54 protein-coding genes are annotated in these 55748 nt (G+C 69.0%); 23 read left to right on the top strand and 31 right to left on the bottom strand.

Annotated elements, in window-relative coordinates; all coding sequences use genetic code 11:
- Window positions 1-77 precede the first annotated feature (77 nt).
- Both AB0I51_RS34480 and AB0I51_RS34475 read right to left on the bottom strand, forming a co-directional pair.
- Complete coding sequence (locus AB0I51_RS34480) at window positions 78-479, bottom strand: pyridoxamine 5'-phosphate oxidase family protein (RefSeq protein ID WP_362982062.1); 402 nt, start codon at window positions 477-479, stop codon at window positions 78-80.
- 49 nt (window positions 480-528) lie between these two features.
- On the bottom strand, window positions 529-1191 hold the full coding sequence (locus tag AB0I51_RS34475) for a response regulator transcription factor (protein WP_362982060.1): 663 nt from the start codon (window positions 1189-1191) through the stop codon (window positions 529-531).
- Between the two features lie 322 nt (window positions 1192-1513).
- Here AB0I51_RS34475 and pdhA point away from each other — a divergent pair, with 322 nt between their 5' ends.
- The 3 genes from pdhA to AB0I51_RS34460 are packed head-to-tail and all read left to right on the top strand — an operon-like array spanning window position 1514 to window position 5061.
- Complete coding sequence (pdhA, locus tag AB0I51_RS34470) at window positions 1514-2671, top strand: pyruvate dehydrogenase (acetyl-transferring) E1 component subunit alpha (RefSeq protein ID WP_362982058.1); 1158 nt, start codon at window positions 1514-1516, stop codon at window positions 2669-2671.
- Between the two features lies 1 nt (window position 2672).
- The gene (locus AB0I51_RS34465; protein ID WP_362982056.1) at window positions 2673-3665 is read left to right on the top strand and encodes an alpha-ketoacid dehydrogenase subunit beta; all 993 of its coding nucleotides are present in this window, start codon (window positions 2673-2675) and stop codon (window positions 3663-3665) included.
- Between the two features lie 10 nt (window positions 3666-3675).
- On the top strand, window positions 3676-5061 hold the full coding sequence (locus tag AB0I51_RS34460) for a dihydrolipoamide acetyltransferase family protein (RefSeq protein ID WP_362982054.1): 1386 nt from the start codon (window positions 3676-3678) through the stop codon (window positions 5059-5061).
- A gap of 39 nt (window positions 5062-5100) precedes the next feature.
- On the opposite strand, the gene AB0I51_RS34455 is transcribed toward AB0I51_RS34460, so the two are convergent.
- The 7 genes from AB0I51_RS34455 to AB0I51_RS34425 form a co-directional block, all read right to left on the bottom strand.
- The gene (locus AB0I51_RS34455; protein ID WP_362982052.1) at window positions 5101-5790 is read right to left on the bottom strand and encodes a contact-dependent growth inhibition system immunity protein; all 690 of its coding nucleotides are present in this window, start codon (window positions 5788-5790) and stop codon (window positions 5101-5103) included.
- A 24-nt stretch (window positions 5791-5814) separates the two neighbouring features.
- Window positions 5815-6114 (bottom strand): RNase A-like domain-containing protein, encoded by a 300-nt coding sequence (locus AB0I51_RS34450; protein WP_362982050.1) that lies wholly within the window; start codon window positions 6112-6114, stop codon window positions 5815-5817.
- Window positions 6115-6127: 13 nt separating this feature from the next.
- Window positions 6128-6700, bottom strand: a complete 573-nt coding sequence (locus AB0I51_RS34445; RefSeq protein ID WP_362982049.1) for a hypothetical protein — start codon at window positions 6698-6700, stop codon at window positions 6128-6130.
- 13 nt (window positions 6701-6713) lie between these two features.
- Window positions 6714-8393, bottom strand: a complete 1680-nt coding sequence (locus AB0I51_RS34440) for an RNase A-like domain-containing protein (protein WP_362982047.1) — start codon at window positions 8391-8393, stop codon at window positions 6714-6716.
- Window positions 8393-8707 (bottom strand): WXG100 family type VII secretion target, encoded by a 315-nt coding sequence (locus AB0I51_RS34435; protein ID WP_362982045.1) that lies wholly within the window; start codon window positions 8705-8707, stop codon window positions 8393-8395. Before AB0I51_RS34435 ends, AB0I51_RS34440 begins: the two co-directional genes overlap by 1 nt.
- A 78-nt stretch (window positions 8708-8785) precedes the next feature.
- A complete protein-coding gene (locus AB0I51_RS34430; RefSeq protein ID WP_362982043.1) occupies window positions 8786-9214 on the bottom strand; it encodes a WXG100 family type VII secretion target in 429 nt (142 codons plus the stop codon).
- 90 nt (window positions 9215-9304) lie between these two features.
- The gene (locus tag AB0I51_RS34425; RefSeq protein ID WP_362982041.1) at window positions 9305-9742 is read right to left on the bottom strand and encodes an ATP-binding protein; all 438 of its coding nucleotides are present in this window, start codon (window positions 9740-9742) and stop codon (window positions 9305-9307) included.
- A gap of 246 nt (window positions 9743-9988) precedes the next feature.
- On the opposite strand from AB0I51_RS34425, the gene AB0I51_RS34420 reads away from it, so the two are divergent.
- Together AB0I51_RS34420 and AB0I51_RS34415 are read left to right on the top strand one after the other, a co-directional pair.
- Entirely contained in the window at window positions 9989-10867 is an 879-nt protein-coding gene (locus AB0I51_RS34420; protein ID WP_362982039.1) for a helix-turn-helix transcriptional regulator, read from the top strand.
- 5 nt (window positions 10868-10872) lie between these two features.
- Window positions 10873-11061 carry a DUF397 domain-containing protein gene (locus AB0I51_RS34415; RefSeq protein WP_362982037.1) on the top strand — a complete coding sequence of 63 codons (189 nt, stop codon included), beginning with the start codon at window positions 10873-10875 and terminating at the stop codon, window positions 11059-11061.
- A 62-nt stretch (window positions 11062-11123) separates the two neighbouring features.
- Here the strand turns inward: AB0I51_RS34415 and AB0I51_RS34410 are convergent, their stop codons facing one another.
- Complete coding sequence (locus AB0I51_RS34410; protein ID WP_362982036.1) at window positions 11124-12035, bottom strand: serine hydrolase; 912 nt, start codon at window positions 12033-12035, stop codon at window positions 11124-11126.
- Window positions 12036-12335: 300 nt separating this feature from the next.
- Between AB0I51_RS34410 and AB0I51_RS34405 the strand changes: the two genes are divergently transcribed.
- Window positions 12336-13019, top strand: coding sequence for a GntR family transcriptional regulator (locus AB0I51_RS34405; RefSeq protein ID WP_362982034.1), 684 nt, complete (start codon window positions 12336-12338; stop codon window positions 13017-13019).
- Window positions 13016-14338: an MFS transporter gene (locus AB0I51_RS34400; protein ID WP_362982032.1), complete on the top strand. Its 1323-nt coding sequence runs from the start codon at window positions 13016-13018 to the stop codon at window positions 14336-14338. Before AB0I51_RS34405 ends, AB0I51_RS34400 begins: the two co-directional genes overlap by 4 nt.
- Before the next feature lie 96 nt (window positions 14339-14434).
- Here the strand turns inward: AB0I51_RS34400 and AB0I51_RS34395 are convergent, their stop codons facing one another.
- Window positions 14435-15259, bottom strand: coding sequence for a maleylpyruvate isomerase family mycothiol-dependent enzyme (locus AB0I51_RS34395; RefSeq protein WP_362982030.1), 825 nt, complete (start codon window positions 15257-15259; stop codon window positions 14435-14437).
- Between the two features lie 179 nt (window positions 15260-15438).
- Here AB0I51_RS34395 and AB0I51_RS34390 point away from each other — a divergent pair, with 179 nt between their 5' ends.
- Window positions 15439-16239, top strand: a complete 801-nt coding sequence (locus AB0I51_RS34390; RefSeq protein ID WP_362982028.1) for a carbon-nitrogen family hydrolase — start codon at window positions 15439-15441, stop codon at window positions 16237-16239.
- A 528-nt stretch (window positions 16240-16767) separates the two neighbouring features.
- On the opposite strand, the gene AB0I51_RS34385 is transcribed toward AB0I51_RS34390, so the two are convergent.
- Entirely contained in the window at window positions 16768-17259 is a 492-nt protein-coding gene (locus AB0I51_RS34385; protein WP_019073497.1) for an LURP-one-related family protein, read from the bottom strand.
- Window positions 17256-18266: a helix-turn-helix domain-containing protein gene (locus tag AB0I51_RS34380; RefSeq protein ID WP_362982025.1), complete on the bottom strand. Its 1011-nt coding sequence runs from the start codon at window positions 18264-18266 to the stop codon at window positions 17256-17258. Before AB0I51_RS34380 ends, AB0I51_RS34385 begins: the two co-directional genes overlap by 4 nt.
- Before the next feature lie 51 nt (window positions 18267-18317).
- On the opposite strand from AB0I51_RS34380, the gene AB0I51_RS34375 reads away from it, so the two are divergent.
- Entirely contained in the window at window positions 18318-18704 is a 387-nt protein-coding gene (locus AB0I51_RS34375; protein ID WP_362982023.1) for a cupin domain-containing protein, read from the top strand.
- 29 nt (window positions 18705-18733) lie between these two features.
- On the top strand, window positions 18734-20590 hold the full coding sequence (locus tag AB0I51_RS34370) for an NHL domain-containing thioredoxin family protein (protein ID WP_362982021.1): 1857 nt from the start codon (window positions 18734-18736) through the stop codon (window positions 20588-20590).
- Between the two features lie 23 nt (window positions 20591-20613).
- On the opposite strand, the gene AB0I51_RS34365 is transcribed toward AB0I51_RS34370, so the two are convergent.
- The 5 genes from AB0I51_RS34365 to AB0I51_RS34345 form a co-directional block, all read right to left on the bottom strand.
- Window positions 20614-20778, bottom strand: coding sequence for a hypothetical protein (locus AB0I51_RS34365; RefSeq protein WP_362982019.1), 165 nt, complete (start codon window positions 20776-20778; stop codon window positions 20614-20616).
- A gap of 42 nt (window positions 20779-20820) precedes the next feature.
- Window positions 20821-21879, bottom strand: a complete 1059-nt coding sequence (locus AB0I51_RS34360; protein ID WP_362982017.1) for a glycosyltransferase family 2 protein — start codon at window positions 21877-21879, stop codon at window positions 20821-20823.
- A 219-nt stretch (window positions 21880-22098) separates the two neighbouring features.
- Window positions 22099-22326 carry a DUF6458 family protein gene (locus AB0I51_RS34355; protein ID WP_362982015.1) on the bottom strand — a complete coding sequence of 76 codons (228 nt, stop codon included), beginning with the start codon at window positions 22324-22326 and terminating at the stop codon, window positions 22099-22101.
- An 87-nt stretch (window positions 22327-22413) separates the two neighbouring features.
- Window positions 22414-23709 carry a M18 family aminopeptidase gene (locus AB0I51_RS34350; protein WP_362982013.1) on the bottom strand — a complete coding sequence of 432 codons (1296 nt, stop codon included), beginning with the start codon at window positions 23707-23709 and terminating at the stop codon, window positions 22414-22416.
- A gap of 119 nt (window positions 23710-23828) precedes the next feature.
- Window positions 23829-25655 (bottom strand): acyl-CoA dehydrogenase, encoded by a 1827-nt coding sequence (locus AB0I51_RS34345; protein ID WP_362982011.1) that lies wholly within the window; start codon window positions 25653-25655, stop codon window positions 23829-23831.
- 137 nt (window positions 25656-25792) lie between these two features.
- On the opposite strand from AB0I51_RS34345, the gene AB0I51_RS34340 reads away from it, so the two are divergent.
- From AB0I51_RS34340 to AB0I51_RS34325, 4 genes are all read left to right on the top strand, one after another.
- Window positions 25793-26266, top strand: coding sequence for an SseB family protein (locus AB0I51_RS34340; protein WP_019073480.1), 474 nt, complete (start codon window positions 25793-25795; stop codon window positions 26264-26266).
- A 116-nt stretch (window positions 26267-26382) separates the two neighbouring features.
- A complete protein-coding gene (locus tag AB0I51_RS34335) occupies window positions 26383-27354 on the top strand; it encodes a pirin family protein (RefSeq protein WP_362982009.1) in 972 nt (323 codons plus the stop codon).
- A 193-nt stretch (window positions 27355-27547) separates the two neighbouring features.
- The gene (locus tag AB0I51_RS34330) at window positions 27548-27946 is read left to right on the top strand and encodes a peptidase inhibitor family I36 protein (protein WP_362982007.1); all 399 of its coding nucleotides are present in this window, start codon (window positions 27548-27550) and stop codon (window positions 27944-27946) included.
- Between the two features lie 63 nt (window positions 27947-28009).
- Window positions 28010-29074: an AI-2E family transporter gene (locus tag AB0I51_RS34325; RefSeq protein WP_362982005.1), complete on the top strand. Its 1065-nt coding sequence runs from the start codon at window positions 28010-28012 to the stop codon at window positions 29072-29074.
- Here the strand turns inward: AB0I51_RS34325 and AB0I51_RS34320 are convergent.
- On the bottom strand, window positions 29026-31170 hold the full coding sequence (locus AB0I51_RS34320; protein ID WP_362982003.1) for a SpoIIE family protein phosphatase: 2145 nt from the start codon (window positions 31168-31170) through the stop codon (window positions 29026-29028). The genes AB0I51_RS34325 and AB0I51_RS34320 overlap by 49 nt on opposite strands.
- 165 nt (window positions 31171-31335) lie before the next feature.
- Here AB0I51_RS34320 and aspS point away from each other — a divergent pair, with 165 nt between their 5' ends.
- The 3 genes from aspS (at window position 31336) to AB0I51_RS34305 (ending at window position 34707) form a co-directional block, all read left to right on the top strand.
- Window positions 31336-33099, top strand: a complete 1764-nt coding sequence (gene aspS, locus AB0I51_RS34315) for an aspartate--tRNA ligase (RefSeq protein WP_362982001.1) — start codon at window positions 31336-31338, stop codon at window positions 33097-33099.
- Window positions 33100-33245: 146 nt separating this feature from the next.
- Window positions 33246-34172: an intradiol ring-cleavage dioxygenase gene (locus AB0I51_RS34310; RefSeq protein WP_362981999.1), complete on the top strand. Its 927-nt coding sequence runs from the start codon at window positions 33246-33248 to the stop codon at window positions 34170-34172.
- Between the two features lie 76 nt (window positions 34173-34248).
- Window positions 34249-34707: a hypothetical protein gene (locus AB0I51_RS34305; protein WP_362981997.1), complete on the top strand. Its 459-nt coding sequence runs from the start codon at window positions 34249-34251 to the stop codon at window positions 34705-34707.
- A gap of 52 nt (window positions 34708-34759) precedes the next feature.
- Here the strand turns inward: AB0I51_RS34305 and AB0I51_RS34300 are convergent, their stop codons facing one another.
- Together AB0I51_RS34300 and AB0I51_RS34295 are read right to left on the bottom strand one after the other, a co-directional pair.
- Window positions 34760-35563 (bottom strand): hypothetical protein, encoded by an 804-nt coding sequence (locus AB0I51_RS34300; protein ID WP_362981995.1) that lies wholly within the window; start codon window positions 35561-35563, stop codon window positions 34760-34762.
- Between the two features lie 353 nt (window positions 35564-35916).
- Window positions 35917-36339, bottom strand: a complete 423-nt coding sequence (locus AB0I51_RS34295) for an ATP-binding protein (RefSeq protein WP_362981993.1) — start codon at window positions 36337-36339, stop codon at window positions 35917-35919.
- Window positions 36340-36583: 244 nt separating this feature from the next.
- On the opposite strand from AB0I51_RS34295, the gene AB0I51_RS34290 reads away from it, so the two are divergent.
- Window positions 36584-37435, top strand: coding sequence for a helix-turn-helix transcriptional regulator (locus AB0I51_RS34290; protein ID WP_362982151.1), 852 nt, complete (start codon window positions 36584-36586; stop codon window positions 37433-37435).
- 2 nt (window positions 37436-37437) lie between these two features.
- On the top strand, window positions 37438-37626 hold the full coding sequence (locus AB0I51_RS34285) for a DUF397 domain-containing protein (RefSeq protein WP_362981991.1): 189 nt from the start codon (window positions 37438-37440) through the stop codon (window positions 37624-37626).
- On the opposite strand, the gene AB0I51_RS34280 is transcribed toward AB0I51_RS34285, so the two are convergent.
- Together AB0I51_RS34280 and AB0I51_RS34275 are read right to left on the bottom strand one after the other, a co-directional pair.
- A complete protein-coding gene (locus tag AB0I51_RS34280) occupies window positions 37599-40283 on the bottom strand; it encodes an ATP-binding protein (protein ID WP_362981989.1) in 2685 nt (894 codons plus the stop codon). The two genes, AB0I51_RS34285 and AB0I51_RS34280, sit on opposite strands and share 28 nt — an antisense overlap.
- Window positions 40284-40292: 9 nt before the next feature.
- Window positions 40293-40778 carry a hypothetical protein gene (locus AB0I51_RS34275; RefSeq protein WP_362981987.1) on the bottom strand — a complete coding sequence of 162 codons (486 nt, stop codon included), beginning with the start codon at window positions 40776-40778 and terminating at the stop codon, window positions 40293-40295.
- Between the two features lie 180 nt (window positions 40779-40958).
- On the opposite strand from AB0I51_RS34275, the gene AB0I51_RS34270 reads away from it, so the two are divergent.
- Window positions 40959-42323, top strand: coding sequence for a polysaccharide lyase family 1 protein (locus AB0I51_RS34270; protein WP_362981985.1), 1365 nt, complete (start codon window positions 40959-40961; stop codon window positions 42321-42323).
- Between the two features lie 22 nt (window positions 42324-42345).
- On the opposite strand, the gene AB0I51_RS34265 is transcribed toward AB0I51_RS34270, so the two are convergent.
- Both AB0I51_RS34265 and AB0I51_RS34260 read right to left on the bottom strand, forming a co-directional pair.
- Window positions 42346-43782, bottom strand: coding sequence for a VCBS repeat-containing protein (locus AB0I51_RS34265; protein WP_362981983.1), 1437 nt, complete (start codon window positions 43780-43782; stop codon window positions 42346-42348).
- Between the two features lie 94 nt (window positions 43783-43876).
- Window positions 43877-44353, bottom strand: a complete 477-nt coding sequence (locus AB0I51_RS34260) for a hypothetical protein (RefSeq protein WP_362981981.1) — start codon at window positions 44351-44353, stop codon at window positions 43877-43879.
- Between the two features lie 101 nt (window positions 44354-44454).
- On the opposite strand from AB0I51_RS34260, the gene AB0I51_RS34255 reads away from it, so the two are divergent.
- The gene (locus AB0I51_RS34255; protein ID WP_362981979.1) at window positions 44455-44730 is read left to right on the top strand and encodes a hypothetical protein; all 276 of its coding nucleotides are present in this window, start codon (window positions 44455-44457) and stop codon (window positions 44728-44730) included.
- Here AB0I51_RS34255 and metG (AB0I51_RS34250) read toward each other — a convergent pair.
- From metG (AB0I51_RS34250) to AB0I51_RS34240, 3 genes are all read right to left on the bottom strand, one after another.
- Entirely contained in the window at window positions 44727-46310 is a 1584-nt protein-coding gene (metG, locus tag AB0I51_RS34250; protein WP_362981977.1) for a methionine--tRNA ligase, read from the bottom strand. The genes AB0I51_RS34255 and metG (AB0I51_RS34250) overlap by 4 nt on opposite strands.
- A 4-nt stretch (window positions 46311-46314) precedes the next feature.
- Complete coding sequence (metG, locus tag AB0I51_RS34245) at window positions 46315-48039, bottom strand: methionine--tRNA ligase (protein WP_362981975.1); 1725 nt, start codon at window positions 48037-48039, stop codon at window positions 46315-46317.
- Window positions 48040-48173: 134 nt separating this feature from the next.
- Window positions 48174-49961 carry a VWA domain-containing protein gene (locus AB0I51_RS34240; RefSeq protein WP_362981973.1) on the bottom strand — a complete coding sequence of 596 codons (1788 nt, stop codon included), beginning with the start codon at window positions 49959-49961 and terminating at the stop codon, window positions 48174-48176.
- Window positions 49962-50175: 214 nt separating this feature from the next.
- On the opposite strand from AB0I51_RS34240, the gene AB0I51_RS34235 reads away from it, so the two are divergent.
- A complete protein-coding gene (locus AB0I51_RS34235) occupies window positions 50176-50709 on the top strand; it encodes a hypothetical protein (protein ID WP_362981971.1) in 534 nt (177 codons plus the stop codon).
- Window positions 50710-50733: 24 nt separating this feature from the next.
- On the opposite strand, the gene AB0I51_RS34230 is transcribed toward AB0I51_RS34235, so the two are convergent.
- The 3 genes from AB0I51_RS34230 to AB0I51_RS34220 form a co-directional block, all read right to left on the bottom strand.
- The gene (locus AB0I51_RS34230) at window positions 50734-52731 is read right to left on the bottom strand and encodes an FUSC family protein (RefSeq protein ID WP_362981969.1); all 1998 of its coding nucleotides are present in this window, start codon (window positions 52729-52731) and stop codon (window positions 50734-50736) included.
- A 27-nt stretch (window positions 52732-52758) separates the two neighbouring features.
- On the bottom strand, window positions 52759-53757 hold the full coding sequence (locus AB0I51_RS34225; RefSeq protein ID WP_362981967.1) for an endonuclease/exonuclease/phosphatase family protein: 999 nt from the start codon (window positions 53755-53757) through the stop codon (window positions 52759-52761).
- 165 nt (window positions 53758-53922) lie between these two features.
- A complete protein-coding gene (locus AB0I51_RS34220) occupies window positions 53923-54861 on the bottom strand; it encodes a hypothetical protein (RefSeq protein ID WP_362981965.1) in 939 nt (312 codons plus the stop codon).
- 188 nt (window positions 54862-55049) lie between these two features.
- Between AB0I51_RS34220 and AB0I51_RS34215 the strand changes: the two genes are divergently transcribed.
- Window positions 55050-55616: an SH3 domain-containing protein gene (locus AB0I51_RS34215; RefSeq protein WP_362981963.1), complete on the top strand. Its 567-nt coding sequence runs from the start codon at window positions 55050-55052 to the stop codon at window positions 55614-55616.
- Window positions 55617-55748 lie beyond the last annotated feature (132 nt).

The raw sequence follows: 55748 nt of genomic DNA, 5'->3' as shown, positions 1-55748 counted from the left end.
GCTAGGGCACGCAACGGGCCCGTGAGCTGCAGTTTGTCACAGAAAGTCACCGATCGGTCGTCGGTGGTCGCTTTCGGTCACGGGGTGGGCCCGAAGTGCCGTTCCGGGCCGCCGTCCGCCGAGTGCACGGTGCCGAGCCGCGGTTCGATGCGCAGGTACACCATCGCGTCCCGGGCCGGCCCGAAACGTTCGACCTGGTCGGCCGTCGGCTCGTGCGGTTCGCATGTGCCGATCACCTGTACGGACCACAGCTCCTCGCCCGGCCCGGCCGAGTCCAGGTTGTCTGCCCCGTAGGCGACGACGCTGCCCACGCACGCGTGGTGGTAGCCGTGGCTCCGGGGCATGCGCAGCAGCAGCCGTCCGTCCTGGACGATGTGGCCGGCGAGGGCCAGGAAGGGCAGCGCCCGCAGGGTGGTCGCCACCCTGCCGTGGTCGGTGCGGGAGAGCAGGGCGATGGCCGGCTGTGCGTCCTCGGACATGTGACCACTGTCGGCGCGTCCGGCCTCCCGGGGGAGAGGTCTTTGGTCCCTAATCGCGCCGCCGCTCGGCCTGTCTGCGGGCGACGTAGGCCGCCGCCTGCGAGCGCCGCTCCATACCGAGTTTGGAAAGCAGACTCGACACGTAGTTCTTGATGGTCTTCTCCGCGAGGTGCAGCCGCTCGCCGATCGCCCTGTTGGTGAGTCCCTCCCCGATCAGGTCGAGGATCCTGCGCTCCTGGTCGGTGAGGGCGTCGAGCCCGTCGTCCGGCTTGGCGCCGCCGTTGCGCAGCCGTTCCAGGACCTGGGCGGTCGCCACCGGGTCCAGCAGCGACTTCCCGGCCGCGACATCCCGTACGGCACTCAGCAGTTCGTTCCCCCGGATGGCCTTCAGGGCGTACCCGGAAGCACCCGCCATGATCGCGTCGAACAGAGCTTCGTCGTCCGCGAACGAGGTCAGCATCAGGCACTTCACCGACTCGTCCCGCGCGCGGATCTCCCGGCACACCTCGACACCGCTGCCGTCCGGGAGCCGTACGTCCAGGATCGCGACGTCCGGGCGCACGGCCGCGATCCGCACCAGGGCGTCGGCCGCCGTGCCGGCCTCGCCCACCACCTCGATGTCCTCCTCCACGGAGAGCAACTCGTGGACACCTCTGCGTACCACTTCATGGTCATCGAGGAGAAAAACACTGATTTTTCCGTCTTCGCGCACGCCGCAAGTCTCACACGCGGCCTCTTCCCGTGCCCGAGGTGACCGGGATAACGTGCCGTTGTTCCGGCCCCCTGCAAGGCTGTGACCAGGAGTTGTTCCCGACTTTGCCGATTTACTTGGAAATCCAAGCAAAATCGCAGGTCAGGAGGGGTTTCACAGAATTGTGGAGCACTGGGTAACGTGCCTTTTGCAGGGCGCTCGCCGGGGCACCTGTCACGCCTGCTCCCGACGAACCGCACCCACCCTGTGCGTCCGTGGGGCGCAGGTGAGCCGCACTGGCACCCGGCGAACCCGGGGAGCCGGACCGACGGAGGAGCACACGTTGACCGTGGAGAGCACTGCCACGCGCAAGCCGCGACGCAGCGCCGGAAGCAAGGCCAAGGGCGCCGACCCGGACCTCGTCCAGCTGCTGACGCCCGAGGGCAAGCGAGTCAAGAACGCGAAGACCGCCCCGTACGACAAGTACGTCGCCGGCATCACCCCCGATGAGCTCCGCGGCCTGTACCGCGACATGGTGCTCACCCGCCGCTTCGACGCCGAGGCCACCGCCCTGCAGCGCCAGGGGGAGCTGGGTCTGTGGGCCTCGCTGCTCGGCCAGGAGGCCGCCCAGATCGGCTCCGGGCGGGCCACCCGCGAGGACGACTACGTCTTCCCGACCTACCGCGAGCACGGCGTCGCCTGGTGCCGCGGGGTCGACCCGACCAACCTGCTGGGCATGTTCCGGGGCGTCAACCACGGCGGCTGGGACCCCACCACCAACAACTTCCACCTGTACACGATCGTCATCGGCTCGCAGACGCTGCACGCCACCGGCTACGCGATGGGTGTGACCATGGACGGCGCCGACAGCGCCGTCGTCGCGTACTTCGGGGACGGCGCCTCCAGCCAGGGCGACGTCGCCGAATCGTTCACCTTCTCGGCGGTGTACAACGCCCCGGTCGTGTTCTTCTGCCAGAACAACCAGTGGGCCATCTCCGAGCCCACCGAGAAGCAGACCCGCGTCCCGCTCTACCAGCGCGCGCAGGGCTACGGCTTCCCCGGCGTCCGCGTCGACGGCAACGACGTGCTGGCCTGCCTCGCGGTCACCAAGTGGGCGCTGGAGCGGGCCCGCAACGGCGAAGGGCCCACGCTCGTCGAGGCGTACACGTACCGCATGGGCGCCCACACCACCTCCGACGACCCGACGAAGTACCGGGCCGACGAGGAGCGCGAGTCGTGGGAGGCGAAGGACCCGATCCTGCGGCTGCGCCGGTATCTGGAGGCCTCAAACCACGCGGACGAGGGATTTTTCGCGGAACTCGAAGCCGAGAGCGAGGCGTTGGGCAGGCGAGTGCGCGAAGCGGTCCGTGCCATGCCGGACCCGGACCGGTTCGCACTCTTCGAGCACGTGTACGCGGACGGGCACGCGCTCGTCGACGAGGAGAGGGCCCAGTTCGCCGCCTACCAGGCGTCGTTCGCGGACGAAGAAGGGGGTAAGTGACATGGCGCAGACCGCGACAACCAAGAACCTGCCGCTGGCGAAGGCGATCAACGAATCGCTGCGCGCCGCCCTGGAGTCCGACCCCAAGGTCCTCATCATGGGCGAGGACGTCGGCAAGCTCGGCGGCGTCTTCCGCGTCACCGACGGCCTCCAGAAGGACTTCGGCGAGCGCAGGGTCGTCGACACCCCGCTGGCCGAATCAGGCATCGTCGGCACCGCCATCGGCCTGGCCCTGCGCGGCTACCGCCCGGTCGTGGAGATCCAGTTCGACGGCTTCGTCTTCCCGGCCTACGACCAGATCGTCACCCAGCTCGCCAAAATGCACGCCCGCTCCCTGGGCAAGGTCAAGCTCCCGATCGTCGTGCGCATTCCCTACGGCGGCGGAATCGGCGCGGTCGAACACCACTCGGAGTCCCCCGAGGCCCTGTTCGCCCATGTGGCCGGCCTGAAGATCGTCAGCCCGTCGAACGCGTCGGACGCCTACTGGATGATGCAGCAGGCCATCCAGAGCGACGACCCGGTGATCTTCTTCGAACCGAAGCGGCGCTACTGGGACAAGGGCGAGGTCAACACGGAGGCCATCCCCGGCCCCCTGCACAAGGCCCGCGTGGTCCGCGAGGGCACGGCCCTGACCCTCGCCGCCTACGGTCCGATGGTGAAGCTCTGCCAGGAGGTCGCCGACGCGGCGGCCGAGGAGGGCAAGTCGCTGGAGATCCTGGACCTGCGCTCGGTGTCCCCGCTGGACTTCGACGCGATCCAGGCCTCGGTCGAGAAGACCCGCCGCCTGGTCGTGGTCCACGAGGCGCCGGTGTTCTTCGGCTCCGGCGCCGAGATCGCGGCCCGCATCACCGAGCGCTGCTTCTACCACCTGGAGGCTCCGGTGCTCAGGGTCGGCGGCTACCACGCCCCGTACCCGCCGGCCCGCCTGGAGGAGGAGTACCTGCCGAGCCTGGACCGGGTGCTCGACGCCGTCGACCGCGCTCTGGCGTACTGAGGAGAGGGTCGTGACGACGATGACTGAAGCTGAAGCGTCCGTACGCGAGTTCAGGATGCCGGACGTGGGCGAGGGCCTCACCGAGGCCGAGATCCTCAAGTGGTACGTCCAGCCCGGCGACACCGTCACCGACGGCCAGGTCGTCTGCGAGGTGGAGACGGCGAAGGCAGCCGTGGAACTCCCCATCCCGTACGACGGTGTGGTCCACGAACTCCGCTTCCCCGAGGGGACGACGGTGGCGGTGGGCACGTCCATCATCGCGGTGGCGGTGGCGGGCGCCGCCGCCACCGCCGAGGCACCGGCCGAGCCGAAGCCGAAGGCGGAGCCGGTGGAAGAGCCGGTGGAGGAGGCGAAGCCGGCCGCCCGCACACCGGTCCTGGTGGGCTACGGCGTCTCCACGTCCGCCACGAAGCGCCGCCCCCGCAAGGGCGCGGAGATCCCGACCCAGGAGGCGTCGACGGCGGTCCAGGCGGAGCTGAACGGCCACGCGCCCGCCGTACAGTCCCGCCCGCTGGCCAAGCCTCCGGTGCGCAAGCTGGCGAAGGACCTGGGCGTCGACCTGGCGACGGTGACCCCGTCGGGCCCGGACGGCATCATCACCCGCGAGGACGTGCACGCCGCGGTGGCGCCGGCTCCGGAACCGGCGCCGCAGGTCCAGGTCGCTCCGCCCGTCGCGACGCCGACGTACGACACGACCCGGGAGACCCGCATCCCGGTCAAGGGCGTCCGCAGGGCGACGGCCGCGGCGATGGTCGGCTCGGCGTTCACGGCACCGCATGTCACGGAGTTCGTGACGGTGGACGTGACGCGCACGATGAAGCTGGTCGAGGAGCTCAAGCAGGACAAGGAGATGCAGGGCCTCAGGGTCAACCCGCTCCTGCTGATCGCCAAGGCCCTGCTGGTGGCCGTCAAGCGCAACCCGGACGTCAACGCGTCCTGGGACGAGGCCGCCCAGGAGATCGTCCTCAAGCACTACGTCAACCTCGGCATCGCGGCGGCGACCCCGCGCGGTCTGATCGTGCCGAACATCAAGGACGCCCACGCGAAGACTCTGCCCCAACTGGCCCAGTCGCTGGGCGAGTTGGTGTCCACGGCGCGCGACGGCAAGACGTCCCCCGCGGCGATGCAGGGCGGCACGGTGACAATCACCAACGTCGGCGTCTTCGGCATCGACACCGGCACCCCGATCCTCAACCCCGGCGAGTCGGCGATCCTCGCGATCGGCACGATCAGACTCCAGCCGTGGGTCCACAAGGGCAAGGTGAAGCCCCGCCAGGTCACGACCCTGGCGCTGTCCTTCGATCACCGGCTGGTGGACGGGGAGTTGGGGTCGAAGGTGCTGGCCGATGTGGCGGCGATTCTTGAGCAGCCGAAGAGATTGATCACCTGGGCGTAGACACAGGGCCGCGCACCTCTGTGAGTTGAGGTGCGCGGCTCAGCTCTGCTGCGTCGGCGTCCCGTAGTCGGCGCGCGGTGCGGTCAGCCGGTCGGCGGCCAGTGCGAGCCAGCCGCTGGGTGAGTACGGCGTCGGTGGGTCGACCTCCATGCCCAACTCGGCGACGGCGAGGGCGTAGTCCGACTCGTCGATGTCCAGGGCGAGGAGCTCGTACAGTTCGCCGACGAGGCGGGCGACCAGCTGCGGGTCGGTCGTGGCCCGGTAGTCGTCGATCGCCGCGTCGTGGTCGTCGAATTCGTCCGGCATGTCCTGGGAGAACCACCCGCCGAGGAACTGACCGAGTTCCGGGAAGCGGGTGTGCCATTCCCAGTAGGTGACGGGGGTGGCCGGGGGCGGGACCTCGCCCTCCTCGATGCTGTGCTTGACGTGATCGGCGAGGCAGTACAGCCACTGCTGGAGGTCGGCTTCGGGAAGGCCGACGTCCGGAATGGCGTAGAACTCGCCGAGACGCAGGCGGAGTCGGCCGGGAGGGTTGTCGGCGTACTCACGGAGTTGGCGTTCGGCGACGGCCAGGGCCCACGGCCGGCTGTGCCAGGTGTGGCGGAGGTAGGCGATCAGCGCGTCGCTCGCCCTGTCCGGTGTGTCGTCGGCCGACTGCCCGGCGTAGGCACGGATCACCTGGTCCAACTCGCCGTAGCGGCGGTCGTGTTCGAGGGGGCTCAGGGGCACGGGATCAGCCTCTACGGGTTGTCGTCACAGGTACATCGGGAACGTGGCGTGGACGGCGAAGCCGTGCGGCCGGGACGCGTCCCGCTTCAGGATCACCCGGGCCGCGCGGACGTCGACGGGTTCCTGTCCGGCCAGCATCATCGCCTGGAGCAGGACGCGTCCGACCGGTTCGGGGCGGGACGGCCACGTCGCCTCGATGGTCAGGCGAGGGCGCGTGGATTGGGCCAGCCACCGGTGGATGACCTGCTCGTTGGAGGTGACGACCTGTTGAGTGGCCCATTGGGCGGTTTCTCGGTCGGGGTAGGTGGCGGAACGGGTGCGCATTTATTGACCGCTTTCAGTCTTCGTCGAAAGCCCAGAAAACTCCCACTTCGGACTCCGAAACGACAATGAGGCCGCAGTCGGAGAGGAAATTGGAAAGACAGTTCCATTCGGCATCGGGATTCAGTAGCTCCACATCGGGGTCAACCCGGGCGGCGGCCAGATTGGTGTAGTAGGAGATTTCTGGGGAAAATCTTGAAATAACCGTGTCGGCGCACTGGAAGAGTCGCTCTTTACGGTTCTCGAAATCCGGGATGTTTGAAGATTGATAGTATTGCCCCTGCAGGGCGACCAGCAGTTGTGATGCGGATCTCTTTCCCACCCGGTAAAGAAGGGAATCGAATTCATCGAGGCGTAGGTCGACGAAGGGTGTTTCTTGGTTCCGCTCGCCGCCAGACCCTGGTGGTGGAAAATTCAGGGAACTCCAATTTCGCGGATCTTTGACTTGCATTTTCATGACAGCCTGCACGTCACGGCGCCAGTCGTCGTGGTTCCGGGGACCCGCCGCCGCGAAGGTCCACGCCCCGCCGAAAAGTTCCAGCAGAGCCGATTTCCAGGAAGCGGAATCGATCACCTGTTGTCCTCTCATGGCTTGTTGTTCCTCATGACTGAACCGTGTCGCTCGGCATCGAAGTGAGGACGACGTAGGGCGGATGTCCGCCGGGACGTGGTTTCAAGGTCACATTGACGATATGTGAGTCGTGGGCAGCGGAGTCGCCTCGCGTCCACGTCCTGCCCACGGTGTCGTTGAAAGTGAGTCCCACGGTTCGCTTGGAACGGTCCGGATTGGGGTTGCTCGCAAGCCAGTTCGCGATCTTCTGCTGGTTGCCCGGGTCGTCGAGGACGCCCTGTGTGTAGCGCTGGGCCGATGTCAGGTCGGTGAAAGTCGATGCGGCGATCGGCGCGACCGTACCGTCCGGACGTACCTTCGCCTGGTCGCGAAGCCTTTGCTCCAGTTGTGCGTCCGTCTTTCCCACATGTTTGTCGATGACGTGCGAACCTGCCAGTCCTTCCTGATTGGCGAGATCGACGGGGAAGCGGTGCTTGGACTCGTCATCTCCCGGAACTGTGTAGAGAGGATCCCCTTTGAAGTCAGTCAGTGCCCGCGCGCCGAACGCCTCGGCTCTGGCCGTTTCGGCATTGAAGGTCGGTGCGCTCGTGTATGCCTCGTCCAGAGCCGGCAGTAGCGTATTGATTTCACCGACCTGTCGGTGAATGCGGTTGTTGTAGGCCGACACCGCGTCGTTCAGGGCACCTTCGTCGATGTTCAGCACGATCCCGACCGAGACGTCCGCGACCAGGCCCTTGCCTGTTTCCCACAGTCCCTTTACCAGGCTCTTCGCGTCCGTGATGTCCAGATCTCTTGGATCAAGTTGCTTGATGCTGTCGACAACGGCTTGGCGGTAGATCCGGTGCAGATCGTCCCGGACGTCCTCGGCGGCCTTCGCGACGTTGTAGATCGCATCGACCATGGCATCGCACGTGTCGAAGAGAACGGCGAAGACGGGATGGCTGCTTCCTCTCTTCTTCGCGTCGTCGTTGGACCAGTCGTAACCCTCACGGTTCTTGCCCCAGGCGGACGTCCCCCACAGCGTGCTGCAGAACGTCCGCATGGCGTTGTACCAGTCCTGGTCGGTCTGGTCGGTGATGCTGCCGACGAGGCCTGTGAGCGTCCCGTCCACCATGCCGAGTGTGGTCTGCGGCATTCGCCATGCCTGGGAGATCGAGTACAGGCGCAGGTGATTGGGCAGCGGGAGGATCGTTGCCGCTTTGCCCCAACGGCACTCGTGCTCCAGCAGGGGACGCATGACAGCCAGGACCACGGCTTCCAGACCTTCGAGGGCCTCCTGCATCAAGTCCTGGCCCGCGTCGATGTCCCCCCACTTGAAATCGGTGACCGGACCGTACGCGGGGGCTTTGTCGATGACATGCGGGTTCGGCCGATGCGTCGGCTGTCCTGTCGGCGAAGGGTGGGTGGCCGCGTCGGCCGCCGCGTAGTTGTTGGCGGTGGACGTGAAGCCGACAGCGGCTCCTCCCACGCTCACCACGGACTTCGCCCAGACCTCCAGGAAACGCTCGGCGACTTTCAGGTAGGCGGTCGTGAAGTCCTTCATCGCCGTGCCCCTCCCGCCGCCGTCCGGGTACCGGGCCAGTTCGTCGAGGAACGACTTGATGCCACGGTCAAGAGGGTCCTGCTGGCCTGCTATACCCGTTGAGACGCCGTACAGGACGGTCGGAGTGACGTCGATCTTCCCGTTCGCCGGAGACGTCGGTGTGCTCATCAGGCCGCTCCCCAACCCCGCAGCACCGCCCGGTGCGCCGCCGCGTAATTCGCGTGCCCGGTGGTGACGTACGCGTGCAGCCACTTCTGCGCGGCCTGCAGGTCCTGTGCCGAGCGGTCCCACTCGTCGAGCTTCTCGACGAAGACCTCGCGGGCCTCGCCCTTCCAGGACAGGACGACCGGTTCGGCGCGGTCGTAGAGGTCGTCGAGCTTGCCGTTGAGCTGTTTGAGGATGTCCTCCAGCTCGGTGGTGAGGTCGTGGAGCGTGGCGAAGGAGACGGTTATGTGGTCGTCGGCGGAAGCCCCGGTCGACATGATCCCCCTGGGCATCGGTCGGCAACTATGGCTGCGTGATGGGCACTTGACGGCTTGCGTTCAGAAGGATCGGAAGGGTCAGAAGGAGTCGAGGCTGCTGCGGGGTGGGGTCGGTGTATCGCCCGCCGACCCCACACCGGGCGTGGACAGCTTGTCCACCTCGCCGCCGATGTCGACCTGGATCCTCTGCACGCGCTCCAGTACCTCGATGTCGTTCGCGGAGAAGCCGTCCCGGCTCATCCGCACCGCCTGCTCCAGCAGCTTCATCACTTCGCGGATGCGTACGGCGTCCTCGGTCGCCGCGCGGTGGAACTCGCGGTACGCCGTCGCCGCAGGGCCGCGCCAGCCGGCCTCGATGCGGTCGACGATCGCGTCCATGCGTCTGACCTGCTTGTCGAGGTGGTCCTGCATGTCGTCGAGGTCACCGGCGAGCTTGGTGAGGTCGGCGGACGTCACCCGCAGGTCGGGGCCGCCGCCCTGGCCCGCACCGGTTCCGGGCACTGCCATGCTGTATCCCCGCCCCCGTCGCGTCGGCATCACACGTCACTTGCTGTTGCAATAATCCTACGGTTCGCAGTGGCTTCGAAGCGAGGCCGTTCAGGGGCTCGCGATGTCCAACTCCGCCCAGACGGTCTTGCCGACCGTGAGGCTCTCCACGGCCCAACGGGTGGCCAGCGTACGGACGATGAGGAGACCTCGGCCGAACTGGTCGTCGGGGGTGGATGTTTGGGGCCACGGGAGTCGCTCACCCCTCGGGTCGGTGACCGCGACGCGCAGGGCGTTGCCGGTGAGGGACGTCTCCACGCGGAACAGGCGGTCGCGGAGGCAGCCGTGAAGTAACGCGTTCGTGCACAACTCGCTTGCCAGCAGGGCCGCGTCGGCGGCGGAGTGGGGGTGCCCCCAGGCGGTGGTGAGGTGGGCGACGTGTCTGCGGGCGCGGGGGATGTTGCTCGGGTACGGGGTGTACGTGACGGCGTCGTAGTGGTCGTAGGGGCCGCTGGGCTTGGGGAGTCCGGGAGGACAGGAGTCGGTCACCGGGGCGCACCTCCTTGTGCGGTGGTTGGGCAGCGGCCGGGTGGGGTGGCTCTGCCGTGCTGTGCCGGGTGGGGGCAGCACGGTGCACTTCCGCCAACTGGTTTCGCTGGGTGGCTTGTTGAGTACTGAAGGTAGCGACTAGTTGGATCGGCAGCAATCGAACGCAGGCAGAAATATTCCTGCCTCGCTTGTAGGTCGACTCTGGAGGGCTACAGACTGGGGCGACTCAACGGGAGGAATCGCTGTATGGGCACCAATCCTGACCGCGGGCGGACGGTGACCACCGTCCTGGGCCGCCGGCTCGGAGGAGAGTTGCTGCGGCTGCGGGAGGCGTGCGATTTGCGGCAGACGCACGCAGCCGAAGCGCTGACGGCGTCGGTCACCAAGGTCGCGAAGATCGAGCGCGGGCAGGTGCCGATGCGTGACCCCGATGTCAGAGCTTTGTGCCACTTGTACGGCGAGAGCGACGAGGTCGTGATCGGCAAGCTCCTGGCCCTCGCGAAGGCGGACCGTGAGCGACGGAAGGCTCATGGCTGGTGGAACCAGTACCCACAACTACAGGCGATGGTCGAGTACGTGGCGCTGGAGGACATCGCCACCACCATTCGGACGTGGCAACTGGCAATAGTTCCGGGCCTGTTGCAAACGTCGGACTATGCGCGGGCACTGGCGGTCGGCAACGGTCACTGGGAGGACCTGGACGAGATCGAGCCGTTCGTCGAGTCCCGGATGACGCGACAGGCTCGGCTGGACTCAGAGAGTCCTCTGGAGCTGTGGGCGGTCGTGCATGAGGGTGCGCTACGTCAACTCGTCGGCGGGCGCGAGGTCATGCGGGCGCAGTTGGGGCATCTGTTGGACATGGCACGTCGCCCGAACGTGAAGTTTCAGGTGCTGCCCTATCTCGCGGGCGCGCATCCCGGTATGACGAGCGCCTTCACCATCGTGTCGTTCGCCGAGCCCGGTGCTCTGGATGTGGTCCACGTCGATACCACCTCGTCGACCGTCTGGTTGGAGAGCGATACTGATGCTGGCCATCACAACGGGCTCTTCGACCGGATCACGCGGTTGAGCCTCGCGCAGCGCAACTCGGTCAGACTGATCGACGGGATCCTGAAGGAGATGTAGCCGGCGTGCCCGCATTCGAGTTTCTCAAGTCCAGCTACAGCGGCGGGAACGCCGGTCAGGAGTGCGTCGAAGTCGCCCGCAACATCCCCGCCACCATCGCCGTCCGCGACTCCAAGCAAGCGGACGGCCCCATACTCCGGCTCGCCCCCTCCGTCTGGGCCGCGTTCACAAAGCACTGGTCCATAAAGCACTGAGGGACCCGCCGCTGGATGCGGCAGGTCCCTCGGTGTTCAGTGGACAGGCAGCTGACCGAACGTCAGCCGATCGTCGCGAAGCCGTAGTTCAGGAGCTTCGTCGCGTCCGTCGCGCGCTGGGTGACGGAGGACGACGCGAGGACCGTGCCGATGACCGTCTTGCCGTTGCGGGTGGCGGCGAAGACGAGGCAGTACTTGGCCTCGGGGCCGGAGCCGGTCTTCACGCCGATCGTGCCGCTGTAGCTGCTGAGGAGGGTGTTCGTGTTGGTCCAGGCAGCCATGGTGCGGGTGCTGCCGGTCTTGGTGATCGTCTTGGCGGTGTACGACTTGGTCTTGACGACCGTCTTGAACGTGGAGTTCTTCATCACGTTGCTGGCGAGCTTCGTCAGGTCGCGCGGCGTCGAGTAGTTGTTGCCGTTGCCGATGCCGTCGAACGAGTCGAACTTGGTGTTCGTCAGGCCGAGCGACTTCGCCGTGGAGTTCATCTTGGCGATGAACGACTTCACGCGTGCGGCCCGGGTGGAGCCCGTGCCGAACTTGTCGGCCAGCGCGTAGGCCGCGTCGCAGCCCGACGGCAGCATCAGGCCGTAGAGGAGCTGACGGACGGTGACCTTGTCGCCGACGATCAGGTGGGCGGAGGAGGCGGTGTTGGCGACGATGTAGTCGCTGTACGCCTTCTGGATGGTGACCTTGGCGTCGAGGTTGAGGTTCGACTGCGACAGCACGACCTTCGCGGTCATGATCTTCGTGGTGGAGCCGGTCGACCGCTTGGTGTCCGCGGCCTTCGTGTAGAGCGACTTGCCGGTGGCGTTGTTCATCACGAAGCCGCCCGCGGCCACGATCGACGGCTTGGTGACAGCCTGCGCGGGTGCCGCGGTCAGGGCGCCGGTCGCGAGCACGGCGCCTGCGGTCACGGTGACCGCGGCGGCTCTGCGGAAGCGGTTGCCCTTGATGCCGTTAATGGCAGTAATCAACTGAGGTACCCCGAATACGTTGAATGCCCCTGAGGAGCGGCCCAGTTGGAGGGGGGAAAGAGAAGGGCCGCACGTGTGTGACACGTAAGTAGCACAGAAGGTTGTGCGGTTGCTGGGGCGGGTTCCCCGAAGGTGTGAAACGCCCCGCCGGCAGCCGTCGGCAGTTGCCGACAGCCGCGCAGACGTATCCCCCCTGCGCATCGTCGTAGACGCGCACCCGGGCCCCTTTGGTTCCGGCCGGTTCCGTCCGCATCCTGGACGCCCGTCCTCATGCGTACGTGTTGTATCTATGCTGTCCTCATGTCGTCCCCGTCCCTCGCCGCCACCGGTTCCGCCCCGCCCGCCGTCAAGCAACCCCCCGCCGCGGACCGCGTCTACACCCACGTCAAACAGGGTGTCCTGGACCGGCGTTACGAGGGCGGCACCCTCCTCACCGAGGGCGAGCTCGCCGAGGCCGTCGGGGTGTCACGGACACCCGTGCGTGAGGCGCTGCTGCGCCTGGAGGTCGAGGGGCTGATCAAGCTCTACCCGAAGAAGGGCGCCCTCGTTCTGCCCGTCTCCTCGCAGGAGATCGCGGACGTCGTCGAGACCCGGATGCTGGTCGAGCAGCACGCGGTCCGCAAGGTCGTACCGGCGTCACCGACCCTCATCGCCCGGCTGGAAGAGCTGCTTGCGCGGCAGAAGGAGCAGGCCGCCGCCGGCGACCTGGCCGGCGCCGCCGTCACCGACCGCTGCTTCCACGCCGAGATCGTCCGCAGCGGCGGCAACGAGATCCTCTCCCGCCTCTACGACCAACTCCGCGACCGGCAGCTGCGGATGGGCGTCGCCATCATGCACTCGCACCCCGACCGCATCGCCAAGACGCTCACCGAGCACGCGGCGATCCTCGACTCGCTGCGCACCGGCGACGCGGAGGCGGCGGCCGGGATCGTGCACCAGCACGTCGACTGGTTCTCCCACCTGGCCCGGGGCGAGGTCCGATGAGCAGCAGTGGTAGCAGCAGTTCCGGTTCCGCTCTCTCCCTGCCCGGTGATCCGCCCGGTGGCCGTCGCGCCATGGCCGTGTGGGGCATCGGCGTCTCCGTCTACTTCGTCGCCGTCATCTTCCGGACGTCCCTCGGGGTCGCCGGCCTCGACGCCGCCGAGCGCTTCCACGTCAACGCCTCCGCGCTGTCGACGTTCTCGATCCTCCAACTGCTGGTCTACGCGGGCATGCAGATACCTGTCGGCCTGCTCGTCGACAGCCTCGGCACCAAGAAGGTGCTGACCATCGGGGTGGTTCTCTTCACCGCCGGCCAGCTCGGCTTCGCCTTCTCCCCCTCCTACGGCACCGCCCTCGCCTCCCGCGCGCTGCTCGGCTGCGGCGACGCGATGACGTTCATCAGCGTGCTGCGGCTCGGCACCCGCTGGTTCCCGGCCCGGCGCGGACCGATGGTCGCCCAGCTCGCGGGCCTCGCGGGAATGGCCGGGAACCTGGTCTCCACGCTGGTGATCGCCCGGCTGCTGCACGGCATCGGCTGGACGGCCGCCTTCGCGGGCAGCGCGCTCGCCGGGGTCGTAGTCCTCGTTCTGCTGCTGCTGTTCCTGAAGGACCACCCCGAGGGCCACGAGCCGGAGCCCTTCCCGCACCGGGGCGCCGCCTACGTCCGCCGGCAGATCGCCGCCTCCTGGCGTGAACCCGGCACCCGCCTCGGTCTGTGGGTGCACTTCACCACCCAGTTCCCGGCGATGGTGTTCCTGCTGCTGTGGGGCCTGCCGTTCCTGGTCCAGGCCCAGGGCCTGTCCCGCGCGACCGCCGGTGAACTCCTCACCCTCGTCGTACTGTCCAACATGGTGGTCGGTCTGATCTACGGTCAGATCGTCGCCCGGCACCACGCCGCGCGGCTGCCGCTGGCGCTGGGGACGGTGGGAGCGACGGCCCTCGTGTGGGCGGTCACCCTCCTCTACCCCGGCGAGCACGCGCCGATGTGGCTGCTGGTCGTGCTGTGTGTCGTGCTCGGTTCCTGCGGGCCCGCCTCGATGCTCGGCTTCGACTTCGCCCGCCCGGCCAACCCGCCGGAGCGTCAGGGCACCGCCTCCGGAATCACCAACATGGGTGGTTTCACGGCCTCGATGACGACCCTGTTCGCGATCGGTGTGCTGCTCGACGCGACCGGGGACAACTACTCGATCGCGTTCTCGGTGGTCTTCGTGCTCCAGGCGCTCGGCGTCAGCCAGATCCTGCGGCTACGGCGCAGGGCGGCCCGCCGCGAGCGCGAGCGGCTGGTGGCGAGCCGGGTGGAGACGGTGCACGTGCCCGCGTGACGGCGGCCCGCTCACGTATCCACCGATTCGGCGCCGACGACCGCCTACTCGATATTCACACCGCCTGATTCACACCGCCTGATTCACACCGCCTGCTTACTTCGTGACCGTGAAGTTCCGCAGTATCGACGCCGCCAGCTCCGGATCGCCGTCCGCCTTGACGCGGTCCGTCACCGATTCGAGGGTGACCCGCCCGCACGCCAGCCGGACGTACGTCTCCCAGTCGAGGATCAGGGTGGCGGCAGGGCCGAGCGCGGGGGCCGTCTCCAGGGTGCCGCGGCCCTGGATGTCGACGCGGATCGTACGGAGGAACTCGATCGGACCGTGCACGTCGAAGACGACCGCCGAACTGCGCGGGGCGCCCGAGTCGTCGGCGACCACCTTCGGGAGCGCGGCGAGCAGCACGTCACGGGCGATGTGCGCGCCGGGCGAGTCGAGGTTCCCGGGGCGACCGAGGGCGGTGCGCAGGTCCTGCTCGTGCACCCACACGTTGAACGCGTGGGTCCGCATGGACTCTTCGAGCGTGACCTCGGTGCTGACATGGCCGCGCACCATGCGGCCCGGCTCCCGCGACTCGTTGCGCAGCTGCCGGTTGCGCCGGATGATCGTGTACTCCAGCTCCGACGTCATCTCCGGCGCCGTGTGGTGACGGCGCACGTCGACCTGCATCTCCATGTACCGCTGGTGCTCGTTGGTGACGTGGTAGAGGTCGCGCGGGAGGGTGTGGATGGGCCGCGGGTCGCCGAGCATCTCGTTGTCCAGCCCGATGACGTGCGAGACCACGTCACGCACCGACCAGCCGGGGCACGGCGTTCGCCGGTTCCACTCTCCCTCCACGAGAGGGTTCACCAGCTCGGATATCGCTTCGATGGAGTGGGTCCAGGCGTCGGCGTAGGGCTGGAGAGTGGGATGCAGACTCACGGAACGGGACCCCTCGGCGGTCGGTACAGGTCGGGTGGCGGGCGGCGTTGCCAGCGGGAGGTGGCTGTCGGCGGGTGTCTTGGAACGCTAAGTTACGCTGCTGTGAGGCACCCCGGCAGTGCTTTCGTGTGACGATCGTAGGCCCGTGTGAACGGCTCGAATGCCAGGACGGTGGTAGTGTGCGCGCCTCTCTCATCCAGATCGCCGTAGAAGAGGGCGAATCGGTTGAAAATCGTCGGGTTCGGGTGGGTGCTCTCGTCCGCGAACAGGCGGGTGCCGATCTGGTCGTCCTGCCGGAGCTGTGGACCACGGGCGCGTTCGCCTACGAGCTGTTCGGCGCCGAGGCCGAGCCGCTGGAGGGGCCGACCTACGAGGCGATGGCCAAGGCCGCGAGCGACGCGGGCGTCTGGCTGCACGCCGGCTCGATCCCCGAGCGAGACCCTGACGGCCCCCTCTACAACACGTCCCTCGTCTTCTCCCCCTCCGGTGAACTGGCCGCCGCCTACCGCAAGATCCACCGCTTCGGCTTCGACAAGGGCGAGGCCGTGCTGATGGGCGCGGGCAGCGAACTGGTGACTCTCCGTCTGCCCGAGACGGTCATCGGTCTCGCCACCTGCTACGACCTCCGTTTCCCCGAACTCTTCCGCGGCCTTGTCGACGCCGGCGCCGAGACCCTCGTCCTCCCCGCGGGCTGGCCCGAACGCCGCCGCTCCCACTGGACCCTCCTGGCGCAGGCCCGCGCCGTGGAGAACCAGTCGTTCGTCCTCGCATGCGGAACGGCCGGTACGCACGCCGGAGTTCCCCAGGCCGGTCACTCGATCGTGGTGGATCCCTGGGGCGAGGTCCTCGCGGAGGCGGGCGCGGGCGAGGAGGTCCTCACGGTGGAATTCGACCCGGCGCGGGTGGCCGTGACGCGCGAACAGTTCCCGGCACTGAAGGACCGGGTGCTGGGTCTGGAGCGTCCGCGCCGCGCGCTGTGACCGGCAGAACCAGGCGGCCCCTGGCCGCACCCGAACGCGCCTTCCTGGCCCTGGACCGGGGCATGGGCGGAGGGAATCCCCCGCCCGCACTCCTGGCCTTCGCCGGCCGCCACCCGGCGGTCGCGCCGCGGTCGTCGCGCCGCTCGTCGCGATACTCGCCGGGGATTTCTCGGTGCTCCGGACGGTCCTCGTCGGCGCGGGCGCGTGACTGCTGTTCTGGGCGATCCTGCGCGCCGAACGCCACCGCCGGGCCCAACTACGCCCGCGTCGGCTACGACACCGTGTCAGGCGGCTCCTGGCCGACCGCCCGTCCCCGCAGAGTCCTTGCCACGATGCTCGTGGCGTGGGTCCCCGTGACGGTGTTCATCCGGCTCGTGGGCAGGACGCAAGACGACCCCTACGGCTGGCGGGCCGGCGCGGTGTTCGGCGCGCCCGCCGTCATGGGCGGCTACCTCGGGGACCGCCTGAAGACACGCAGCCGCGCCCGCGCGGCGGCCGACGAGGAAGCGGGTCGGTCCTCCCGGCGGGTCAGTCCTCCCGCTCCTTCTCCGCGAGGTGGATCACGCACACCGCCACGGCGATCAGCAGTGCCGCGTCCGCGTCCTCCCGGACGATGTCGACGCCGTACGTCTCCCGGATGTGCAGCCAACGCCGGGAGATCTGCGCGAGCAGCTCACCGTCGTAGTCGACGCCGAACTCGCGGTCCAGGATCTTGCCGCTGACGTCGAGTTCGGTGCCGTCCACCAGGGACACCCGATAGTGGTTGCGCAGCAGCGAGAACCGCTTGCGTCTGATGGTCGCGAGGGGCTCGCCGTCCCGTTCGATGACCATCGTGTCGCGCAGGGCGAGCATCTTCTTGTGGATGTCGATGAGCACGCGCCCGTGCGTGTCCTTCAACTCGAAGGTGTCCCTGAGGCGCATGGCCTTGCCGTCGACCAGGAACACCTTGTTGCCGTGCTGGTCCTCGATCCAGTAGTCCTCACCGAAGCCGAGGATCCGATCGCGTACGAGGAATCTCATGCCGTTACGGCTTCCCCGGACGCGGGTCCGAAACGCCGCCGGTAGGCCGACGGGCTCAATCCGGTCTCCCTGCGCAGCCGCACCCGCAGGTTCGCCCCGGTCCCGAGACCGCACCTCGCGGCCACCACGTCGAGCCGCTCCTCCCCGCGCTCGATCAGCCGGCACGCCAGCGCCACCCGCTCCCCGGTCAGCCACGCCAGCGGAGTCGTCCCCAGCTGCGCCCTGAACCGCCGGTGCAGGGTCGCGGGGGAGACGGCCGCGCGGACGGCCAGCCCGGTCACCGTCAACGGCTCCCCCAGCCGCTCCCGCGCCCACGCGAGCAGCGGCCCCAGCGACTCGTCCGGCACCTTCGGCAACGGCCGCTCCACGAACTGGCGCTGCCCGCCGTCCCGATGGGCCGCGAAGACGAGCCTCCTGGACACCGCGTTGGCGATCTCGGCGCCGTGGTCGCGCCGTACGACATGCAGCCCGAGATCGAGCGCGGCGGCGCTGCCCGCGGCGGTGAGGATGTCGCCGTCGTCGACGAAGAGGACGTCCGGTTCGAGCCGCACACGCGGGTGCAGGGCGCGGAAGGCGTCCGTCCACATCCAGTGGGTGGTGGCCCGGCGCCCGTCCAGCAGCCCCGCCTCGGCGAGCGCGAAACTGCCGGTGCACAGGCTCATGACACGGGCCCCGCGCGCGTGGGTGCGGCGGATCGCGTCGAGGACGTCATCACCGCGAGGTACGACGTTGTCGGGCCGCCCCGGCACGACGAGGGTGTCCGCCGAGTCCACCGCGTCCAGGCCGTACGCACCGGTCACGGTGAAGAAGCCGTGGTTCAGCCGCACCTCGCGCGCGGGCGTGCACACCAGCACCTCGTACAGCGGCCCGGGCAGCCCCAGTTCGGGCCGGGGCAGCCCGAACAGTTCGGTGGCGACGCCCACTTCGAAGGGGTTGGTGCCCTCGTCGACGATGACGGCGACCCGGTGCGGACGTACGGGAGGACGTTGCGAGGATCCTTGCGGCATGTGCGATTCCTAGCACTCGTGAGGCGTTCACGGAACACGCACGATGGCCCCATGGAACCGATCTCCCTCACCGAAGCCCTCGCCTCCTTCACCGACCGCTGGAGCCCCCGCATCGTCACCACCGTCAACGACTACGACGTACGCGTCGCCAAGGTCGAGGGCGAACACCTCTGGCACACCCACGACCACACCGACGAGTTCTTCCTGGTCCTGGCCGGCGAACTGCACATCGCGCTCCGCGAGCCGGCGGGGGAGCGCACGGTCGTCCTCCCCGAGGGCAGCGTTTTCACGGTGCCGCGGGGCACGGAACACAAGCCCTACGCCCCGGTCCCGTCCGAGATCCTCGTCCTCGAACCGACGGGCACATCAACGGTCGGCGACCACCACGAGGCCGTGCCGGACCATGTGGACGCGACGACCGGGCACGCGCTGGCCTGACTGTCAGCAGCTGGTGGCACTCTTGATCCATGACCGATGCAACCCCGGCCCCGACTCCCCGCCGCGCCCGCGTCCGCGCCCCCCGGCTCACCGGCAAGGGCGGCTGGCTGAACACGGGTGACAAGCAGTACACCCTCGCCGACCTGCGGGGACGCATCGTCATTCTGGATTTCTGGACCTTCTGCTGCATCAACTGCCTGCATGTCCTCGATGAACTCCGTGAGTTGGAGGAGAAGCACCGCGACACGGTCGTGATCATCGGCGTGCACTCGCCGAAGTTCGTGCACGAGGCCGAGCATCAGGCGGTCGTGGACGCGGTCGAGCGGTACGGCGTCGAGCATCCGGTGCTGGACGACCCGGAGCTGGCCACCTGGAAGCAGTACGCGGTGCGCGCATGGCCGACGCTCGTCGTGATCGACCCGGAGGGGTACGTCGTCGCGCAGCACGCGGGCGAGGGCCATGCGCACGCCATCGAGCGGCTGGTCGCGGAGCTGGAGGCCGAGCACGCGGCGAAGGGGACACTCCGGCGCGGGGACGGCCCGTACGTGGCGCCGGAGCCGGAGCCGACGGTGCTGCGTTTCCCCGGTAAGGCGTTGGCCCTGCCGTCCGGGAACTTCCTGGTCAGCGACACCACCCGGCACCAGCTGGTCGAGCTGGCGGCCGACGGGGAGAGCGTCGTACGGCGGATCGGTTGCGGGGTGCGGGGGTTCGGTGACGGCACGGCCGACTCCGCCACCTTCAACGAACCGCAAGGACTCGCCCTCGGCGAGGACGGTTCCGTCGTCGTCGCCGACACCGTGAACCACGCGCTGCGACGGCTCGACCTCACGACCGGTGCCGTGACGACCCTCGCGGGCACCGGTCGGCAGTGGATGCAGGGCGAGCCCACCTCGGGCCCCGCCCGCGAGGTCAGCCTCTCGTCCCCCTGGGACGTGGCCCGGTGGCAGGGCAGGCTGTGGATCGCCATGGCCGGTGTGCACCAGCTCTGGGCCTACGACCCGGCCGAGGACACCGTCGCCGTCACCGCCGGCACCACCAACGAAGGGCTCGTCGACGGCCCCGGACCCGAGGCCTGGTTCGCGCAGCCCTCCGGACTCGCCGCGACCGCCGACCGGCTGTGGCTGGCCGACTCCGAGACGTCCGCCCTGCGCTGGGTGGACGTCGGCGGCGCCGTGCACACCGCCGTCGGCACCGGACTCTTCGACTTCGGACATCGTGACGGAGCGGCCGAACAGGCCCTGCTACAGCACCCGTTGGGCGTCACCGCGCTCCCGGACGGCTCGGTCGCGATCAGCGACACGTACAACCACGCGCTGCGCCGCTACGACCCCGCGACCGGCGAAGTCACCACGCTGGCCACGGACTTGAGGGAGCCGAGCGACGCCGTTCTGGACGGCGACGAGATCCTGGTCGTCGAATCGGCTCGGCACCGGCTGACCCGCCTGCGGTTGCCGGAGGAGGCGGTGCGGGTCGAGTCCGTCGCCCATCGCACTCAGCGCGCGGCCACCGAAGTCGCCCCCGGCGAGCTGAAGTTGGACGTGATCTTCCATGCCCCGGCCGGGCAGAAGCTCGACACGCGCTACGGCCCCTCGACCCGGCTGCTCGTCTCCGCGGCCCCGCCTGAGCTCCTTGTCACCGGCGAGGGCCCGGGCACGGACCTGAACCGCACCCTGACTCTCAACCAGTCCGTCACGGAAGGCGTGTTGCACGTCTCCGCGATGGCCGCGTCCTGCGACGACGACCCTTCCAACGAATACCCGGCCTGCCACGTCCACCAGCAGGACTGGGGCGTCCCGGTCCGCCTCACCGAGGGCGCGACGGACCGTCTCCCCCTCGTCCTGGCAGGCATGGACGACCCGCATGACCCGCACCACCAGGACGCCTGAAACGGGGGACCACCGGCAGCGCCCTAACGGCGACGCGCCCGCGGTGCCAGCTTGTACAGCGCCAGCCCAGCCGCCACCAGCGTGGTCGCCGCCACCATCATCGCCATGCTGTTCAGCCACAGGCCGGTCGCGGCCAGCGTGGCCCCACCGGCGCCGGTCGTCCCGGCGCCGACAACTCTTCCGTACATAAACGTTTCTCCTTGTGGGCGTGAAGTGGTGTGAGGGGTGGGCTAGGTGGCCACCCACTTCTCCTCGCTGCGGCGGACCAGCCCCCACAGCGAGGAGAAGTAGACGGCGTGCTGGAAGAGGTCGTAGAGCATCTCCGGGATCATCAGCGCCGCGACCAGGACCGCGAGGGGTCCGGCGCGGCGGACGGAGACGGTCTTCTCGACCACGAAGATCAGGCCGATCGCGGTCCAGAACGGGGAGACGCCGGGGAAGCCGTACATCGTCGTGTACGTCGCCATGAAGGTCAGGTAGACCAGGAACGACAGCGCGCCGAAGCCCATCAGGAACTGCTGGAGGAAGTAGCGGGCGGTGACCTTGGTCCAGCCGTAGTCGCGGAGGTTCTCCAGGGCGCCGCGCTGCCAGCGCAGGCGCTGGTGCCAGAGTTTGGGGAGGCTGGTCATGACCTCGGTGGTGACCGCGCAGCCCGCCGGGGACATGGCGCGGTAGCCGAGGGTCTTGACCGCCTTGGTCATCTCGTCGTCCTCGGTGAGCGAGGCGAGGCTGTAGTAGCCGTCGCCGCCGCCGATCCGCCCCGAGCGGCGGGCTTCGCGGACCTCGCGCAGGACGCGGGCGCGGAACATGGTGCCGGTGCCGGTGAGGACCTGGGCCTTGCCGCCGGTGCGGTCCAGCTCCCAGGCGTAGCGCTGGAACTCCATGCGCTGGAGCAGTCCGAGGAGTCCGCCGCCCTGCTCGCCGTAGAAGACTCCGCCGACGGCGCCGACCTTGCGGTTGAAGGTGGCCATGGCGGTCTCGCTGAACCAGGGGTTGAGGACGGTGTCCGCGTCCTGGACGAGGAGGAGGTCGCGCTCGTCGAGGTGGGGCAGGACCCAGTCGATGGCCTGGTTGAGGGCGCCGGCCTTCTTGTGGGTGTTGCCCTGGGTGGCGAAGATGTCCGCGCCGTGCGAGGCGGCGACTTCGGCCGTGTCGTCGGTGCAGTTGTCGGTGACGACGACGATCAGGTCGGGTTTACGGGTTTGCCGCCACAAGCCCTCGATCGCGGCGCCGATGCGGTCCGCCTCGTTGTGGGCCGGTATGAGGACCACCAGCCGTGGTTCGGGCACGGCAGCAGCCTCCCCCGTGATGAATCGTGAGACGGGCCCGGGGCTGCCTCTCCTGGGCCCTTAACTGCACAGAGTCTTCACGAGGCTCACACAACCGCACAATACGACTGGCGTCACGAATTGCTCACGGTTGTCTTTGCATGTCCTGTGCGGGTGATTCCGCCTTAGTGCGGGTTACGCCCCCGTATCAACCGCCGAAGCCCTGCCTCGGGCCCCGGATCAGCCGCGGTAGCCGCGCGACTCGTCGTCCTCGACGATGGTCGTCTGGCCCGGTATCACCACGCGTCGGCGCCGGGCCAGGCTGCTGAACGTCACGACGCCGATCAGCCCGACGATCATGAGGATCACGCCGACCAGGTCGAGATTGACCCCTTGCATGTGCCAGTCGGTCGCGAAGGTCAGAATCGCGCCGACGGCGATGAGGATGATGCAGCCGCCCAGGCCCATGAGTGTCGCCTCCCTGTCCGGTCCGGTCGGCCCGGTCCGCCTCCGGGTACCCGGGGCGGCAACACCCATGCGCCGCAAGGGACTTGACTAGCCCTCCAGGAACGCCACCAGCGCGTTGGCCAGCAGGAACGGGTCGCGGTCGCCGCAGAGTTCGCGGGCGCTGTGCATGGAGAGGATCGCCACGCCGATGTCGACGGTCTTGATGCCGTGCCGGGCCGCGGTGATCGGGCCGATCGTCGTGCCGCAGGGCATGGAGTTGTTGGAGACGAAGGTCTGGAAGGGAACGCCGGCCTTGTCGCAGGCGGCGGCGAACACCGCGCGGCCCGAACCGTCCGTGGCGTAGCGGTTGTTGACGTTGACCTTGAGGATCGGCCCGCCGTTGACCCGCGGGTGGTGCGTCGGGTCGTGCCGCTCCGCGTAGTTGGGGTGCACGGCGTGCCCGGTGTCGGAGGAGAGGCAGACGGTGCCCGCGAAGGCGCGTGCCCGGTCCTCGTACGATCCGCCGCGCGCGAACACCGAACGCTCCAGCACCCCGCCGAGCAGCGGTCCGTCCGCGCCCGTGTCGGACTGCGAGCCGTTCTCCTCGTGGTCGAAGCCGGCGAGCACGGGGATGTACGGCAGGTTCTCGTGGGCGGCGGCGGAGGCGAGCGCGGCGGCGCCGGCGTGCAGGGACAGCAGGTTGTCCATGCGCGGGCCGGCGACGAACTCCTGGTCGCGGCCCAGGTAGGAGGGTGCCTCGACGGAGTGCGTCATCAGGTCCCAGCCGGTGACCTCACCGCGCGCGAGCCCCGACTCCTTCTCCAGGAGGGCGATCAGATCGCCGTCGCGGACGTCGTCGCCCAGGCCCCAGATCGGCTGGAGGTGGCGCTGCTTGTCCAGCTTGAGCCCCTCCGCCGACACGGACCGGTCCAGGTGGATGGCGAGTTGGGGCACTCTGAGCAGCGGCCGGTCCACGTTCACCAGGCGGGTCGAGCCGTCCCGGAGGCTCAGCCGGCCGGCGAGGCCGAGGTCGCGGTCGAGCCAGGAGTTGAGCAGCGGTCCGCCGTAGATCTCGACGGCGACCTGGCGGAAGCCGTGCGCACCGGTGTCGGGGCGCGGCTTGACCCGCAGGTTCGGGGAGTCGGTGTGCGCGCCGATGATGCGGAAGGGGGTGTGGGGTGCCGCACCTTCGGGGACGAACCAGGCCACGATCGCGCCACCGCGCAGCACGTACTTGCCGCCGGTCGTCCCCTCCCAGGCGTCCGTCTCGGCGACCTGCCTGAATCCGGCCTTCTCCAGCCGCTCGGCGGTGTTCGCCACGGCGTGGTACGGCGTGGGGGACGCCGCGAGGAAGGACATGAGGTCGTCGGTGTGGCCGCGGTCGAAGCGGGAGGGTTCGCTCATGGGGTTCACCTTAACGACGTGCGAGGGCCCGCTCCCGGCGCTGGGAGCGGGCCCTCGCAAGGGCGATGTGGGGTTTCGCGAAGCTGTTCCGGTCTGTCCCGGAACGGGTTTCCCGCTGGCTAGAAGGCGGCTTCGTCCAGTTCCATCAGGTCCAGTTCGACACCCTCGGCGACCTTGCGGGCCAGGGTGAGACCGGGCAGCACGTTGGCGGCGAAGAACTTCGCAGCCGCGATCTTGCCGGTGTAGAAGGGCTTGTCCTTCGCGGTGGCCGTCTCCAGCTTCTCGACGGCGACCGCGGCGCCCTTGAGGAGCAGATAGCCGACGACGACGTCACCGGAGGCGAGCAGCAGGCGGGTGGTGTTGAGGCCCACCTTGTAGATGTTCTTGACGTCCTGCTCGGTGGCCGCGAGGTCGGTGAGCATCAGGCCGACGATGGCCTCCAGCTCGACTGCTGCCTTCGCGAGGTGCTCGCGGGCGCCGGCCAGCTCCTCGCCGCCCGTGCCCAGCGCGAGGAACTTCTTGATGTCCTCGGCGAGGGAGTTGAGGGCCGCGCCCTGGTTGCGGACGATCTTCCGGAAGAAGAAGTCCTGGCCCTGGATCGCGGTGGTGCCCTCGTACAGGGTGTCGATCTTGGCGTCGCGGATGTACTGCTCGATCGGGTACTCCTGGAGGAACCCGGAGCCGCCGAAGGTCTGCAGCGACTGGGCGAGCTGCTCGTAGCCCTTCTCGGAGCCGTAGCCCTTGACGATCGGCAGGAGCAGGTCGTTGAGCGCGTGCTCGGTGGAGGCGTCGGAGCCCTCGGCCTCCTTGACGGCGATCGCGTCCTGGACGGAGGCGGTGTACAGCACCAGGGCGCGCATGCCCTCGGCGTACGCCTTCTGCGTGATCAGCGAGCGGCGCACGTCCGGGTGGTGGGTGATGGTGACCTTGGGCGCGGTCTTGTCCATGAACTGCGCGAGGTCGGGCCCCTGGACGCGCTCCTTGGCGTACTCAAGGGCGTTCAGGTAGCCGGTCGACAGTGTCGAGATGGCCTTCGTGCCGACCATCATGCGGGCGAACTCGATGATCCGGAACATCTGGCGGATGCCGTCGTGCTTGTCGCCGATCAGCCAGCCCTTGGCGGGGTGGCGGTCGCCGAAGGTCATCTCGCAGGTGTTGGACGCCTTGAGGCCCATCTTGTGCTCGACGTTGGTGGCGTAGACGCCGTTGCGCTCGCCGAGCTCGCCGGTCTCGACGTCGAAGAGGAACTTCGGCACGAGGAAGAGGGAGAGTCCCTTGGTGCCCGGGCCGTGGCCCTCGGGACGGGCGAGGACGTAGTGGAGGATGTTCTCCTCCATGTCGTGCTCACCCGAGGTGATGAAGCGCTTGACGCCCTCGATGTGCCAGGAGCCGTCCTCCTGCTGGATGGCCTTGGTCCGCCCGGCGCCGACGTCCGAACCCGCGTCGGGCTCGGTCAGTACCATGGTCGAACCCCAGGTCCGCTCCACCGCGAGCTGCGCGATCTTCTTCTGTACGTCGTTGCCCTCGTCGTAGAGGATCCCGGCGAAGGCCGGACCGGAGGAGTACATCCACACGGCCGGGTTGGCGCCGAGGATCAGCTCCGCGTACGACCAGATCAGGGACGGGGGAGCCGTCGTACCGCCGATGGCCTCGGGCAGGCCGAGACGCCAGTACTCGGACTCCATGAAGGCCTTGTAGCTCTTCTTGAAGGAGGCCGGCACGGGCGCGGTGTTCGTCTCGGGGTCGAAGACCGGCGGGTTGCGGTCGGCGTCGGCGAAGGACTCCGCGAGCTCGTTCTCCGCGAGCCGGGTCAGCTCCTCCAGGACGCTCTTCGCGGTGTCCGTGTCCATCTCCGCGAACGGACCGGTGCCGTACAGCTTGTCGCGCCCGAGGACCTCGAAGAGGTTGAACTCGATGTCGCGGAGATTCGACTTGTAGTGCCCCATGGCGACGACTCCGTAAGAGATATGTGCAACGAGATGTGTATCGAGATGAGTACCAGGCAGTAGCTACGATGATGCTACCCGTCAGTAATAAGAAGCAACCCCAAGCCGTCCATGTGTGACTCAGTACTCTTGCTCGCATGTACGGCTACGACCAGAACGTCGGGGCTCAGCAGGGGTACGTCCCGCCCCAGCAACAGATGGCCGGTGGTGTGGGCGGCTACGGCCAGCAGCCACCGCTCTACCCCGAGCCGTCCCCGCCCTCGCTCGCGGACGCGGTACGCGCCTTCACCACCGGGCAGATGGCTGCCGAGGACTTCCAGCAGGTCTTCGCGACCTCCAAGGTCTACTGCCCGCGCGGCGACAACCCGGGCTTCCTTGCCCTCCACAACACCCAGCAGCCGGTGATCCCGATGTTCACCTCGCTCAAGGAACTGCGCCGCTACGCCGGCAAGGAGTCCAAGTACTTCGTGATCACCGGCGCCGAGGTCATCGACCTGCTGCCGACGGGCTACGGCTTCGTCGTCGACATGGAGGGTGAGCACCGCATGGTGTTCGACGCGAAGGCGGTCGAGCAGATGGTGGAGTTCGCGATGCGCCGCATGTACGGCTGACGTCCGTCGCCCCGTCGCACACGACGCCCGGAGGGAATGCCCTCCGGGCTTCTTCTGTTGCGGGGTAGCAGAAAGTTCAACGCTCAACTAAACTCGACGCACAAGGAGGTCCCGACATGCCTGCAGTGACCGTAGAGAACCCGCTGACCCTGCCCCGCGTGGCCGCGCCGGCCGACGCCGTGGCACGTCCCGTGCTCACCGTCACGACCGCACCCGGCGGTTTCGAGGGTGAGGGCTTCCCGGTGCGCCGAGCGTTCGCCGGGATCAACTACCGGCACCTCGACCCGTTCATCATGATGGACCAGATGGGCGAGGTGGAGTACGCGCCGGGCGAGCCCAAGGGCACCCCCTGGCACCCGCACCGCGGCTTCGAGACCGTCACCTACATCATCGACGGCGTCTTCGACCACCAGGACTCCAACGGTGGCGGCGGCACCATCACCAACGGCGACACCCAGTGGATGACGGCGGGCGCGGGCCTGCTGCACATCGAGGCGCCGCCGGAGTCCCTCGTCGTGTCCGGCGGGCTGTTCCATGGGCTCCAGCTCTGGGTCAACCTCCCGGCCAAGGACAAGATGATGGCCCCCCGCTACCAGGACATCCGCGGCGGCCAGGTGCAGCTGCTGACGACCCCCGACGGCGGCGCGCTCCTGCGGGTCATCGCCGGTGAGCTGGACGGCCACCAGGGCCCCGGCGTCACCCACACCCCGATCACGATGGTGCACGCCACCGTGGCGCCGGGCGCGGAGCTCACCCTGCCCTGGCGCGAGGACTTCAACGGCCTCGTCTACGTCATGGCGGGCAAGGGCTCGGTCGGCGCCGACCGCCGCCCGATCCACCTGGGCCAGACCGCCGTCTTCGGCACCGGCTCCTCGCTGACCGTCCGCGCGGACGAGCAGCAGGACTCCCACACCCCGGACATGGAGGTCGTCATCCTCGGCGGGCAGCCGATCCGGGAGCCGATGGCGCACTACGGCCCGTTCGTCATGAACACCCGTGAGGAGCTCCAGCAGGCCTTCGAGGACTTCCAGAAGGGCCGGCTGGGCACCATCCCCGCCGTGCACGGCATGGGCGAGGGCGGTCTGTAAGCCGTAGTGGAGAAACCTTCGTAGAGCGGAAATTCCCGAAGCCCCGTCCTCGTCCGGACGGGGCTTTCGGCATGCAGGTCGGCGGCTGGTCCGGGTCCTCCGTCCGGGTGAGCCGGGCCCGGCCGGGGCATGAAGGTCCCGCGCGCGGAAAGAGACCGGCTGAAAGAGGACACCGAGTGCAAGGAAGTCACGCGTGCGTATCCGCATGAGCCTGGCCGTCGTCACGGCAGCCACCTGTCTCGCCCTGACCGGCGCGGCAGGCCCCACCCAGGCCCGTACCCCCTCCGCCTCCACCGAACAGGCCACGAGCGCCGCGCTGCACCGCGCGGACGAGAACTGCGGGGCGGGGGAGATCTGCTTCTGGCACGACAGGAACTACTCGGGCACCCCCTGGCGGTGGACCCCCGGCTCCGGATACCGCGACATGCCGTCCAACCTGCACGACCACGTGTACTCCTTCAAGGCCAACGCCAACGCATGCTTCATCGACTGGAGCCCGCAGGAGAAGCGGCAGGTCCTCTCCGGCGACTACGCCCAGGCCTACGACACCAACTTCGGCAAGAGGATCGACGCGGTGGGCCCCACCTGCTGAGGCCGTCACCCGGGCGGGCCGTTCCCACGGGACGGCCCGCCTTCCGCGTGTTCGGCTGGGACGGTGCAGCTCCTCCCCGACGCCGTACGACGGCTCGCCGCCTGGTGCGCCGTCGTCCTGCTCGTCTCCGGGGTCGTCTACGTCGGGATCCGGCTCTGCGTCGAGTTCAGGACCGCCGTCACACCCGTGCTGCTCGCCCTGCTCGGCACCGCGCTGCTCGGCCCGCTGTACCGGCGGCTGGTGAATGCCGGGGTCAACCGGTCCGTGGCCGCCGCCATCACCTGTGTCGCCGTCGTCGCTGCGGTCGGCGGGGCCGTCTACATCGTCGTGGCCGCGCTGATCGACACCGGGGACCAGATCGTGTCCTCGCTCAAGGACGCGGCGAACTCCGTCTCCGACCACTTCGGGGCCGCCGGGACATCACTGGACGACCTCGCCTCCAACGCGAAGGAACTGCTCACCAGGTTCGGCGGGACGGCCGCCTCCAACGTGATCAGCGGGGTCAGCGTCGTCGGCGAGGCCATCGCCATGGCCGTACTGGCGCTGCTGCTCGTCTTCTTCTTCCTGCGCGACTCCCACCTCGCCACCGGACTGCTGCGCTCGCTCGCCCCGCACGGCACCGCCGACCTCGTCGAGGCCATGGCCCGCCGGGCCTTCGAGGGCGTCGAGGGTTTCATGCGCGGAACCACCGCGATCGCCCTCATCGACGCCACCTGCATCGGCATCGGCCTGCTCGTGCTGGACGTGCCCGGGGCGGTGGGCCTGGCCGCACTGGTCTTCCTCGGCGCCTACATCCCCTACCTCGGCGCGTTCCTCTCCGGCGCGATCGCCGTGCTGGTCGCGCTCGCCGACCGGGGTGTCGTCATCGCGCTGTGGGTCCTCGGGGTCGTCGTCGCGGTGCAGGTCCTGGAGGGGTACGTCCTGCAGCCGATGATCCAGAGCCGGACCGTGCAGATGCACCCGGCGGTCGTCATGATCGCGATCACCGCCGGAGCCTCGGTGGCCGGCGTCCTCGGCATGCTGCTCGCGGTGCCGTTGACCGCCGCGGTCTTCGGCGTCGTCCACGAACTGCAGGCGCGCTACGGCACGACCGACCCCGCTGCGGAGCCGTCGCCGTCGGACTCGTAGAGCTCGAACCAGATGCTCTTGCCCTCGCCCCTCGGGTCCACGCCCCAGGTCTCGGCGAGCAGCTCGATCAGCAGCAACCCGCGCCCGGAGGACGCCAGTTCACCGGGGTGCCGCTTGTGCGGGAGGTCGTCGCCGGCGTCCGTGACCTCGACCCGCATCCGCCGCTCACCGGGCTCACCGGCCACCTCGGCGGTCAGCAGGGCGTCGGCGTCGGTGTGTACGAGGACGTTGGTGAGCATCTCGGAGACGAGCAGGACCGCGGAGTCGACCTGGTCGGCGCCGGTCCAGTCGTGGAGGAGCTCGCGCAGCTGCTGCCGGGCCACCGCGATCCGCTCGGGCTCGGCCTGCGCGACCGTGAGCACCGTACGGCGGATCCTCGGCGCGTCGGTCACCGTGTCGCCGCAGCCGCAGCTCTCGCCCTCCCGGGACAGCAGGAGTACGGCGATGTCGTCCTCGCGGCGGTCGGCGAGCGGGCCGGTGGTGTGGTGCGAGGAGGGGCCGTGGACGGCCTGGACGAGCGCGTCGGCCAGTTCCTCCAGGTCGCCCTTGTGCTCCTCCAGGATGCTCCGGATGCGCTGCCAGCCCGTCTCCAGGTCGTGGCCGCCGGTCTCGATCAGCCCGTCGGTGCAGATCAGCATGGTCTCGCCGGGTTCCAGGGCGAGCGTGGTCGTCGGATAGTCGGCGTCCGGGTCGATGCCGAGCGGCAGTCCGCCGGCCGTGGGCCGCATCAGCACCGTCCCGTCCGCCATGCGTATCGCGGGGTCGGGATGCCCGGCGCGGGCGATCTCCAGGACGCCGGTCTCCGGGGCGGCCTCGACGTACAAGCAGGTCGCGAAGCGCGGGTCGGGCGTCTCGGCGTCGCCATCGGTGATGCCGTGCAGGAAGCGGGAGGCGCGCGAGAGCACCGCGTCCGGGCGGTGGCCCTCGGAGGCGTAGGCGCGCAGGGCGATGCGGAGCTGGCCCATCAGCCCGGCGGCGCGCACGTCGTGCCCCTGTACGTCGCCGATGACGAGCGCGATGCGCCCGGTGGGCAGCGGGATCATGTCGTACCAGTCGCCGCCGACCTGGAGGCCGCCGCCGGTCGGTATGTAGCGGGCGGCGACGCTCATACCCGGGATCTCCGGGCCCAGCGTGGGCAGCATCGAGCGCTGGAGTCCGTCGGTCAGCTCCCGCTCGGACTCGGCGACTCCGGCCCGGGACAGGGCCTGGGCGAGCATCCGGGCGACCGTGGTGAGCACGGACCGCTCGTCCGGTGTGAAGGCGACGGGGTAGGTGAAGGCGGCCATCCAGGCGCCCATCGTGCGCCCGGCGACGGTCAGCGGCAGGAACGCCCAGGACTGCCGGTGGAAGTGCTGGGCGAGCGGCCAGGTGACGGGGTAGCGCTCCTTGTACTGCTCGGGCGTCGAGAGATAGACGGCACGGCCGGTCCGTACGACCTCGGCGGCCGGATAGTCCGTCACCAGGGACATGTGCGAGAACGGGTCCTCGTCGCCCGGCTGGTGCCCGTGGTGCCCGATGATCGTGAGCCGGTCGCCCGACACCCCGAACACGGCGAGGCCGTCCGGTGAGAAGCCCGGCATCGACAGGCCCGCCGCGACCCGCAGCACCTCCGCCGTGGACCGTGCCTCCGCGAGCGCCCGGCCCGCGTCCAGCAGGAACGCCTCACGGGAGCGCCGCCAGTCACCGGTGACCGCGGTCCGCCCGGCGGGTGTGCCCGGCGTGGGCTCGGTGACCTCCTGGAGCGTGCCGATCAGCTCGAACGACCGCTTCTCGGGGTCGTACGACGGCTTGGAGCGGCTGCGGACGACGCGGATCACCCGGCCGCGCTCGTCCATGATCCGGATGCGGACCTCGGCGAGGGTGCCCTCGGCGACGGCCAGCCCGACGACCCCCGTGATCTCGTTCCAGTCCACGGGGTGGAGTCGGGCCCGGGTCTGGGCCTCCGTGAGGGTGGTCGGCTCGGCGGGCAGCCCGAGCAGCCGTGCGGCCTCGGCGTCCACCGTGACCAGTCCCGAGGCGGTGTCCCAGTGCCACAGACCGGTCGCGAGGGCGGCGAGTACCTCCCCCACGGCGGGCAGGGGCTCACCAGTGCGCATTGCCCCACTCTAAGAAGAGGAGATCGAACCCTGCCACCGAGGGAGCCCGGAGTTAATGGTGGGGAGGCGATCTATGGGTGGCCGGTACCCTTGGGACGTCCGGGCTCCGGCCCTGGACGTTTCACGTGAAACACTCCCCGATCCGCGAAGGCTGGATGAACGACGATGCATCGGTACAGGTCCCACACCTGCGGCGAGCTCCGCTCCTCTGACGTCGGCACCGACGTCCGGCTGAGTGGCTGGCTGCACAATCGGCGCGACCTGGGCGGCATCCTCTTCATCGATCTGCGCGATCACTACGGCATCACGCAGCTCGTCGCCCGCCCCGGCACGCCCGCGTACGAGGCCCTCGACAAGGTCACCAAGGAGTCGACGATCCGCGTCGACGGCAAGGTCGTCTCCCGGGGCACGGACAACGTGAACCCGGACCTGCCGACCGGTGAGATCGAGGTCGAGGTCGGCGAGGTCGAGCTGCTCGGCGCCGCCGCCCCGCTCCCCTTCACGATCAACACCGAGGACGGGGTCAACGAGGAGCGGCGCCTTGAGTACCGCTTCCTGGACCTGCGCCGCGAGCGCATGCACCGCAACATCATGCTGCGGTCCTCGGTGATCGCCTCGATCCGCTCGAAGATGGTCGCCCTCGGCTTCAACGAGATGGCCACCCCGATCCTCTCCGCGACCTCCCCCGAGGGCGCGCGCGACTTCGTGGTCCCGTCCCGCCTGAACCCGGGCAAGTTCTACGCCCTTCCGCAGGCACCCCAGCAGTTCAAGCAGCTGCTGATGATCTCCGGCTTCGACCGCTACTTCCAGATCGCGCCCTGCTTCCGGGACGAGGACGCCCGCGCGGACCGATCGCCGGGCGAGTTCTACCAGCTCGACGTCGAGATGAGCTTCGTCGAGCAGGAAGACGTCTTCCAGCCGATCGAGAAGCTCATGACCGAGCTGTTCACGGAGTTCGGCGGCGGCCAGGAGGTCACCTCCCCCTTCCCGCGCATCCCGTTCCGCGAGTCGATGCTGAAGTACGGCTCCGACAAGCCTGACCTGCGCGCCAAGCTCGAACTCGTCGACATCACCGATGTGTTCGAGGGCTCGGAGTTCAAGGCCTTCGCCGGCAAGCACGTGCGCGCGCTGGCGGTGCCGGACGTCTCCGCGCAGCCCCGCAAGTTCTTCGACCAGCTCGGCGACTTCGCGGTCACCCTCGGCGCGAAGGGCCTGGCCTGGGTCCGCGTGACCGAGGACGGCTCGCTGACGGGCCCGATCGCGAAGTTCCTCACGGAGGAGAACGTCGCGGAGCTCACCAAGCGCCTGTCGCTGGCCGCGGGCCACGCGGTGTTCTTCGGCGCGGGCGAGTTCGAAGAGGTCTCGAAGATCATGGGCGCGGTGCGGGTGGAGGCCGCGAAGCGTGCCGGGCACTTCGAGGAGAACGTGTTCCGCTTCTGCTGGATCGTCGACTTCCCGATGTACGAGAAGGACGAGGAGACCGGGAAGATCGACTTCTCGCACAACCCGTTCTCGATGCCCCAGGGCGGTCTGGAGGCCCTGGAGACCCAGGACCCGCTGGACATCCTGGGCTGGCAGTACGACATCGTCTGCAACGGCGTCGAGCTTTCCTCCGGCGCGATCCGGAACCACGAGCCCGACATCATGCTCAAGGCCTTCGAGATCGCGGGCTACGACCGTGAGACCGTCGAGGAGCAGTTCGCCGGCATGCTGCGCGCGTTCCGCTTCGGCGCCCCGCCGCACGGCGGGATCGCCCCCGGCGTCGACCGCATCGTCATGCTGCTCGCGGAGGAGCCGAACATCCGCGAGACGATCTCGTTCCCGCTCAACGGCAACGCCCAGGACCTGATGATGGGCGCGCCGACGGAGCTGGACGAGACGCGACTGCGGGAGCTGCATCTCTCGGTGCGGAAGCCGCAGCCGAAGTAGTAGGCGCCTGGCGGGAGGTGGGGCTCGGAACCGGCATCGGTTTCGAGCCCTTTCGCTTGCTCACAGGATTCACAGCGCATTCTCATGTTCATGCCATGTGGGGCACATCTAGCGTCCCGGGCATGACGGATTCCCGAGTACCCCCCATGGATTCTGAAGTCCCCGAGGAAAAGGGGCAGTTGGCGCGCCGTACGGTCCTGGTGGCAGGTGGCGTGGCGGTGACGGCGGTGGGCGTCGCGGGCACCCTCGCGGCGAACGCCTCGGCGGCGCAGGAGGACGGGACCCAGGACGCCTGCTACACGCTCACCTCCGAGCTGGTCGAGGGCCCGTACTACATCGACGCCGACAAGATCCGCCGTGATGTGACGGAGGACCAGGAGGGCATCCCGCTCACCCTGGCCCTGAAGGTGATCGACGCCGACACGTGCAGACCGCTGCGCAACGCGGCCGTCGACATCTGGCACTGCAACGCGACCGGCGTCTACTCCGGCTACGAGGCGGGCGGAGGCGGCGGCCCGGCCCCCACGGGCGCGCCGCCGTCGGGCACGCCGACCGGCACCCCGACGGGTGGCCCGCCGCCCGGTGGCGGCGGAGGCCACCAGGAACCGACCGACGACGACCGCTTCCTGCGCGGCACCTGGCACACCGACCGGCACGGCCAGGTCACGTTCAAGACGGTGTTCCCCGGCTGGTACCAGGGCCGCTGTGTCCACATCCACGTCAAGGTCCACGTCGACGGCGAGTGGACGGACGCGGGCTACGAGGGCGGCCACACCTGCCACACGGGCCAGCTCTTCTTCGACGAGAAGTCCGTCCTGGCGACGGCGGTCCTGGAGCCGTACGTCTCCAACACGGCGACCCGCACGACGCTCACCGAGGACGGCATCTACCCGCAGAACGGCCACGAGGGCGGCCTGCTCTACCTCAAGTACGACAGACGGCGCATCGCCCGGGGCGTACACGCGCGTCTGACGCTGGCGGTCGCACCGGAGGAGACGAACGACGGCACGGGCGGCGGAGGCCCCGGCCCGTCGGCTTCGGCGTCCGCGTCACCGTCGGCCACGACGGGCTGACGAACACACCGGCCTCGTACGTCCCACCCACCCCGCCGCCATGGAAACCTCGCAGCCGACGCACAGGAATATCGATGTGCCTGCACAGAGGCAGGGCGTGTCATGGACGTACGAGGCCGGAACCGCCCGGCCCGTGGACCGTGAAGGCCGGGAGGAAGCGATGGGATACGTCGTACTCGCACTGCTGTTGACAGCCGGGGCGGCGTTCGCCGTCGTCGCGCAGCGCCGCTCGCACCGGCCGCAGGCCCTGTCCGACCTGGACGCGGAGGTCGAGGCCAGCGGCTGGGTGCTGCGGCTCGGCGCGAGTCTGTCCGTCCCCGAGGCGAGGATCTGGGCGGGCGCCGACGAGATCGCTACGCGCGCGCTGACGGCTGCCGCCGAGTGCCACCGGGCCGCCGGGGCGCAGTTGGCGGCGGCCCACACCGCGAACGAATACGCCCGGGCGACCCGGGTCGCCCGGGAGGGACTGGCCCATATCGCTACGGCGCGTGCGGCGCTGGAGCGCGGGCCGGCGCTGGCGGACTCGGCGGCGTAGGTCTGTCGGCGCGTGGGCTCGGGCTGTGCCGGACTGTGGCCCGGGCGGCAGGTCAGTCACGGCGCTGCCACCAGCGGCGTCTGCGAGGCGGGGTGACGGCGGTGGGCGCCGGGAACTCGGAATCGAGTGCGTCCAGGGCCCGCCTGATGGCATCGAAGGTCGCCACGGGGTGGTGGCCGAAGTCGCGATCGTCGGGCGGCAGCGCGACTCCCACGCAGGCCAGTTTGAAGCTGTTGCCGTCGAGGGGGACGGACATGAACACCGGGGCACCCACGCAGCCTTGGGGGAGTCGGCCGCCCCAACGGATGGTTCCGTCGGCCGCACGGGCGACCTCGCCGACCACCGCGGCCTGATCGCGAGCGCCGTCGTCCGGGTCCACGTCGTGACCCAGGACATACGCTACGACGGGCTCGGCGCCGATCCGCGCGATGTCCTCGTCCCGGGCGGCGATGCCGTCGGTTATCTCGTCGGTGTTCCAACGCCAGCCCTTGCGGTCGGCGTACGCGTGCAGAACGGCCGCAGGCATCACCGCGACGCCCAGCTCGCCCGAGTCGCCCAGGTGGGTCCAGCCCTCGGCGAAGTCGGTGAGCATCAGCTTTTCGGCGCTCGGGGCGGGGTCGCACAGTGACGGCCGTATGGTCACCTCGGCGAGGTCGATCCGGGTCAACTCCCCCGCTGTCACAAGGAATTGGCGAACCACGTCACCGTCCGGTGCGCTCTCCACGAGCTCGTTGAACCAGAAGAACGTCGCGTGGCTCCCGTCCCGGTGGGCTTCCTGGAAGGGCAGGGTCGCGCCACCGGCATGTCCGACGATGGCGTCGACGGTGGCTTCGTGAAGGCTGGGCGGTTCAGGCATGCGGTGGAGCCTATGCGTTGACTGCCAGCCCCGACGAAAGGTTATGCACCGGGTTCGGGAGCCTCAGGGGTCTCGACGAACAGGTCCTCCGCCGTGGAGGCGGTCAGGGAACGGTCGAACCAGAGGGTGAGGGTGTCCGAAGTCGGTGCAGGATGTGATGCGGTCCCGGATGTGTTCATGGACGGCGATTCCGCGCTTGTCGAGCACGCGCAGGGTGAACGCGGCAGCGGCACGGTTCTCGATTCTGCCCTCGGCGTGGCCTTCCAGGCAGGCCATCTCCATGCCTCTACTCCAGCTTTCCGGTACGTCGGATGTGACCATGTGCGCAACCTGGTGGATCGAGGACGGAGACGTCAGGCGGCCGTGGTCAGTTCGCACCAGACGTACTTGCCCTTGCTGCCGTTCCTGGACAGCGGCTGCCAGCCCCAGAGGTCGGCACAGGCTTTGACCAGGCCCAGACCCCGGCCCTCCTCCAAGTCCAGGAGCTTGGGCAACTCCCCTGGCGGTTCCGGGGGTTCGGGGTTCGCGTCCCAGGCGCCGACGCGGAGGGTGCCGGGTTTCCAGAAGACGCACAGGATGACCGGGCCTTTCGCGTGGCGTACAGCGTTGGAGACCAGTTCCGTTGCCAGGAGTTCGGCGGTGTCGACGAGGCCGATCAGTCCGTGCATCGTCAGGATCAGGCGGAGGGTGCGGCGGCTGACGGTGACGGCGCGGAGGTCGTGAGGGATGGTGAGGGTGTATTCCCAGGGGGCGGGCGGCTCTTTGGATTCGGGCATGCGTGACTCCTGGTCAGGGAGGGGGAGTTGGCGTGTGGTGCGGGTCGGCAGGCGGTGGCTTGTCGCGGCCGGCATGGCATGGCGGGGCGGTGCGCTTCCGGGGTCCCGGTGTTCCGCAGGGTGTGCGTCGCGTCACTGACAGTAGAGGAGAGTTTTCTCCTCGGGCAAGCTGTTCGCGTAACCTGACACCCGAACGAGGGCTTAAACAGGGCCTGTGAGCAATGCCGTTGAGGGGATGAGCAGCATGGCGCCGAGAAGTCAGCCCACCGCTCGACAGGTGCGACTGGGGACTGAGCTGCGCAAGTTGCGGGTCTCCGCAGGGATGTCGGCCCGCGAAGTGGTGGGGATCCTGTCGTCGACCTCGGCACAGATGAGCCAGGTCGAGGCTGGCCTGTCGGGAGTCAGCGAAGAGCGTCTACGCAGGCTCGCAGCACTCTACGGGTGTGGAGACGAGGCGTTGATCGAAGCGCTGGTGGAGATGGCGACGGACCGTACGCGTGGCTGGTGGGAGGAGTACCGGGACGTACTCCCGGCCGAGTTCCTAGATCTGGCGGAGCTGGAAAGCCATGCGCGTTTCATCCAGGTGATCGCGACCGCCCATGTGCCGGGGCTGCTCCAGACCGAGGAGTACGCCCGAGCGGTGTTCGGGTACTGGGTTCCGCCGCTCCCGGACAGAGAACTGGAGCTTTGGGTCGGGTATCGCATGCGTCGTCAACAGATCCTCTCGCGAGACAGCGCGGTTCCGTACGAGGCAGTGCTGCACGAGTCCGTACTGCGTACGCGTGTCGCGGACCGGCGGGTGGCTCGTGCCCAACTCGACGAGCTGGTACGTCAGTCGGAGCATCCCGGTGTCTCGGTGCGGGTGATCCCCTTTGACGTCGACGGGTTCGCTGGGGCAAGTTCGTCGTTGATGTATGCGGGTGGCCGGGTGCAGATGTTGGACACCGTGCAGCGGGACACCCCGTACGGCTCCGCCTTCCTGGATGCCGCCGCCCAACTCCATGACATGCGAACGCTCTTCCGTAAGGTTCAAGAAGCTTCCCTTGACCCCATCAGGTCGCGGGACTTCATTCACCGTCTGTCGAAGGAGCTGTAGGCGTGATTCAGTGGCAGAAGTCCACGTACTCGGGTGGCGCGGCGGGCAACGAATGTGTAGAACTCGCCCACGGTGAAGGTGAGTTGCTCCTCAGGGAAAGCGACTCTCCCGCCCGAATACTCCCGCTCACTCCCACTGGCCTCGCCGCTCTCCTCCAGTGCTTTCAGGCCGGGGGACGAGTCAGGAGGTAGCCCGAGATGGGGACCGGGCTCTCCTCGTCCAGGTGGCGGGCGTCGGACCAGTTGCGTTGTTCGATGGGCGAGAGCAGGGACTCGACCGTGCACGACCATGTCTGGCACAGGGCTCGCAGGAAGCGTCCGTAGAGGCCGCCCGACAAACGCCACCATTCCTTCTGCCAGGTCGGCATGATGTCGTTGCGCGCGGACTCGTATGCGAGGTCGCGGTTCTCGACATCTGGGAAGACGTCGGACAGCGGTGGGTTGAGGACCCTGGCGGTGATGACGATCCAGTTGTCGGGGAGCTGCACAGTCTGCCCGGACAGGTAGTGATAGACCTCTGGAGGTCGGCTTCGCCAGGTCAGGGGCAGACCGGTGGCCATGAAAACCTCGTTCTTCCGTGCGGTCCAGTCTGCGATGTTGGCCGGGCGCAGGACACCCTCCGCCGTGAGGGCGAAAGCGACGTCGTCGGCGAGTTCGTTGAACGCGTTATTGAGGGTGTAGGCCAGCTCCAGCTGGACCGGGTCTCCGAACTGCCCGTTGCCACGAAGCTGTTGTTCCTGCCGTCGCATCCAGAGCCGGACCTGGTCCTGGTTCGCGACGAGGCCCGCCCGGTCCCGTGAAGCCCGGCTGGGCTGACCGGCGAGGTAGCCCGCGAAGGAAATCGACTCGTCGGCGAGCAGGCCGTTCACCGTGACGATCCCCTGGAAATGGCGCCGAGACAGGTAGTACATGTCGTTCCAGAGCGTGGCCAGTCCGATCCGCCTCCCTTTGGCGTCCAACAACTCGGTGGCCCTCGCGATGAAGTCGTCCCGCAACTGGAGGCGTTGCTTCTCCTCTCCGACGCGCCGGTTGTCGGCAGCGGGAGGGTAGAGGCGGTCGAATACCTCGTCCGGTGCTCCCGCGGCCAGCGAGAAAGGAGCCAGGACATCGGGTGCGGTGGTGCCGGGTTCCCAGCTGTGGATGGGCACCGCGTTCTCCAGTGCCAGCCGCCGGACCAACTGGGTGAGTCGATCGTCATCGGTCTTGTAGAGCACTCCCTTTACGTCGTTGGGGCTCCTCTTGAGCTTGACGTGCACGGTCGTGCCTTCGGGAACCCAGTCCTGGGTGGGCAGCGGCGTGAGCAGGGGGCGACGATCGGGACCGTCGAAGGTGAGGCGACGAGCGTCGTGGGTGGAAGAGTCGTAGCGACGGGTGGTCAGCTCGACCCGGTCGCCGAGCAGGAAGACTGAGAAGAAGCCGATGCCGAACCGACCGCTGGGCCGGAAGCCGCCGTCGGCCAGTCCGGGGAGCCCGTTGCGGATACTCGGGGAACTCCAGCCGCTCTTGCCGAAGTCGAGGAGACCGTGGATGAGGGTCTCCTCGTCCATTCCGATGCCGTTGTCGCGGATTTCCAGGCACCAGCCGCCGTCGGTCTCCGTCAGCCGTACATCGATGCGCCCCTCCGCGAAGCCAGGTTGCAGAGCGCGGCGAGCCTGGACGGCGTCCTGAGCGTTCTGGATCAGTTCCCGTACGGCGACTTCGGGCTCGTCGCCGTACAGCTGCTCCCCGCCCAGGCTCTTGACCAGGGCAGGGACGTCGGAGACCTTGACGGTCGCGTCGATGGGGCGCCAGCCCTGCACGCGGAAGAGTTCGGCGAAGCGCTCGGGGGAGTCGACCCCGGCGACCGCGCGGGCGGCGAGCCGGTCTCGGCCGAGGTCGTGCAAGAGGGAGTCGACCGACTTCAACTCCTCGTCGATTCGGCGCAGATAGTCGAGGGCCAGCCACCAGGACGCCGCGTCCTGCGAGGAGAAGGGGCGCAGTGAGGTGTACCGCACTCGGTCGCCCTTCAGATGCGGGCGGCTGATGTGTTCCTGAAACCGCCAGTGCTCGCGTGCCGTGCCCAGCGGATTGCGTAGGGAGAACAGCAGGGTCGGAGCCCGGCGGCTGTCGATCTGCGTCGCGTCGGCCAGTCGCAGAACGCAGGCCAGCTTCAGCGGTTCGATGGTCCACTCGCTTGGCTGCCAGGGCAACGAGCCGATGGTGTGCCCGAATTCGCCTGCCAATCCGCTCACCGGCCACCAGTGGCTGGCCGCCAGATCGCCGATCAGCGGACCGTACACCTCGCGCAGTTGGACTTCCTCGATGAGGAAAATCTCGTTCCCCGTGCTGGAGCGCCAGGGCTGGTCCACGAGCCGTCGCGCCTGCTCCGCGTGCGTTTCGCGGATCGCGGTCGCCCGGCAGGCATCGGCGATCTCGGTGGGCGGCGCGTTCAAGTCCTCCTGATCCGGCCAGCATCCCTCCTGCTGGTAATAGGCCACCGACACCAGGTCACGCCACCGCTTCTCGCCCAAGGTCTCGCGCACACTCGTCCCGTACGCCGCTTCCCCCATTGCCGCATCGTGCAGCACGAAGGCGCAGCCCAGCACATACGCCTCGGCGGGATTCAACGTCACTTGTCGCCCGCACACGAGATCGGCCGTTTCCCACAACGCGTCGACATGGCTGATGTCGTGCACGGTGAAGTCGGGCATGCTGCGTTCGTTCTCCTGTAGGAGTACGGCCGCCTTCCTGCGGAGTTCGACGTACGACGTCCGCAGTCGTTCACGCTGTTCGGCCTGCGCGTCGCCGCTCGGACGCGGGGCGAGGGTGTCCTGCCACAGGGGAGTGCTGGTGTAGTCGTGCTCTGACACCGGGGACGATCACCTCATTGCAGGCAGGAGGAGAAACGCGGCGAGCACCCACATGGTGATCACCGAGACGAGGATGAAGAGCAGCACGTAAGTCTCGTACCAGCGAAGGAAGTTGCCGGGACGCGGGCGCTTCCGGAAGCCGGGGCCGACTATCTCGTCGACGAGGTCGCACTCTTCGTTGCGGAAGTCGAGCCAGGACATGGCGCCCACCACGATGAGCGTGCCGGTGAACGCGGCGACCACGGTGACGAGGGTCAGCAGTCCGATGACTCCGCCTCGGGCGGTGGCGGGCGGCACGTCCCACTTGCGGTAGCCCACGAAGAGGGCGAGGGCCGCACTGACGAGTGCCGTGGCGAGCGTCTGGTAGAGGGCCAGGAAGCGGTGGGCGTTCTCGTTGACCGCGTGTATCTGTTGAAGGATGTACCGATACCGCTCGAGCGCGAACTCGTTGCGGACCGAAGCCGCGTCCGGCCTCGTCTCCCCCGGTGCCGCCATCGCCCCCCACCCGTCTGAGCCTCCATCAGCATAGGTAACTCGGGTCTGCTTGGCATCGGTTGTCGCTCAGCCGATGAGAGGAGAGGGTGCGGAAAGAAATAAACCCGTTCACGGCAACCTTCTTGATCCGCGCGGCCACTGAGGAGTCGTAACCCCCTCACCGCACCAGAGGACTCCCCCGTGGCTGTCACCGCTTCACCCGTCCCCTCCCACCGCCGCTCCCTCCGCAAGCGCCGCACGATCGTCGTCACGGCTGCCGTAGCCGCCGCGGGCATCGGCGCCGGCATCCTCGTGCTGAACGCGAACGCCGCCAGTACCGGCGTCGACCTGTACCACCAGACCCTTGCGGCCAAGGACGGCTGGGCCTCGGCCGGTACCGGGACCACCGGTGGTGCGAAGGCCGATGCCGCTCACACCTTCACCGTGAGCACCCGCGCACAGCTGGTGAAGGCGCTGGGGTCCGCCAGTGACACCACGCCCCGGATCGTCAAGATCAAGGGCACGATCGACGCCAACACCGACGACTCCGGCAAGAAGCTGACCTGCGCGGACTACTCTGCGGGGACCGGGTATTCGCTGTCCGCGTACCTCAAGGCCTTCGCCCCCTCCACCTACGGCCGCTCAAAGCTGCCCTCCGGCACGCAGGAGAAGGCGCGGGCCGCCGCCCAGGCCAGGCAGGCGAAGAACGTCATCTTCCGGGTGCCCGCCAACACCAGCGTCGTCGGCGTGCCCGGCACCAACGCCGGGATCACCGGCGGCATGCTGCAGATCCAGAGCGTGGACAACGTCATCGTGCGGAACCTGAGCTTCGCCGCCACCCAGGACTGCTTCCCGCAGTGGGACCCGACGGACGGGGACAGCGGGAACTGGAACTCGCAGTACGACGCCGTGACGCTGCGCGGTGCCACACATGTCTGGGCCGACCACAACACGTTCACCGACGCGCCCGGCCTCGACACCTCCGACCCGACGTACTACGGCCGCCAGTACCAGATCCACGACGGCGAACTCGACATCACCAAGGGCTCGGACCTGGTGACCGTGGAGCGCAACCAGTTCACCAACCACGACAAGACGATGCTGATCGGCAGCAGCGACACCGACAGCGTCGGCAAGCTGCGCGTTTCCATCCACCACAACGTGTGGAAGGGCATCGTGCAGCGGGCGCCGCTGGCCCGGATCGGGCAGATCCACATCTACAACAACTACTACGACACGACTGCCCTCAACGGTTACACGCTCCTCTACAGCGTGAACTCCCGCGCCAAGGCCCAGGTCGTCGTCCAGAACAACTACTGGAAGGTGTCCGCGAGCCAGAAGCTCGGCAAGCTGTTCAGCGGTGACGGCACCGGGTCCATCGCGGGCAGCGGCAACCTCGTCAACGGAACCGCCACCGACCTCGTCGCCGCCTACAACGCCGCCAGCTCCAAGAAGCTGAAGACCACCGTGAACTGGACGCCGACCCTCACGGCCGGCCTGGAGACCTCCGCCAAGAACCTGCCGACGGAACTCGCCACCACGACCGGGGCCGGCATCCTCAAGTAGCCTTCGGCAAAGGGCCGTTGCCTCAGATCAGCCAGAGCAGCCCGTACCCGCCCAGGGCAGTGTCGCTCTGCTGGGTGAGGCCGACCGCGGGTCCGGTGAACAGCTTGGTGCCCGTGGCCGTCGGACGGGAGGTGCCGCCGGGGAAGACCCAGACGGCGCCGGTGGCGTTGTTCTCGAAGGCCGCGCTCACGAACAGCTCGGGCTTTCCGTCCTTGTCGACGTCCCCGACCGAGACCGTCGTACCGAAGAAGTCGTCGGTCTCGGAGGCGCCGGGGACGCCCGCGGTGTCCTGGGTGAAGGAATAGGAGCCGGCGCCGAGCGCGCCCGTGCGGCGGCCGGGGATCACGGTCACCGCTCCGGCCCGGCCCTTGCCGGCGACACCTTCGGACGGGACGCCGACGACGATGTCGGCGAGCCCGTCCCGGTTGAGGTCGGCCACGGCCAGGGCGGCGCCGAACTCGTCGTCCTTCTCGCTCGCGCCGGGCACCCCGGCGGTGTCCTGGGTGAACTGCACGGGTTCGGCGTTCTCTGCGATACCCCTCGCCGTGCCGTAGTAGACCAGTACGCGTCCGCCCAACGCGCCGTCCACACCGGCGACATAGGGGTCGAGGGGGTCGCCGACCACGAGATCGGCGTACCCGTCGCCGTTGACGTCTCCCGAGGCGGCGATGAACCCGTTGCCCTGCTTCGGCTTCATGACGGTGGTGGCCGGGTCGACGTAGACCTCGCCACCGCTCAGGTCGCTGAGGCCTACGGTGGTGACGGCCAGGTCGAGCACGGCGTTGCCGTCGAAGTCGCCGAGCGCGACGCTCGCCGGGGAGGCGGTGTTCTGGTCGGGTGCGGTCGAACCGAAGGTGCCGGTGCGGCTGAAGGGTCCCTTGAAGACCATGACGCCGTCCGATCCAGCGACCGCGACCTGCGTCTTCGAGCCGGCGCCGATGCTCACCGCGGCCACGTCGGTGCCGTACCGCTCCAGGAAGTCCGACCGCGCCGGTAGGTCGGTCGCCGTCGTCAGCCCGTTCTTGCCGCCCCACAACACGGTGACCAGGCCCGCGTCCTTGCCGCGGGCCGTGTCCTCGTACGGCGCGGAGACGACGAGGTCCGCGTAGCCGTCGCGGTTGAGGTCGGCGGTGGCTGTGGACTCGCCGAACCGGTCGCCCGCCTCCGCGGTGCCCGGTACTCCGGCGGTGTTCTGGGTGATCGTCTTGCGGTGGCCGGTCGAGAGCCCCGACTTCGAGCCGTACAGGACGACGACGGCTCCCGCCGCCTCCTTGCCGGCCACGTTCGCGCCCGGCGCGGGCAGGACGGCGTCGCGGTATCCGTCGCCGTTGAAGTCGCCGGGGACCGCTCCGTGCACGGCGAGTGCGGGCGTGGCGGGCAGTAGTGCCCCGCCGACCAGGGCCGCGGCGACGACCGCCACGGCCCTCCATCTTCCGCCGTACGCCTTCGAGTTGCTCATGCGAGTCCCCTCCCACCCCAGGCGCACCCCCTGTGCGCCGACACCAGGCGTGCAGTGTAAAGCCCTTGGCTGTAAGGGAGTTGGGGGTGGAGACTCAGCTGTCGTAAGTCCCGTCCCACGGCGGCCCGAAGGCGTACCGGTCCGGGTACAGCTCGGCCCAGCTGCCGTCCTCGTCCTCCTCGATCAGCAGACCGAACAGGACGCCGTCCACGGTGCGTTGGAAGGGGCGGACCGCGATGTCGGTGTAGCTGCGGCGGGGGAGGGCGCGGAGCAGTTTCGCCAGGTGGATACGGGCCTGGGAGAGGACCGAGTCGTCGCCGTGCGGGGCGCGCTGCTGCTCGGCCCAGGTGCCGGCGCACCAGATCTCCGAGTCGCGGTAGCGGCCCGCGGCGTCGAAGGTGTGGAGCACCGTGTAGAGACGTTTCTGCTCTTCCCAGCCGTCGGCGGGACGGAAACCCTGGGGGAACGCGTAGGTGACCGACGCCAGGAACTGACCCTCCGCGTAGCGGCCGACGGCCCCGCTGCGCTGATTCGGGTCGTAGGCGATCGGAATGACCTCGGGGACTGCCATGGCGGCACCTTACGGGTTGGCGCGAACACGTCTGCGTCGGGGTCCGTCACCGAGCCCGCATGACCTCGCTGAGTTGACCCGGGGTCAATGGTGGCACCGCGATGGGATGCGCCGCACCAGCCCGCAGGCCGTCGAGGAAGAACGCCAGGCACCTGACACTCAGCGCCGCGCTGGCCGACACGGGGGTCTACGCCGGGAGCCTGGTCATCGGCGGACTCATCGAGCGCGGTGACATCCACAAGCTGGTGACGGCCAACCCGGAGCAGTTCGGGAACGTGGGTGACAGGACCCTCAACCCTGACGACATCGCCGACGGTGCCTGGGAGTTGGTGGCGCGCCGGGACCGGGCGGAGGACACGTTCAGCGTGCTCGGCTAGGAGTCCGTACGTTCCTCGAGGCGCGGGAAGAGAACCGCTCCCTTCGTCACCGGGGAGCCGGGCGGAAGCGCGCCCCAGACGGAAGCGTCCTGGATCCGCTGGTCGACCAGCGGGCCCAGGGACGTCGAGGCGCCGAGGGACTCCCACAGCCGCTCCGACGTCTCCGGCATGACCGGTTCGAGGAGGATCGCGATCGCGCGGAGGGAGTCGGCCGCCGTGTAGAGGATCGTTGCCAGGCGGTCGCGGGACTCGGGGGAGTCGGACTTGGCGACCTTCCAGGGTTCCTGGTCGGTCAGGTAGCCGTTGACCTGCCGGACGAAGTCGAGGACGGCCAGGATGCCGCCCTGGAAGTCGAGTTGGTCGCCGATACGGCGGTCCGCCTCCGAAGTCGCCGTGAGCAGAGCCGACTTGAGTGAGCGCTCGGCCTCGCTCTCCTTCCCCGGCGCGGGCAGCGCGCCGTCGAAGTACCTGGCCGTCATCGCGGTCACCCGGGACGCCAGGTTGCCGTAGCCGTTGGCGAGTTCGCTGGTGTAGCGGGCGGTGAAGTCCTCCCAGGAGAAGGAGCCGTCCTGGCCGAAGGCGATCGCGCGCAGGAAGTACCAGCGGTAGGCGTCCACGCCGAAGTGCGCGGTCAGGGTCTGGGGGCTGATGCCGGTCAGGTTCGACTTGGACATCTTCTCGCCGCCGACCATGAGCCAGCCGTTGGCGACGATCCGGCCGGGCAGCGGCAGGCCGTTGGCCATGAGCATCGCGGGCCAGATCACGGCGTGGAAGCGGAGGATGTCCTTGCCGACGAGATGGACGTCCGCGGGGAAGGTCGCCGCGAACTTCCCGGGGTTCTCGTTGTAGCCCACGGCGGTCGCGTAGTTGAGGAGCGCGTCGACCCAGACGTAGATCACGTGCGAGGGGTCCCAGGGGACCTTGACCCCCCAGCCGAAGGTCGAGCGGGAGACCGACAGGTCCTGGAGGCCCTGGCGGACGAAGTTCACCACCTCGTTGCGGGCCGAGGCGGGCTGGATGAAGTCCGGGTGGGATTCGTAGTGGGCGAGGAGCCGGTCGCCGTACTCGCTCAGCTTGAAGAAGTAGTTCTCCTCCTTGAGGATTTCCACCGGCCGCCGGTGGATGGCGCACAGCGGGGTCCCGCTGCCGTCCTCCGCCTCGATCAACTCGCCGGGGAGCTTGTACTCCTCGCAGTAGACGCAGTACGGGCCCTCGTAGCCGCCCTTGTAGATCTCGCCCTTGTCGTGCAGGTCCTGCACGAACTCCTGGACGCGGTCCGTGTGCCGGCGCTCCGTGGTGCGGATGAAGTCGTCGTTCGAGATGGCGAGATGGTCCCAGAGCGGCTTCCAGGACTCCTCGACCAGACGGTCCGCCCACTCCTGCGGGGAGACGCCGTTCGCCTCCGCCGTGCGCAGGATCTTCTGGCCGTGCTCGTCCGTGCCGGTGAGGAACCAGACGTCCTCCCCGCGCCGGCGGTGCCAGCGGGCGAGGACGTCTGCGGCGACGGTCGTGTAGGCGTGGCCGAGGTGCGGGACGTCGTTGACGTAGTAGATGGGGGTGGTGACGTAGTAGTACGTCATCGGGTCACCCCTGATCTCCGCCGAACCGCTCCTTGTACATCTCCAGGTCCTCCTCCGTGAGCTTCGCGAAGAGCACCGGGGGGACGGTGAAGGGGGTGCCGGCGGGGACGGTGGTGAGGGACTTCGCTTCGTCCGACGACACCCAGGTCGCCGTGTCGTCCTTCAGGTCGAAGGCCGCGCGCATGGCCGCCGAGGAAGCCGGGATGAAGGGTTCCGAGACCACCGCGTAGAGGTGGATCAGGTTCATCGCCGTGCGCAGGGTGAGGGCCGCGGCCTCCGGGTCGGTCTTGATCTCCAGCCAGGGGGCCTTCTCCTCCAGGTAGGAGTTGCCCGCCGACCACAGGGCGCGCAGCGCGGCCGCGGCCTTGCGGAACTGGAGGGCCTCCATCTGGCTCTCGTACTCGGCCAGCAGACCGGCGATCTCCTCGCCGAGCTTCGCCTCCGCCGGGCCGGCCCCGGTGCCGGCCGGTACCTCCTCGCCGAAGCGCTTCTTCGAGAAGGACAGGACGCGGTTGACGAAGTTGCCGAGGGTGTCCGCCAGGTCCTTGTTCACCGTGGCGGTGAAGTGCTCCCAGGTGAAGGAGGAGTCGTCGGACTCGGGGGCGTTGGCGATCAGGAAGTAGCGCCAGTAGTCGGCCGGGAGGATGCTGAGCGCCTGGTCGGTGAAGACGCCCCGCTTCTGGGACGTGGAGAACTTCCCGCCGTAGTACGTCAGCCAGTTGAAGGCCTTGACGTAGTCGACCTTCTTCCACGGCTCGCGGATGCCGAGCTCGGTGGCCGGGAACATCACCGTGTGGAACGGGACGTTGTCCTTGGCCATGAACTCCGTGTAGCGGACGGGGTTCTCACCGGCGTCGGACTCGTACCACCAGGACTTCCAGTCCCTGTTCTCCGGGTCCTGGTCCGACCATTCCTTCGTCGCGCCGATGTACTCGATCGGGGCGTCGAACCAGACGTAGAAGACCTTGCCCTCCGCGGCCAGCTCCGGCCAGGTGTCGGCGGGGACCGGGACGCCCCAGTCCAGGTCGCGGGTGATCGCGCGGTCGTGCAGGCCCTCGGTGAGCCACTTGCGGGCGATGGAGGAGGCGAGCTGCGGCCACTCCTCCTCGTGCGCCGCGACCCACTCCTCGACCTCGTGCTGGAGCTTCGACTGGAGGAGGAAGAGGTGCTTGGTCTCCCGGACCTCCAGGTCGGTGGAGCCGGAGATCGCGGAACGCGGGTTGATCAGGTCGGTCGGGTCGAGGACGCGGGTGCAGTTCTCGCACTGGTCGCCGCGGGCCTTGTCGTAGCCGCAGTGGGGGCAGGTGCCCTCGACATAGCGGTCCGGGAGGAACCGGCCGTCGGCGGGCGAGTAGACCTGGCGGATCGCGCGCTCTTCGATGAAGCCGTTCTCGTTCAGGCGGCGGGCGAAGTGCTGGGTGATCTCGCGGTTCTGCGGGGAGGAGCTGCGGCCGAAGTAGTCGAAAGCCAGCGCGAAGCCGTCGTAGACCGCCTTCTGCGCGTCGTGCGCCTGCGCGCAGAACTCGGCGACCGGGAGGCCCTGCTCCTTCGCGGCCAGCTCGGCCGGGGTGCCGTGTTCGTCCGTCGCGCAGATGTAGAGGACGTCGTGGCCGCGCTGACGGAGGTAGCGGGAGTAGACGTCCGCCGGGAGCATGGACCCCACCATGTTGCCCAGGTGCTTGATCCCGTTGATGTACGGAAGGGCGCTGGTGATGAGGTGTCGAGCCATCGGGGGGCTGCTCCCAGGTCGGTGTGTTGCTGTTGTTGCGAACCTTGAAATCGTAGCCGACATGGGTGTGCCGCCCGCCTCCCGTTTTACGGGGTGGGAAGCGGGCGGCACGGGGGTTCTGCTAGGTGGTGGTGCTACGGGCGCCAGTCGATCAGTACGCCGTCGTAGAGCTCCGCGTCCGTGAGCTCCAGGGGGGTCGGGCCCGCGTGGAAGAAGGCCGTGTTGTCGGTCTTCAGCTTGCGGAGGTAGTCGAAGGCCTTGTTGTCGTGGTCGCCGAACGCGACGAACGAGAAGAAGACCGACGCGTGGGACTTCGCGGCGTCCGTGAGGGACTGGGTGGCCGGGGTCTTCGCGTCCGGGGCGCCGTCCGTCTGGAAGACGACCAGGGCCGGGGAGCCGGGGGTGGCGTTCTTGTCGTAGTGCGCGAGTACGGCTTCTACGGCGGCGTGGTAGCTGGTACGGCCCATGCGGCCGAGGCCGGCGTGCGCCTCGTCGATCGCGTTCTCGGGGGAGGCGGGGGTGAGGTCAGTGGTGCCGTCCACTTCGGTGGAGAAGAAGACGACGTGCACCGTGGGGGTGGGGTCCGGGTCCAGGTGGGTCGCGAGGGCGAGGGTCTGGTCGGCGAGGGCTTGTGCGGAACCGTCCTTGTAGTACGGGCGCATGCTCGCGGAGCGGTCCAGGACGAGGTAGAGCTTCGCTCGGGTACCGGTGAGGGTCGCCTTGGCGAGGGCGACGGCGGCGGAGTCGCTGCCCACGGCCTCGGCTACACCCTCGGCCCCGATCGTTTCTCCACCCGCGCCGCCCGTGACGGATTCGTCGGCGGGTGCGGGTGGCCCCTGTGGGGCGGACCCACCGTCGGTGGCCGCGGCGAGCGCGGGGACGGGTTCGGGGGCGCTTTCGGCTGCGGGTTCGGGGGTGGGCTCGGGAGTGGGTTCGGCGACGGCTTCGGCTGTGGTCTCCGCTGCGGGCTCCGGCTGGGGCTCCGCCTCCGGCGCGACCTCCTCGGCGCCCGGCTCAGCCGCGGGCGCGGCTTCCGCTTCCGCCGCTTCCGGCTCGGGTTCCGCTTCCGCCGCCTTCGGCTCGGTTTCGGCTTCCGCGACCGGCTCGGGCTCGGGTTCCGGCGTGACCTCGGCGACGGGTTCCGCTTCCGCCTCCGGCGCGGGCTCCGCGACGGGCTCCGCCTCGGGCTCCGGCGTTACCTCGGCCGTAGGGTCGGCCTCTTCCAGCGACGGCTCGACGCCCGGCTCGGGGGCGGCTTCCGCAAGCGGCTCGGCGGCAGGCTCCGGCTCGGGGGTCGTCTCGGCCGTGGGCTCGGCTTCCTCTGCCGTCGGCTCGACGACCGGCTCGGCTTCCGGTTCCGGCGTGGTCTCGGCGACGGGCTCCGCCTCGGGCTCCGGCGTCACCTCGGCCGTGGGCTCGGCTTCCTCCGTCACCGGCTCTGCCTCGACCGCAGGCGCGGTCTCCGCGACCGGCTCGGTCACCGTCTCTGCCTCGGTCTCCGTGACCGGCTCGACAACAGCCTCAGCCGCAGCCTCCTCGACCTTCGGCTCGACCTCGACCTCGACCTCGACCTCGGCCTCGGCCTTCGCCTCAGTCGTCGCCGTGCCTCCCGTCCCCTCCGTCGACATCGTCGGCTTCGGGACGGTCACGTTGTCGAAGGCCAGGGCCACGAGTTCGTGTTCGTCGTCCTCCAGGGTGGAGGACGGGCGGGGTTCCGGGACCTGGGACGTTGCCGCCGGTGCGGGGGTCGGCGTCGAGGTGAGGTCGGGTTCTGTGGACGGGGACGGGACCTTGGCGTCCGGTTCCGCGGCCACCGTGGTCTGCTGTTCTTGCGAAGGAGTGCGTTCCGCACCCTCTGCTCCGGCGGCACGCTCCTTGCGTGACCTGCCGAACGCATTCCGCAGGAGAGTGAGAATGCCCATGTGCGCAACCCTTCGCGTGAGTTGAAGCCGTCAATCCCTGGCCAGGACGGACACGTAAGGTTAGCGGCCCCGGATGGCGATCTTAGGCAGGGGCGACGCGCGTGGGACGCGTTCTGTCAACACCCCCTGTTTCAGCCACCACTTCGCTCACCCGTTCACCTGCCGGTTCGCCGAACGGCGGTCAGTGTCAGTGGGTCCCTCTACCGTTCCTTCCATGACGCACGTGACGCACCGCACGTACCGCACGCACTGGATACACGGTCCGCTCGCGAGCCACGAGGAGGTCAACGTCGTCTTTTTTCGGGGGATGTCGTTGGACGCCCTCACGCGGGAGCTCCTGTCCGTACGGCGCATCCCGCTCGCCTACGCCAAGGGAGGTGAAGGCGAATGGGGGCTGGTCATGCATGACATGTTCGGCTGGGACGACGACGACTACGACCGTCCCGACTACCGGCCGTTGTGCCGGGACGGCGGTGAACTCGCCGTCTTCACCACGGAACCCTGCATCGCCAAGGCGCACGGCCCCCAGTTCGACTACTTCCGCGACGGACGCGTCGTCTGCGGGATCAGCTTCGAGACCCCGTACTACGGCGTCGGGAGCCACCCCGATCTGCTGGCACCCACCCTCACCGCCGCGCGGCTGATCGGGCCCCACGCGGAACTCGACCCGTACGACAACGAGGAACGGACCGTCCAGGCGATCTCGGCCTTCTTCTCCCTGCCCGATCCCGACTTCTCCCTGACCTGATCAACCCCGAACTCGGCGCAGCGCTCAGTGCGGCGAAGCGATCGCCCGTGCCGCCGCGACCTCCTGCCGCAGCGGCTCCAGCACACTGTCCGCGGGCCCCATGAGATCCGCACGGACCTCCACCAGCACCTCCGACTCGCGTACGCCCTGCGACAACTCCCGGAGCTGGAGCGCCACTTGGGTGACCTCGGCGGGAGATGGGGGCGGCGCCCCGTGTTTCACCCGCACCCTCGCCGCCGTCGTCGCGTCGACGATCCGTTCCACGGCGACGACGAGGGGGAGCCAGCCGGCGGCAAGGCGGCCGGTGGGCGGGGGTTCGGTGAGGGCGCGTTGGAACTCGGTGCGGATGACGGACAGGTCCCGGTAGAGACGGCGCCGCATCCGGGCACGGGCTGCCGGATCGGCCTCCACGCCAGGAGCGCCAGGAGCGCCAGGAGCGCCAGGAGCGCCAGGAGTACGAGGAGCTCCGAACGCCGACTCCACATACCCCGCCGTGTCCGCCACCGCCTCCGCCAACCGGTCCCCCACCCGCGTGTGCCAGCTCTCCGGCCAGAGCAGATAGCCCGCGACCAGCGCGATCCCGCAGCCGATGAGGGAGTCCACCAGTCGGGGCAGGAGCAGTGCCGTGCCCTGGTGGTTCAGGATGTCCGAGAGGAGCAGGATCACCGGGGTGATCGCCATCGTCTGGTAGCCGTAGCCCCGGGGGGTGAGGGCCGGGATCAGCGGGGCCAGGAGGAGCAGGACCAGTACGTCCCACCAGCCCCTCGGGACCGCCGACAGCACCGCCGCCGCGATCACCAGTCCCGCCACAGTGCCGAGCGCGCGCAGCAACGCCCGGGAGAAGACGGAGCCGAAGTCGGGCTTCAGGACGAAAGTGATCGTCAGGGCGATCCAGTACGAGCGCGGGACCGGGACCGTGGAGACCAGGACCTGGGCGAGGCCGATGCAGAGGGCCAGGCGCAGGCCGTAGCGCCAGGAGCCGGAGGAGAGCAGTACGTTGCGGGCCGCCCTCGCCGCCCGGATGCGGAGGGCCGCCGGGCGGCCCAGGCGGTCGTCGATGCCCCGGGGGTCGACGTCGGGGGCCGTGACGACCGCGGCCGCGTGGCGCAGGGCGTGGTCGACCGCGCGGGTCGTCTCGCTGGTGGGGGCGGGGAGGTCGAGCCCTATCGGGCCGGTGTAGCCCGTCTCGACGGCGTGCGCGAGGTGGCGGACCGTGTCGCGGATCTGCGGGGGGAGGGAGCGGCCCGACTGGTGGACCGCCGGAGCCGCCTCGACGACCGGCGTGATCGCGTTCAACTGGGCCAGCAGGCGGGTGAGTTCGGGGTTGCGGCCGTGGTGGCGGGCGCGCCGGGCCAGGACTAGGTCGTAGGACTGGTTCAGGGACTGGGTGACGGCCCGGCGGGCGGCGTCGTAGCCCGCCGCCGGATCGTCGCCGCAGGTGGTGAGGAGGTCGGCGACGGTGCGGTAGGTGTCCGCGACCGCCGTCCGTTCCGGGACACCGGAGCGCAACGGCCAGGCGAGGAGCGCGAGGAGGAGGACCAGGAGGCCGCCGCCGGACATCAGGACGGGGGCCAGCCACCACGCGCCGGGGAGCGGGAGGCCCGCGCCGATCACCGAGTTGAGGAGCAGGAGCAGGCCCGATACGGAGGCCACCGCGCCGATCGTCGAGATCATTCCGGAGACCAGCGCGATGAGGGTCAGGGCGGTGACCGCGAGCCAGCCGTGGCCGTAGACCGCCGCGCCGAGGGTGACGCCGAGCGCGCCGAAGAGCTGGGGGATCGCGATGTTGAGGATCCGCATGCGGTAGGCGTCGGCGGTGTCGCCGATGACTCCGGAGAGGGCGCCCATGGAGGCGAGGGCGCCGTAGGCGGTGTGTCCGGTGGCGAGGCCGAGGGCGAGGGGGAGGGACATCGCGACGGCGGCGCGGGCGATCGCCGGGCGGTTGAGGGGGGCCTGCTGGGGTTGGAGGTTCCTCACCAGCCAGTCGGGGGGTGTGAGGCCGATGGTGAACTCGCGGGACATGCGCCCATTATGAGCAGCCCCCCCACGTTATTCGTGCTGGTGGAGTGCGACGTCCACCAGCAGCGCGCGGTGGTCGGTGTCGGCGAGGTCGAGGAAGCGGGCGCTGTTCGCGGAGAAGTCCGGGGAGAGGAGGACGTGGTCGATCTGGGTGCCGAAGGTGGGGGCCAGGCGCTCGGGCCAGCTGGGGGTGCGGGGGTGTCCGGCGAGGCGGGCCGCGTCGCGCAGGCCTGTGTCGAGGATGCGGCGGAACGCGGCATGGTCCTGGGAGGAGTTGAAGTCTCCGGCCAGGACGGTCGGGGTGGTGGGGTCGGTGGCGGCGAAGGCGCGCAGCCTGCCCAGTTCGCGGCGCCACAGGCCGACCTGGTCGGGCAACGGGGGCATGGGATGGGCGAGTTGGAGGCGGATGGCATGGCCGTCCACGTCCGCCACCGCGCCGGGCATGCCCATCGTGCCGGTGACGCCCTTCGTGCCCTTGAAGGGGAAGCGGCTGAGGACGACCGAGCCGTGCGAGCCGGCCGCCACCACGGCCTGCCGGTAGGGGAGTTGGGCGCCGAAGTCCCGGCGCAGGGTGGCCTGGCAGGTGTACTCGCACTCCTCCACGAACACCACGTCGGGCCGCTCCCGCCGGATCACCGGCACCAGGGAGCCGGTCCCCCGCCCGAACTCGACGTTCGAGGTCAGCACCCGGAACTCGGCGATCGCGGGCCCGCCCGGCTCACCGCTCTTCCCGTACGGCTCGATGAACCACGCCAGCAGTCCGAGCAGCGCCACTCCCCACACCAGCCCGAGCCGCCACCGGGCGAGCAGGGCGAGGAGGAGTCCCAGGCCGGTGGGGGCGAGCAACCACGGGAAGAAGGCGAGGAGTTGGGGGATGGGGGTCACCGCGTCGGTGTCGGCCGTACGGCAGCCGACGACCACGCTCGCGGCGGTGAACAGCAGGCCGGCGCACCAGACCGTGAAGTGCCGGCGCCGGTGGCGTTCCGGTACGAAGTCGGCGGCGGTCCACTCGGAGGTCGCGGTGCCCACGTGATGACCTTCCGCCGGTGGACGCAGATGCCCGAATCATCCCACGTGTGCCGGGAAATCCCCCGGGAATCAGGAATCAGCGGTCAACAACCAGCGGTCAACAACCAGCAGTCATCGGGCATTGGGCATTGGGCATTGGGCATTGGTTTGGGCATTGGACATCGGTCATGCCTGGGCCCGTGTCGCCTGCTGTGCCCGGTCCGCCGCGGCGGCCGCGGGTGCTCGCCGGCGTCGTACGAACTCCCTTGCCGGGCGGACGTACCGGGTGAGCCAGGCCGTCGCGGCGATCGTGAGGCCGAGGCCGAGGAGCAGCCAGGCGACCGTGCGCAGGGTCGAGGTGAGGGCGTCGTAGATCGCGCCGCCCGCCGCCTGGGAGACCTCGGCGGGGAGGTCGGCGACGGTCAGTTGGCGGCCGATCGCCAGCGCGAGGCCGAGCAGGGCGCCGCCGAGGGCCGTGCCGAGCGCGGTCGCGGTGATCGCGCGGCGGCGGCGCACGGCGACGGCGATGCCGGTGACCGCGAAGACGGCGGCGGTGACGGGGAGCCAGAAGCCGGCGACCTCGAGCACGTGGAACTCCTCCCGGAGCGGGCCCAGTTCACCGGCCGGGAGGACCGCGACCTCGGTGTGCTGGACGGGGATGCGGTCCGCCAACGGCACGTGTTCGTCGGCGAGTCGGTGCTTGACCTGGGCGGTGACGGGGGCGAGGTCGACGGTGACGGCGCCGCTGCGCTCCTCGTCGCGCAGGGCGTGCAGTACGGCGTCGTGGGTGGCCCGGTTGCCCTCGTCCCAGGCCAGCCGGAAGGCCTCGGTCTTGGTGAACGAGCGCACCGCGTCGTGCACGAAGGGGGCCATCGTGCCCCGCATCCCGCCCACCGTGCCGCGCATGCCGTCCACATGGACCCCGCGCATGATGCCCGCGCCGACCGTGTCCGCGACGACGTCCCGAACGGCCGGGTCGGCTGCCAGGGGCGCCATCGCCGTGACGTACCGGCCGGAGTCCGTCAGCCCGTACGCCGCCCAGGCCGCCAGCGCGCCGAAGGGCGTCAGGAAGCAGGAGAGGGCGACGAGTACGGCCGACAGGGCGCTCCGGAGACGTGGGGGCACCTCCCCAGGACACGGGCAGGGCGCGTGGTGCGCGAGCCGGGTGACCGTATTTGGCTGCATTCGGGTGCGATGTCAAGCCGAACGGGTGCTCTGACCTCGGAACCCCTGGCGGAACTGGCCGTTCCGCTCTCGGGTGGAGGGTTGACCCGAACGGGTGTTTCCTGGAACCGGGGAGAAGGAGGCCGAACATGCGCACCACTCCGGCCCTGCGGACTCTGGCCGCGGCCCTGCTCACCGGTGGCTCACTCGCCGTCGCGGCGGCGGGCACCACGGCGGCGGCAGCACCGACCACGTACGCCGAAGGACATGGCGGTGGTGGCGGTGGCGGCAGTCCGATCTGGGGCACCATCGTCTCCCGCACGGATCTGAACGTGCGGCAGTCGCCCACCACGCGCTCACCCGCCGTCGACTCGCTCTCACCAGGCAGCCAGGACCGCGTCCAATGCGTGGTCAGGGGACAGAGCGTCAACGGGAATCCCGACTGGTACTGGCTCGTCGGCGCCCAGGGCTGGGCCAGCGCCGCGTTCGTCGACACCGGCGGCCAGTGGGTGCAGTCCTGCTCGGACCCGTGTCCGGGCTGGAAGGACGGCAGCGACAACGGCAACAACTCGAACTGGAACAACGACCCCAACTGGAGCGACAACTCCAACTCGTGGAGCACCTCGGCCTCCGGGTCGTGGAGCGTCTCGGGCTCGTGGAGCTGGAGCGCCTCCGGGTCGTCCAGCGGCGGCGGCATCTGGAGCTGGGCGCCGTAGCGGGACCGAACATGGGAGTGGGGGGGGGGCGGGCGCCGCGGGGCGACGAGTTGGGTTTTTATTGAACGGGAAAAGTATTTATGTGATTTGTTTAATGGGGGGTTAAGTGATAAAAAAAAAAAAACCAACAGT

Origin of the sequence: Streptomyces sp. NPDC050549 (genome assembly GCF_040655035.1) — a bacterium.
GTDB lineage: Bacteria > Actinomycetota > Actinomycetes > Streptomycetales > Streptomycetaceae > Streptomyces.
Note: the sequence above shows the minus strand (reverse complement) of the source record. Positions and strands in the feature narration are given on the sequence as shown.

What these genes read in the sequence shown, in the direction of transcription:
- AB0I51_RS34240 (WP_362981973.1), bottom strand. Translation starts at nt 49,961, where the DNA reads ATGGGCATTCTCACTCTCCTGCGGAATGCGTTCGGCAGGTCACGCAAG.
- AB0I51_RS34370 (WP_362982021.1), top strand. Translation starts at nt 18,734, where the DNA reads ATGACCGATGCAACCCCGGCCCCGACTCCCCGCCGCGCCCGCGTCCGC.
- metG (WP_362981977.1), bottom strand. Translation starts at nt 46,310, where the DNA reads ATGACGTACTACTACGTCACCACCCCCATCTACTACGTCAACGACGTC.
- AB0I51_RS34430 (WP_362982043.1), bottom strand. Translation starts at nt 9,214, where the DNA reads ATGGCAGTGCCCGGAACCGGTGCGGGCCAGGGCGGCGGCCCCGACCTG.
- metG (WP_362981975.1), bottom strand. Translation starts at nt 48,039, where the DNA reads ATGGCTCGACACCTCATCACCAGCGCCCTTCCGTACATCAACGGGATC.
- AB0I51_RS34420 (WP_362982039.1), top strand. Translation starts at nt 9,989, where the DNA reads ATGGGCACCAATCCTGACCGCGGGCGGACGGTGACCACCGTCCTGGGC.
- AB0I51_RS34290 (WP_362982151.1), top strand. Translation starts at nt 36,584, where the DNA reads ATGGCGCCGAGAAGTCAGCCCACCGCTCGACAGGTGCGACTGGGGACT.
- AB0I51_RS34480 (WP_362982062.1), bottom strand. Translation starts at nt 479, where the DNA reads ATGTCCGAGGACGCACAGCCGGCCATCGCCCTGCTCTCCCGCACCGAC.
- AB0I51_RS34375 (WP_362982023.1), top strand. Translation starts at nt 18,318, where the DNA reads ATGGAACCGATCTCCCTCACCGAAGCCCTCGCCTCCTTCACCGACCGC.
- AB0I51_RS34320 (WP_362982003.1), bottom strand. Translation starts at nt 31,170, where the DNA reads ATGCGCACTGGTGAGCCCCTGCCCGCCGTGGGGGAGGTACTCGCCGCC.
- AB0I51_RS34400 (WP_362982032.1), top strand. Translation starts at nt 13,016, where the DNA reads ATGAGCAGCAGTGGTAGCAGCAGTTCCGGTTCCGCTCTCTCCCTGCCC.
- AB0I51_RS34275 (WP_362981987.1), bottom strand. Translation starts at nt 40,778, where the DNA reads ATGGCGGCACCGGGGGAGACGAGGCCGGACGCGGCTTCGGTCCGCAAC.
- AB0I51_RS34215 (WP_362981963.1), top strand. Translation starts at nt 55,050, where the DNA reads ATGCGCACCACTCCGGCCCTGCGGACTCTGGCCGCGGCCCTGCTCACC.
- AB0I51_RS34230 (WP_362981969.1), bottom strand. Translation starts at nt 52,731, where the DNA reads ATGTCCCGCGAGTTCACCATCGGCCTCACACCCCCCGACTGGCTGGTG.
- AB0I51_RS34385 (WP_019073497.1), bottom strand. Translation starts at nt 17,259, where the DNA reads ATGAGATTCCTCGTACGCGATCGGATCCTCGGCTTCGGTGAGGACTAC.
- AB0I51_RS34310 (WP_362981999.1), top strand. Translation starts at nt 33,246, where the DNA reads ATGGATTCTGAAGTCCCCGAGGAAAAGGGGCAGTTGGCGCGCCGTACG.
- AB0I51_RS34300 (WP_362981995.1), bottom strand. Translation starts at nt 35,563, where the DNA reads ATGCCTGAACCGCCCAGCCTTCACGAAGCCACCGTCGACGCCATCGTC.
- AB0I51_RS34235 (WP_362981971.1), top strand. Translation starts at nt 50,176, where the DNA reads ATGACGCACGTGACGCACCGCACGTACCGCACGCACTGGATACACGGT.
- AB0I51_RS34440 (WP_362982047.1), bottom strand. Translation starts at nt 8,393, where the DNA reads ATGAGCACACCGACGTCTCCGGCGAACGGGAAGATCGACGTCACTCCG.
- AB0I51_RS34260 (WP_362981981.1), bottom strand. Translation starts at nt 44,353, where the DNA reads ATGGCAGTCCCCGAGGTCATTCCGATCGCCTACGACCCGAATCAGCGC.
- AB0I51_RS34405 (WP_362982034.1), top strand. Translation starts at nt 12,336, where the DNA reads ATGTCGTCCCCGTCCCTCGCCGCCACCGGTTCCGCCCCGCCCGCCGTC.
- AB0I51_RS34350 (WP_362982013.1), bottom strand. Translation starts at nt 23,709, where the DNA reads ATGAGCGAACCCTCCCGCTTCGACCGCGGCCACACCGACGACCTCATG.
- AB0I51_RS34345 (WP_362982011.1), bottom strand. Translation starts at nt 25,655, where the DNA reads ATGGGGCACTACAAGTCGAATCTCCGCGACATCGAGTTCAACCTCTTC.
- AB0I51_RS34335 (WP_362982009.1), top strand. Translation starts at nt 26,383, where the DNA reads ATGCCTGCAGTGACCGTAGAGAACCCGCTGACCCTGCCCCGCGTGGCC.
- AB0I51_RS34365 (WP_362982019.1), bottom strand. Translation starts at nt 20,778, where the DNA reads ATGTACGGAAGAGTTGTCGGCGCCGGGACGACCGGCGCCGGTGGGGCC.
- AB0I51_RS34255 (WP_362981979.1), top strand. Translation starts at nt 44,455, where the DNA reads ATGGGATGCGCCGCACCAGCCCGCAGGCCGTCGAGGAAGAACGCCAGG.
- AB0I51_RS34340 (WP_019073480.1), top strand. Translation starts at nt 25,793, where the DNA reads ATGTACGGCTACGACCAGAACGTCGGGGCTCAGCAGGGGTACGTCCCG.
- AB0I51_RS34355 (WP_362982015.1), bottom strand. Translation starts at nt 22,326, where the DNA reads ATGGGCCTGGGCGGCTGCATCATCCTCATCGCCGTCGGCGCGATTCTG.
- aspS (WP_362982001.1), top strand. Translation starts at nt 31,336, where the DNA reads ATGCATCGGTACAGGTCCCACACCTGCGGCGAGCTCCGCTCCTCTGAC.
- AB0I51_RS34295 (WP_362981993.1), bottom strand. Translation starts at nt 36,339, where the DNA reads ATGCCCGAATCCAAAGAGCCGCCCGCCCCCTGGGAATACACCCTCACC.
- AB0I51_RS34445 (WP_362982049.1), bottom strand. Translation starts at nt 6,700, where the DNA reads ATGAGAGGACAACAGGTGATCGATTCCGCTTCCTGGAAATCGGCTCTG.
- AB0I51_RS34265 (WP_362981983.1), bottom strand. Translation starts at nt 43,782, where the DNA reads ATGAGCAACTCGAAGGCGTACGGCGGAAGATGGAGGGCCGTGGCGGTC.
- AB0I51_RS34435 (WP_362982045.1), bottom strand. Translation starts at nt 8,707, where the DNA reads ATGTCGACCGGGGCTTCCGCCGACGACCACATAACCGTCTCCTTCGCC.
- AB0I51_RS34465 (WP_362982056.1), top strand. Translation starts at nt 2,673, where the DNA reads ATGGCGCAGACCGCGACAACCAAGAACCTGCCGCTGGCGAAGGCGATC.
- AB0I51_RS34450 (WP_362982050.1), bottom strand. Translation starts at nt 6,114, where the DNA reads ATGCGCACCCGTTCCGCCACCTACCCCGACCGAGAAACCGCCCAATGG.
- AB0I51_RS34380 (WP_362982025.1), bottom strand. Translation starts at nt 18,266, where the DNA reads ATGCCGCAAGGATCCTCGCAACGTCCTCCCGTACGTCCGCACCGGGTC.